A 57671-nucleotide genomic window follows, 5' to 3' on the forward strand; every position below is an offset into this window, starting at 1 on the left:
GGCTGCCTTATTGATCGGACCACCCATATCAAAGGCACACATACAGCCAACGATCACCCCAAGGACTAAAGGATTCGAATGTTCAAAGCCAGCTAAAAAGCTCATCATTCCTTCGTTCACGGCTTTCATCGGCCCTGCGAGTAAAGACATCACGATCCCGATCACCGCTACACCAATAACTGGATATAAGAAGATGGCTTTCAAACCGTCTAGCTGTTTTGGCAGCACCTCTAAAACTTTTTGCAGGAATAAAATGAAGTATCCCGCTAGGAACCCGGCTAAAATCCCGCCTAAGAATCCAGTACCGCCATTCATTGCGACGATCCCGCCGACAAAACCTACAACTAGCCCTGGTCGTTTCGCGATTCCCTCTGCGATATACGCGGCTAATACGGGAACCATCATCCCCATCGCCGCATCACCGACAGCTTTTAGCATAGCGGCTGTCGCGTTATACTGGGCATTCTCTGGATCAAAGGAATAGATTCCCCAGACAGCAAAGGAGATGGCGATCAAAACCCCTCCGGCAACAACAAACGGCAGCATATGGGAAACACCGTTCATCAGGTTTTTATAAATGCTGCGACCAAAACTCGTACCGCTTCCTGTTTCCTGCTCTAACGCATCCACTGAATGATTCTCTGTGGCGATCGATCCTTTTCCGGCCAGCGCGTCGTCAATCAAGCGCTCGGCATCCTTAATCCCCGTACTCACAGAAACATCAATGATTCGTTTGCCTGCAAATCGTTCTGGATGGACATCCTTATCTGCCGCGATAATCACGGCCTCCGCATTCTTGATTTCTTCTGCGGTTAATTCATTTTCGACTCCGATCTGTCCGTGTGTTTCAACTTTGATCGTTACGCCCTTTTTCTTCGCCGCCTGCTCCAATGCTTCCTGTGCCATATAAGTATGAGCAATGCCTGTCGGACACCCTGTTGCTGCGATTAATTGATAATTTCCCATGATTTTACCCTCTCTTCTTTGATTTCAATTTGTTTACTTAAGGCTTCTACATCTAAAAAATCTGTCAGACCTTTACGAAAAGCTGTCGAGCTGCCAGCCGCTAAGCTTTTACGCAATGTTTCCTCCAGCGGCTGATGGTTGAAATGGCCAGCTAAAAAGGTTCCCAATAAGGTATCCCCTGCACAGGCCGTGTTGACTACTTTTCCCTTTGGCGAATTTCCTCGAATAATTTTATCTTGTGTGAAAAAAATGGCTCCTTCTCCGCCAAGTGACAGCAGTACATTTTGCGCGCCGGCCGCTAATAATTGCTGCCCATAAAATAAATAAGCCTCCTCTGTATCAATGACTTGTCCAAACCAGGACGCCAGCTCTTCTTCATTTGGCTTCAGTAAAAACGGGTGGTAAGGCAAACAGTCCATGACTTCTTGATAGCTGCTGTCAATGATCAAATGAATGCCGCGTTCTTCGCAGATTCGACTGATCTCGACCAAAATCGTAGGCGCTACACCTCGTGGCAAACTTCCTGAGATACATAGATAATCCTGCGCCTGTAAATTCCTGATCTGATCCAAAAAGGCCTGCACCTTTTCAGGTGGGATCTCCGGCCCTTGATTGACTAATTTGTATTCCTCCCCTGTTTGATTGACTTGTGTGAAGACATTGATGCGAGTCATCCCTGGAACTTCAATAAAATCTGTTTGAATCGCTTTTTCCTGTAAATAATCTTCTATATAGTTTCCAGTGAACCCTGCGCGAAAACCCAATGCCGTCGTTGGAATTCCCAGCATTTTTAAGACGAGGGAAACATTCACGCCTTTTCCGTTTGCTTGGATATCATCATCCTTCGTTCGATTCACGACAAAAGGATCCATGGTGTCTGTTTCAATAAATAGATCAATGGCTAAATTCATAGTGCATGTATAGATAGACATGAGTGACGACCTCCTTGAGCCTATTATGCAACGTTCCACACCGAAAAGGTTTTCATATTTTCGCTAATTCATTGAAAAGCTTTACATCTTTTTATGAAACGTGATACTTTTTATATAACGTGATGCTGAAAGAGGGTTAGTAAAACAATGGATCACAAATTAAGCGAAACGGAACAATACCTCTGGGACTATATTGAAAGCCATATTCTTGAAGTCCCTAATTATTCCATCGTCAAGCTGAGCGAGCAGGCCAATGTTTCTACGGCTACGATTGTGCGAACGATGAAAAAGAAAGGCTATGAAGGCTTCACTGCGTTCAAACACCATTTAAAAGAGCAGGAAAACAAAAACATCAACTTCTCTTCCTTAGATAAAGTCGATGAAGGCATTCGGCGAGCGATTTTAAAAAATGAGCAAGAGGTTGTTCGAACGATTAATATGATGAAAATCGGCAATATCGAGGATGCGATCCAAAAAATAAAATTCGCGGATCGGGTATTTATCTTTGCGCGAGGCTTTTCGGAGATGATCGGTCAGGAAATGATGGTGAAATTCCAATTGATCGGAAAAAATTGTCAAATGCATACCGATCCGGAAATTATTAAAAATATCAGTCGAAAACTGACCAAACAGGACATCGTCATTTTTATCTCTCTAAACGGTGAGACAAAGGAGCTGGTCGTCGCCGCTAAAAACTGCTACGACGCGGAGATCGGCTCTATCCTGCTAACAGCGAACAACACCTCTAGCCTGATGAATTATTGCGAGATCGCCTTGGTCGGCTTCAAGTCTGAAGGCTCCTATTTTCCAGATTACGAAGTACGCTCACGCCTGCCGCTGCAGATTATTGCACGGATTCTGCTGGATTCCTATGCGCTGCGTGTGACGGATAATTAAAAATTGCTGTAGTCAACAAAGAGGACCTACAGTTTTTGGATGCAAACCAACATTCCTCTGTCCAAAACAGAAAAAGGAGTGAAACGATGAATCAAAAATTAAAAGAAAATATTTCTGAATCGTTATCCGCAGTCTTGCCGATTACGATCACGGTGCTGCTGGTAAGTGTTTTTCTTGTTCCAATGGAGATTGGGACCTTTGCCATGTTTCTCATGGGGGCAGTGATGCTTATTATTGGGATGGGATTTTTCCAGCTGGGGGCGGAAATGTCCATGACCCCTCTCGGTGAAGGGATGGGGATCCAGCTCTCAAAAAGTAAAAAAATCGGACTACTAGCTTTCAGTGTTTTTATTATCGGCGCGGTTATTACGATCGCAGAGCCTGATTTACAAGTATTGGCTGATCAAATGCCGGCGATCCCCAGTAATTTACTGGTTTGGACGGTGGCGATCGGCGTGGGGATTTGTTTGACCATCGCTGTCTTGCGAATTTTATTCAAAATCAATTTATCCCTCTTACTGATGGTGCTATACTTGTTGGTAATCTTACTTTCTTTTCTTACACCAAACGATTTTGTCCCTGTCGCCTTCGATTCAGGCGGGGCTACTACAGGTCCGATCACCGTTCCCTTCATCTTAGCTTTAGGGGTCGGGTTGGCATCGGTGCGAAGCGATAAAAATGCTTCTGACGACAGCTTTGGTTTAGTTGCGATTTCAAGCATCGGGCCCATTCTAGCCGTCTTATTACTAGGCATCTTCTTTCAACCGACGGATGCTTCCTATACGCCTACAGAGTTTCTTGATGTCAGTACGACACAAGATGTCATGCGGGAGTTTATGCTTGAGCTGCCGCATTTTGCAAAAGAAGTCCTTATTTCGATGCTGCCGATCGCTCTGCTCTTTTTTATCTTTCAGCTTATCAGTCGTCGGTACCATCACAGACAGTACATACGTATGATCGTGGGGCTCATCTACACATATATTGGGCTGGTCCTTTTTCTAACCGGTGTGAGCATCGGTTTTGCTCCAGTCGGCAGTTTATTGGGGGGCGAATTAGCGGCTAGCCAATACAAATGTCTGCTCATTCCTATCGGGATGCTGATCGGTTACTTTATTGTAAAGGCCGAACCAGCCATTCAGGTATTGAATCACCAAGTTGAAAATGTTACTGGCGGATCGATCTCCGCTTCTTCCATGAATATCTGTCTCTCCATCGGGGTGGCAGTCAGTGTGGGCTTGGCGATGACACGTTCCATCACAGGCGTCAGCATTTATTGGATTATTATCCCAGGCTATCTGATTGCCCTGCTTCTGTCCCGCTTTGTTCCAAAAATCTTCATCGGTATCGCCTTTGACTCCGGCGGGGTTGCGAGCGGACCAATGACCAGTACCTTCCTGCTCCCTCTTTGTATTGGCGTCAGCGAATCTTTGGACGGCAATATTATGGCGGATGCTTTCGGTGTTGTGGCGCTTGTCGCATTGACACCATTAATCGCTATTCAGATTATGGGGCTTGTTTTTAAATGGCGCGAAGGCAAGGCTGCACAAAATTCGGCGTTAACAATAGATGAATTGAATGAAATCGAAGAATGGGAGGACACTGAAGAGGATGCATAATAAACCGGCTGTTCAAATGTTGACATTGATTATAGATTTAAAAGATAAGAAAAAAGCCCATGCTATTTTTGAAGCGGAAAAAACACCCGTCCACTATTTATGTATCGGAGAAGGAACGGCGACAAACGAGGTCATGGACTACCTCGGATTAGGCACCTCCGAAAAAGCGATTTTCATGTGTCCCGTTTTAAAAAAATGTGTCCCAGGTCTATTATCCGCTCTTGGAAAAGGCTTATGTCTTCATAAACCTAACAGAGGCTGCGCGTTTACTTTCCCTATTTCTGGAGCAAGCAGCTATATCACGAAAATCTTAGACTCAGAAATGCAGGACAAGATTCAACATCACATGGAAAGAGAGGAAAAACAGATGATCCAGGAGGCAAAACACAGCTTACTCATGGTCACCATCAATCAAGGGTACAGCGAGGAGGTCATGGTGGCCGCTACTGCAGCTGGCGCGGCTGGCGGAACGGTCGTCCACGCTCGACGGCTTGATTCTCAAGAAACTCTGAAAAAATGGGGGATCAGTATCCAGCCTGAAAAAGAGATGGTCTACATCTTAGTCGAGCACGACAAAAAAATGGCGATCATGAAAGCTATCAGCAAGCAATGCGGTCTCCAAAGTGACGCGCAGGGCATCTTGATCTCGATTCCCGTGGATAGTGTGATTGGCTTAAATTCTGATCCATCGCTATAAAAAAGAGGTTCTCATCTTATTGATGAGAACCTTTTTTTGAATTAAGCATCGATTTCAGGCGCTTTTCCTAGATGTGCTTGAATCATCCAAATACGTTTTTCAGTCGCTGTTTTGAATTCGATGAAAATATCTTGTGTTGGATCATCGCCTTCTTCACCTGTTACGTCGATCCCTTTTTGGTAAAGGTCTGCTAAGTAACGGTAGCCGTCAACAAGCGTAGCTAAGCGTTCTTCCATTGTACGATCCCAACGTCCTACTTCGTCTGGGATTTTTGTTTGGTCAGCCATTTCACGTAATGTTGAGTAAGGTGAGCCGTCTAATGTGATTAAACGTTCTGAAATTTCGTCCAATTGATCGTTCACGTCATCCATGAAATCGTCCATCATTGGGTGTAATGTCAAGAAGCCCGGGCCGCGCATATACCAGTGAGTTTGGTGAATGACCATGGACATTTGACTCAAGTCTGCAACTAGTTGGTTCAATACTTCTTTTGTTTTTTCGTATTTCATTCCTTCATACCTCCTAATTTATCTTCCATTAAAAGCATAATACAATTATGGCAAAAGCACAAAGAAAATGCTGGAATTTTGCTTGCTTTTCGTATCTTATTGAAAAAGGGAGGTGAGAACAATCCTACATTTCATCTTTGGAACAATTATCGGGTCCTTTTTAGCGGTCGTTTGTACCCGGGTTCCATGAAACGAATCGCTGCTTTATCCGCCTTCACACTGTGACCATTGCCAGCACAGACTTCGACCAGTCGAAATGATTCCTTTAGTCTCTGCTTTGCTTCAAGGATTTCAGTGTATCCACTGCCGGCAAAAATTTTCGAAACGCAGCTTCTGGCTGGAATTATTTTGCGGCCTTCTCTGTTGGCTTTTTTTACAGGAATATCAGTGGGACAATCTTTGGACCTTGTTTTGGTTGTTCAGTTCATTAGTCTTAGCGGTGATCGATTGGGATTATTTGATTGTGGAGATGCGAATTTTTTTCGCAACGGGCATTCTTTTACTCATTAGCGGATTCTTTCTTTTTCCTATTTATTGGACTCATCCGTTGGCTGTTTGCGGCCTCTTTTACCTTAGCCAAAAAATTCTCCCAAACAGCTTAGGTTCGGGAGATCTTTGGGTGGTCGGGTTGTGGAGCTTCTTTCTATCCGGCTACGAGCTGCTGCAGCTGTTATTCATCGCATCGCTGAGCGGATTAGTCTTTTTCGGCTATCATGCGCTTCGTAAGAATCCCCCAGAGCGTCTACCGTTTCTACCCTTTTTGTTTATCGGGCTCTTAGTTTTACTTTTGAAAAGCCATTACGCTTCCCAATTTTGACGAATGAAGCCGCGTCGACCTGAGCCTTCGCTATAGGCAGCATAATGCTCAGGATTTTTTTGGTAAAAATCTTGATGATACTCTTCGGCTGGATAAAAAGGCTGTGCTGGTTCGATTGCTGTAACAATCGGTGCACTGAAGCGCCCACTTGCCTGAAGTCGTGCCTTAGATGCCTCTGCCGCTTCTTTTTGTTCAGGTGAAGCATAAAAAATCACTGGACGATAAGAATCGCCACGATCCGCAAATTGACCAAAGGCATCCGTTGGATCTGTTTGCTGCCAATAAATCTCCACCAGCTGCTCGTAAGAAATCACTGCTGGATCAAAGGTGATTTCCACTGCTTCAGTATGACCTGTTGTCCCACTGCAAACTTCTTCGTAGGTTGGATTGGGCACGTGTCCGCCCGTATAGCCTGAAACTACTTTTTTGATACCGGGCATTTGATCAAACGGCTTCACCATACACCAAAAACAGCCGCCAGCAAAAATTGCTTTTTCTTCTGTCATAAAATCGTCCCCCTTTTGCTTTCATCATAACCATTTTTGAGAAAAATGAAACGATTCTGCTTAAGAAGGACTTCTCAATCTTTAACGTAACTAGAAAGCGGGTGTGACAAGAATGTTGTCACACCCGCTGCTTCATTTACTCTCTTTAATAATTATCCTTGTCGATGGGATAAAGGATCTTGCCATACCCAGTATAATCATAATGGGTGCCTGCACTGATCTTATCTACTTCGCTATCATCAAAGAACAATTGATTGTCGTCGTCCTCGTCTAGATTCGGTAACTTTTTCTTCGTAGGCAAATCTAGCTGCTTCTTCACAAGGTTTTGTTCTTCCAATAAATTATTTAATCCTAAAATTTGGAAGTAAATATCGTTGATCATTTCACCCTGGCCTTCTACTTGGGTCTGCTTGATATTCTCAGCTGCTGGGGTATAATCCTTTGCGACCGTCAGCATCTCACTCCAGCTCAGGTCAGTCCGTACGTAATCTTCTACCGCATGCAGGTATTTTTTATACTTCGTGACAGAATTGACGGACAAAATTTTATGGACGATCTTCGATAAAATCTCTCGTTGTCGTGCTTGTCGGCCAACATCGCCTTTAGGGTCTTCATGACGCATCCGTACATATTCTAACGCATGTCTTCCATCTAAGGTTTGTTTGCCTTTTTTCACATGAACGCCATCTAATGTAAAATCAATCTTATTGTCGACCTCGATACCGCCCACCGCGTCAACTAACGTCTTCAAGCCCTTCATGTTGATCTCGATATAATGATCGACAGGAACGTCCATCATTTCTTGCACCGACTCAATCGCCATCTTCGTGCCGCCTAACGAATAAGCCGCGTTCAGCTTGTCATAATAGGTGTCGCCTTTTGCGACATAATTATTCTCGTCACCCTTATATCCAACGATCTGAGTATAAATATCTCGATCCAAACTCGTCATCATGGTTTGCTTTTTCTTTGGATTGATCGTTACCAGCATCATAGAATCGGAACGCCCTTGATAGGTTCGTCCTTTATCCCCTGTATCCGTCCCCATTAGAAGAATCGAAAAAGGTTCGCCGCTTTTTAAATCGACCGTATCTGATCGAGTATTTTTATAATTGACTTTCTTCGTCATTTTACTGATTGCCTGATCCACATCACTATTTACCTTCAACAGGTAAACCGTCGCAGCCCCAACAAGCAGCACGATGACGCCCACAACAATCAAAATAATTTTCTTTGTTCTGCTCATGTAGCACCTCAAAAATTTTACGTACTAATAATAGTTTCCGTCATTTTCTCACAAAAGCGGTTCTGACAATAGTCTTTCTTTTATGCTCTAAACGAAATTTAATATCTGATCAAAGTGACCGCTACCATTTCGCCAGATACCTTCCTATAATAGCGCGAAAATAAAAAGACCACAAGATTCTTTTGAATCTTGTGGCCTTCCTCTATAGGTAGCTTAACTTAATGGATTGTTCAAAGCGTCTTCAGCAGCCATTTGCGCTTCAATATCAGAGATACTGTAAACATTTTCGCTTGCCACAACGACTTCTTTTGGTTCCATGTTACGGTATGTCGCCATACCTGTACCGGCAGGGATAATCTTACCGATGATAACATTTTCCTTCAATCCAAGTAATGGATCTTTCTTACCGCGGATCGCAGCATCCGTCAACACACGAGTGGTTTCTTGGAATGATGCGGCAGATAAGAAGCTGTTTGTTTCCAATGATGCTTTGGTGATACCAAGCAAGACTGGACGAGATGTCGCAGGTGTGCCACCAGCAACCAAAGTATTGTAGTTTTGGTCTTTAAAGTCAGCAATATCAAGCAAAGTACCTGGCAAGATATCTGTGTCGCCTGGGTCCATGACGCGGACTTTACGCAACATTTGACGAACCATTACCTCAATATGTTTATCGCCGATTTCTACCCCTTGCATACGGTAAACACGTTGTACTTCACGTAACAGGTACGTTTCAACAGAGATAACATCGCGAACTTGCAGCAAGTGTTTTGGATCGATTGATCCTTCTGTTAATTGTGCCCCACGGTGAATCATGTCCCCTTCAACGACTTTCATACGAGCTGTGTAAGGAACTGTGTACGTACGAGTATCTGTTGCACCCTTAACGGTAACTTCCTTCGTACGAGTTGCTGCATCTTCAGCGATCTCAACAACTTCACCGGTAACTTCGGTAATAACAGCCAAACCTTTAGGATTACGTGCTTCGAAGATTTCTTGGACACGAGGAAGACCTTGTGTGATATCGTCTCCGGCAACCCCACCGGTATGGAATGTACGCATGGTCAACTGAGTACCAGGTTCACCGATTGATTGAGCGGCGATGGTACCAACTGCTTCACCGACTTCAACGTCGTCGCCAGTTGCCAAGTTGCGTCCGTAACAATGTTTACATACACCATGTTTCGTATTACATGTGAAGACTGAGCGGATCGTTAATTTCTCAACGCCAGCGTCAATGATGCGTTTCGCATCTGCTTCACTGATCAATGCGTCTGCAGGTAGTAACACTTCACCTGTTTCAGGATGCATAACAGATTTTTGTGTATAACGTCCAACTAGACGTTCTTCTAATGATTCGATGATTTCGTTTCCTTCGCGAATCGCAGAGATTTCCAACCCGCGGTCAGTACCGCAATCTTCTTCACGTACGATAACATCTTGGGCAACGTCAACCAAACGACGAGTCAAGTAACCTGAATCGGCTGTCTTCAAGGCGGTATCGGTCATCCCTTTACGAGCCCCGTGAGTAGAGATAAACATTTCCAAGACAGATAGACCTTCACGGAAGTTTGAGATGATTGGCAATTCCATGATTTGTCCATTCGGAGCGGCCATCAGTCCACGCATACCAGCAAGCTGAGTAAAGTTGGAGATGTTACCACGGGCTCCAGAATCAGACATCATGAAGATTGGGTTCTTCGCATCTAAAGATTCCATTAGTCGTTGTTGAATTTCATCTTTTGCCGCATTCCAAACAGCGATAACACGTTCATAACGTTCGTCGTCAGTAATCAACCCGCGACGGAATTGTTTCGTGATCGTGCCAACTTGTTTGTGGGCGTTGTCGATGATTTCTTGTTTTTCTGCCAGCGCCATGATATCTGCGATACCAACGGTCATACCAGCATGTGTTGAATGTTTGTAGCCTAAGTCTTTCATACGGTCAAGCATCATTGATGTATCCGTGACTTTGAAACGTTTGAAGACTTCAGCGATGATGTTTCCAAGATTTTTCTTCTTGAATGGCAAGATGATTTCTTGTTCCTTAATCGCTGCTGGAATATCTGCACCCTTTTCAACAAAGTATTTGTCAGGGGTGTATTGCGTTAAGTTGAAATCAGTTGGTTCGTTCAAGTAAGGGAATTCTTGCGGCATGATCTCGTTGAAAATAATTTTCCCAACGGTCGTGATCAGCATACGTTCTTTTTGTTCTTCAGTAAATGGTTTGTCGCCTAAAGTATTAGGATCAACAGCCACACGTGAATGCAAGTGAACGTAGCCATTACGCCAAGCTAAAACAGCTTCATTCATGTCACGGAAGATCATTCCTTCACCTTCGCGGCCTTCTTCTTCCATTGTTAGGTAATAGTTCCCCAAGACCATATCTTGAGATGGGGTAACAACTGGTTTACCATCTTTAGGGTTCAAGATGTGTGTTGCGGCCAACATCAACATACGAGCTTCCGCTTGTGCTTCTTCTCCTAGTGGTAGATGGACAGCCATTTGGTCTCCATCGAAATCGGCATTGTAGGCTTCACATACTAATGGGTGAAGACGAATCGCGCGACCTTCAACTAAGATTGGTTCGAAGGCTTGGATACCTAGTCTGTGCAACGTAGGTGCCCGGTTAAGCAATACTGGGTGTTCCTTGATTACTTCTTCCAAGACATCCCATACAACGTCTTCTTGACGTTCGATTTTACGTTTTGCATTTTTGATATTTGAAGCAATTTCACGTTGAACCAATTCTTTCATTACGAAAGGTTTGAACAATTCGATCGCCATTTCTTTTGGCAGACCACATTGATACATCTTCAAGAAAGGTCCAACAACGATAACGGAACGGGCAGAGTAATCGACACGTTTACCCAGCAAGTTTTGACGGAAACGACCTTGTTTCCCTTTCAACATGTGAGACAAAGATTTCAATGGACGGTTACCAGGTCCAGTAACTGGACGGCCACGACGACCATTATCGATTAAGGCATCGACTGCTTCTTGCAGCATTCGTTTTTCATTTTGAACAATGATGTTTGGTGCATTCAAATCTAACAAACGTTTCAAACGGTTGTTACGGTTGATTACACGACGGTATAGATCGTTCAAGTCAGAAGTCGCAAAACGACCCCCTTCTAATTGAACCATTGGACGTAGATCTGGCGGAATGACAGGGATAACATCCATAACCATCCAGCCTGGTTGATTGCCAGAAGAACGGAACGCTTCTAAAACATCTAAACGACGGATTGCCCGTGTACGTTTTTGACCTTGAGCCGTTTTCAATTCTTCTTTTAATTCTGCTGATTCTCCATCTAAGTCTACTTGATCTAATAATTGTTTGATAGCTTCGGCACCCATTGCCGCATGGAATTCTTGACCGTATTGATCACGTTTTTCACGGTATTCACGTTCAGTCAATAATTGTTTCTTCTCTAGGCTAGTATTACCTGGATCGATTACGACATACGATGCAAAATAGATGATTTCTTCCAACGCACGTGGACTCATGTCTAGCACAAGACCCATCCGAGAAGGAATTCCTTTGAAATACCAGATATGTGTAACAGGAGCTGCTAATTCAATGTGACCCATCCGTTCACGGCGAACTTTCGAACGAGTGACTTCAACACCACAACGGTCGCAGACAATCCCTTTGTAACGGATCCGTTTGTATTTCCCACAGGCACATTCCCAGTCTTTGGTTGGCCCAAAAATTCTTTCATCGAATAACCCTTCGCGTTCAGGCTTCAATGTACGGTAGTTAATGGTTTCCGGTTTTTTTACTTCACCGTATGACCAGCTTCTGATTTTTTCAGGAGAAGCCAAACCTATTTGCATACTTTCGAATTTATTTACATCGATCAAAAGGGTTTCCCTCCATTTCATTTTATCGTAAGTCAGCTAGGGGATAGCTGACTTACACATGCATAAACGGTGTTCCAGAAGCAGCTTCTTCGGAAACAAGCCGAAAGTTCATCAAATTTGAGAAACAATTTTTTTGAACTTCCTTCTCATTTCCTGAAGCTGAACACTTCTGACACAACCTCTTCAGACAAGTGTGACTCTTATAAGTCTTCAGCAGTTTCGATTTCTTGGATCAAATCCGATTTTTGTTCGGCTTTTTCAGCAGCTGCTTGCGCTTCGACTTCTTTTGCAGATTGTTGCTGTTCGGCATATTTCGTCAATGCGTCAACTGTGATCAAGTCGTCATCATCATCATCCATGTCTCGCAACTCGATTTCTTTGTCATTGATATCTAAGACTTGCATATCTAAACCAAGAGCTTGTAATTCTTTCACCAATACGCGGAAAGATTCAGGCACACCTGGTTTTGGAATAGGTTCACCTTTGACGATGGCTTCGTAAGTTTTCACACGACCAACCACATCATCTGATTTGTAAGTCAAGATTTCTTGTAACGTGTAGGCAGCACCGTAAGCTTCCAGTGCCCAAACTTCCATTTCCCCGAAACGTTGTCCACCAAATTGTGCTTTACCACCCAATGGTTGTTGCGTAACAAGAGAGTATGGTCCGATTGAACGAGCATGCAATTTATCATCGACCATGTGGGCCAATTTGATCATGTACATAACCCCTACGGAAATACGGTTATCAAATGGTTCTCCGGTACGTCCATCATAAAGAACGGTTTTGGCATCTGCCGCCATCCGAGCTTCACGAACGGTTTCCCAAACATCGCTATCCTGCGCCCCATCGAAGACCGGTGTAGCCACGTGGATACCTAGTTGGCGAGCAGCCATCCCTAAGTGTAATTCCAGTACTTGTCCGATATTCATACGAGAAGGTACCCCTAGTGGATTCAACATGATATCAACTGGTGTGCCGTCTGGTAAGAATGGCATATCTTCTTCTGGCATGATGCGTGAAACGACCCCTTTGTTTCCGTGACGGCCGGCCATTTTATCCCCTTCATGGATCTTACGTTTTTGCACGATATAGACGCGCACTAACATATTCACACCTGGAGACAATTCATCGCCTGCTTCACGAGTAAAGATCTTCACATCATGAACGATCCCGCCGCCGCCATGAGGCACACGTAGAGAAGTATCACGTACTTCACGGGCTTTTTCACCAAAGATCGCGTGTAACAATCGTTCTTCAGCAGATAATTCCGTTACCCCTTTAGGAGTGACTTTACCTACAAGTAAATCACCATCATGAACTTCGGCACCGATGCGGATAATTCCCATTTCGTCCAAGTTCTTCAATGCGTCTTCCCCAACGTTAGGGATTTCGCGAGTGATTTCTTCAGGTCCTAATTTGGTATCACGTGCTTCTGATTCATATTCTTCAATATGGATTGAGGTATACACATCATCTTTCACCAAACGACGGCTCATGATGATCGCATCTTCATAGTTGTACCCTTCCCAAGTCATGAAGGCTACGACAACGTTTTGACCTAAAGCCAATTCGCCGTTTTCCATAGAAGGTCCGTCAGCTAAAATGTCGCCGACTTCAACTTTTTCACCTAATCCAACGAGTGGACGTTGGTTGTAACTTGTACCTGAGTTTGAACGACGGAATTTTGTAATGTCGTATTTATCTAATGCGCCATTGTCGCGACGAACACGAACTTCGTGCGCATCAACGAATTCAACGACACCATCGTTTTTACATAATAAAGCGGCACCTGAGTCATGAGCTGCTTTGTATTCCATACCAGTACCAACCCATGGAGAACGAGGTTGGATCAATGGCACAGCTTGACGCTGCATGTTGGCACCCATCAAGGCACGGTTGGAGTCATCGTTTTCCAAGAATGGGATACAAGCGGTAGCGACTGCAACTACTTGCTTCGGTGACACGTCCATATAATCCACTTTATCGATCGTTACTTCCAAGTTTTCAGAAGTTGCACGAGCCATAACGACTTCTTCAGCGAAGGTGCCGTCATCGTTCAATTTACTGTTTGCTTGAGCAACTACGTAATGGTCCTCGATATCCGCAGTTAAGTAATCGATGGTATCCGTTACTTGACCAGTTGCGCGATCCACACGACGGTACGGTGTTTCGATGAAACCAAACTTGTTGACTTTCGCATAGGAAGCCAAGCTGTTGATCAACCCGATGTTGGGACCTTCGGGGGTTTCAATCGGACACATACGACCATAGTGAGAATAGTGAACGTCTCGGACTTCATAACCAGCGCGGTCACGAGTCAAACCACCAGGTCCTAAGGCAGATAGACGACGTTTGTGGGTCAATTCCCCTAATGGGTTGGTTTGGTCCATGAACTGTGACAACTGAGAAGAACCGAAGAATTCTTTGATGCTGGCAACAACTGGTCGAATGTTGATCAATTGTTGCGGCGTCAAGGTTTCTTGGTCTTGAATTGACATACGTTCGCGAACAACACGTTCCATACGGGCTAAGCCGATTCGGAATTGGTTTTGTAACAATTCACCGACTGAACGGATACGACGGTTTCCTAAGTGGTCGATGTCATCGACATTGCCGATGCCTTCCATCAAGTTCAAGAAGTAGCTCATTGAAGCGATGATGTCAGCAGGACGAACTGTACGTACGGAAGAATCCGGATAGGCATTACCGATCACTGTTACTTCACGTTCTGGGTCTTTTGGTGAAAAGACTTTGATGACTTGAACAGTCATTGGATCTGTTACAACCGCATCTTCAGATGGGTAGTAGGTTACTGAGTTCAAGCCGCCTTCTAATTTCGGACCTAAGTCTTCCATTACCTGATGCGTTAAAACTGTTCCTTTTTCAACGATGATTTCCCCTGTTTCAGGATCAACCAATGTTTCAGCCAAGGTCAAGTTCAATAGACGTGTTTTAAGGTCTAATTTTTTATTTACTTTGTAACGACCAACATTTGCTAAGTCGTAACGTTTTGGATCGAAGAAACGAGCCGTTAACAAGCTACGAGAGCTGTCAGCAGTTTTTGGTTCACCTGGACGTAAACGTTCGTATACATCTTTCAAACCTTCTTCGGTACGAGAATCGCTTGGGTTTTTATGCAAGTCTTTCTCAATTGTGTTACGTAATGATTCGCTTTCTCCAAAGATTTCGAAGATTGTATCATCTGAACCAAAACCTAAGGCACGAACTAACGTAGTCAACGGAATTTTACGAGTACGGTCAATCCGTACGTAAGAAATGTCTTTTGCGTCTGTTTCCATTTCTAACCATGCGCCACGGTTAGGGATAACAGTTGAGCCAAAGCCTTCTTTTCCGTTTTTATCTACTTTCCCATGGAAATACACACCAGGAGAACGAACCAATTGGGAAACGATTACTCGTTCCGCACCATTGATAATAAAGGTTCCTTGTTCTGTCATTAATGGGAAATCACCAAAGAATACTTCTTGGGATTTGATTTCGCCTGTTTCGCGGTTTACTAAGCGTAAGACCACATGTAATGGTGCAGAATAGTTTGCATCGTGTGAACGAGCCTCTGCTACCGTGTATTTAGGTTCTTTTAATTCATAGTCAACAAATTCAAGTGACAAGTTTCCATTAAAGTCTTCAATTGGCAAAATGTCTTCAAACATTTCTCGCAAGCCCTCATCTAAGAACCATTGATAAGAATCTGTTTGAATTTCGATCAAATTCGGTAATTCCAACACTTCACTGATTCGTGCGAAGCTTCTACGTTCTCGGTGTTTCCCGTATTTTACTACGTGTCCAGCCAAGTTCTTCACCCCTCTTAAAAGTTTGAAAACCGATCCGAAGATAAATTACATTAATGTTACAAAAATTAAATTACTGTAACACCTGACATTTTTTGCGGCTTTTAGGCAAAAAAAAACCAAAAATAGAACGTTCTCTTGAAAATATTCGCGAGCTTCTACTTTTGTTTCCTTATTTAAAAGCCGGAACGGACAATATTTCGTTCCTGCCTTTTATCATTTCAGATAGTTTTAGCAAATTAATATAATACACGACGATAACATAAAAGTCAATAGTCTCAATGCTTTGATTCCTGTTACGCTAACTTTTCTTAAAACTTTCAGTAAACATCAATTGCTTTAATTAGACTTACATTTTTGAATATTCAGAATATTCGACATTTTATTATTGACATCTCATTTTTCTTAACGTATACTAATTTACATCTTAACCCAAGTTGGAGGTTGTTCCTATGTTGAACTCAAAAACCACACAACTGAATAATCGCTATTACTTTAGCTATTTTAGATAGGTTTGTATTCATCACGATGGATACAAACAACTTGAGTGTTTTTTGTATCTATGATGGCTAGAGCATTTCGACGTACCAACGGCCGCATAGAGAAATCTAAGTGGCTGAAGAATCATACTATTTTTGTATTCGCATCACCCACTTAGACCTTCATCCATTCTAAGCGGGTGATTTTTTTATGACAAAAGGAGAGAAAATTATGAAAAAGACAGTATTAGCAGGAATTGGTTTGGTAAGTTTATTGATGTTGGGTGCATGCGGCAATAAAGACGCAGCTAGTGACGACAACGTGAAACATGTGGGCGTTTTGCAATTAGTCCAACACGCTTCTTTAGACAATGCCTATGAAGGCTTTAAAGAAGGCTTGGCAGAAGGCGGCTACAAAGAAGACGACAATTTAAAAATTGAATACCAAAACGCACAAAACAATCAAGACAATCTAAAAAGTATGAGTGAGAAGCTCGTGAAGGAAGAACCTGATCTTTTACTAGGGATCGCCACTCCGGCAGCCCAATCTTTATTAAATGCAACAACAGAAATTCCAATCACCGTAACTGCGGTAACGGATTTAGAAGAAGCAAAATTAGTGAAAAGTGACAAAGCACCTGGCGGCAATGTCACAGGAACAACCGATATGGTTCCTATCGACAAGCAAATTGATCTGCTGCTTTCTATCGTACCCGATGCAAAATCCATCGGAATTATGTACAACGCCGGCGAAGCCAACTCAAAAATCCAAGCAGACTTAGCTGAAAAAGCATTGAAAAAAGCAGGTGTTGAGGTAAAAATCAAAACGGCCAACACGACAAACGATGTTCAACAAGTAACAGAATCATTGGCAAACGAAACAGATGGTATCTACGTACCAACAGACAATACCTTCGCAAGCGCGGCGGCAGTCATTGGTGATGTTGTTAAAGAAAAGAAAATTCCATTGGTTGCTGGCTCCACTGAACAAATCGACGATGGTGGTTTAGCTACTGTCGGGATCGACTACAAATCACTTGGAAAACAAACAGGGAAAATGGCAGCCAAAATTTTAGACGGCGATGCAAAACCTGAAGATACACCTGTTGAATCAGCGGACACGCTTAAATTAGTTGTTAATAAGGACATGGCAGAAGCATTAGGAATTGATCCTGACAGCATCAAAGAACCTAAATAAACAAGTTAAAACAGCTCCACAAAGAAAGAAGGAAGAATCATGAATGTTATCACTTTGTTATTATCAGCTACGTCACAAGGTATGCTCTGGTCGCTATTGGCGATCGGTGTTTACATGACATTTCGAATATTAGACATCGCCGATCTTACTGCCGAGGGAAGCTTTCCCTTAGGCGGCGGGATCGCTGCGATCGGGATTGTGAATGGAATGCATCCTGCAGTCGCAACTTTGTTGGCCTTTGGCGGCGGAATGCTGGCTGGATTGGTCACTGGAATCTTGAATACGAAATTCAAAATTCCAGCGTTATTAGCTGGGATCATTACGATGACTGGTTTGTATTCCGTGACTTCACGGGTCATGGGTGCACCGAACATCGCTTTGCTGGGAGAAAATACCGTTTTTACCACTGCCCAGGAAATGGGATTAAGCAAAAACAATGCGGTTATCGCAGTAGGATTGTTAATCGTACTGTTGGTTATCCTGCTGTTAGTACTCTTTTTCCGAACGGAAATCGGTTTAGCTGTTCGAGCAACCGGAGATAATCCCGATATGAGTGAGGCAAATGGCATCAAAACGGAAAATATGAAACTGCTAGGCTACATGATCTCCAATGGCAGCATCGCTCTTTCAGGTGCCCTATTAGCACAAAACAACGGATTTGCTGATTTGAACTCAGGAGTTGGGACCATCGTTATCGGATTAGCTTCGATTATTATTGCGGAAGTTCTGCTTCACAATAAACCAATCCTTATTCGTTTGATTACGATTGTGGCTGGGGCGATTATTTATCGCTTTATCTTAGCTCTAGTATTCGAGATGAACGTAGAACCAACGGATTCCAAGTTAGCTTCAGCGATCGTATTGGTTATCTGTTTATCCTTGCCACAAATTCGATCAAAATTTACCTTCAAAACAAAAAAGAAAGGGGCGAACGTAAATGCAGCCAGTCTTAAGGATTAATAATCTTCATCAATATTTCGAACGCGGGACGGTTAATGAGAACCATGTGCTGCGAGGCATCAACTTAAGTTTAGCCCCTGGCGAATTTGTGACGATCATCGGAGGAAATGGTGCCGGAAAATCTACGCTGCTAAACAGTGTCGCTGGAACCCTTCCAGTTGAAGAAGGCCAACTATTTTTAAACGAAGAAGAAATCACTAAACAGTCCGTAACACGCCGCTCAAAAAGAATCAGTCGTGTCTTCCAAGATCCTAAAATGGGGACAGCCGTTCGTTTATCTGTAGAGGAAAACTTAGCGCTAGCAATGAAACGCGGGCACAAACGCGGCTTCTCTTTAGGTGTAAAAAGCAAAGATCGCAGTTTCTTCCAGGAACAGCTGGCTATGCTGAATTTAAATTTGGAAAACCGCTTAGATGCTGAAATCGGGTTGCTTTCAGGCGGACAACGCCAAGCCATCACATTATTAATGGCGACATTGCAGCGTCCTGACCTTATCTTACTCGATGAGCATACGGCCGCACTGGATCCAAAAACCTCCTTAACGGTTATGGAGTTGACCGAGCGATTGATTCGTGAGCAGGAGCTGACCGCCTTCATGGTCACTCACAATATGGAGGATGCGATTCAATACGGCAATCGTCTCATCATGCTCCATCAAGGGCAAATTGCTTTGGATTTAAAACAAGAAGAGAAACAAAACTTAACGGTTCCAAAATTAATGGAGCTTTTCCACCAAAATTCAGGGGTCGAGCTCAAAGACGATGCATTATTATTAGGTTAGTACAATTGGATTCTCCCTTCTTTCTTGACAGGCTACTTTTATGTAGTCTGTTTTTTTGTTACACTGAGCCCAGAATAAAAACTAAAGGAGGGATCAGGTTGACCACGAAAGAAAAGGTCCTGGCTCGCTTAAAAGCAGCCGACGAAGTTTTATCAGGCGAAGCTTTAGCTCAAGAGTTAGGTGTATCCCGTACCGCTATCTGGAAGGCCATCAAAGAGTTAGAAAAGAAGGGCTATCAGATCCAACATTTAGCAAACGGCTATCGCTATCAACCTTCTGATATTTTAGATGCACAGGAAATTCAAGATCAGATTCAACATGCTGTCGATGTAACAGTATTAGATTCATCTGTCTCAACTATGAAGGATGCGCAATTGGCCGTTATGGAGGGAAAATCATCGCCCTTATTGATTGTGGCGGACATGCAGGAAGCTCCGCGAGGACGTTTCAATCGGCCCTTTTTCGCTGCAAAGCAACAAGGGATCTATATGAGTCTGCTGCTGGAACCAAAGGAACAACTGCAAGAATTGCCCCAATATACTATCTTGATGGCTGTAGCTGTTACTGAGGCGATAGATGAATTATTAGGCGTTGATAGTCAAATCAAATGGGTCAACGACATTTATTTGAATCACAAAAAAATCGTTGGTATCTTATCGGAAGCCATGACCGATATCGAAAGCAACTCATTAAAATATATTATCATTGGCATGGGCATCAACTTTTCGATTCCCCAAGAAAATTATCCTGAGGAGCTGCAAGAAAAAGCAACCTCCCTGTTCCCTGATGGAGTCGCAACAACGACACGAAACCAATTGATCATAACTATTTGGAATCGTTTCTTTGCTTTATTGGCCGATCCAACGACCTATCTGGATGCCTATCGTAAAAAATCTTTCGTGCTAGGCAAAAAAATTACCTTCAAGCGGAAAGATCAGCTGTACGTAGGTACGGCTATTGCTATTACCGATGTCGGAGAATTGGTTGTTGATCTAGGAAATGAAACAATCACCCTCTCCTCTGGTGAAATCAGTTTAAGTTCCATCCAATAAGCGACTTATTTTCAGTAAATACAAAAAAATGATGTGCCGCATTCGGCACATCATTTTGGTTCTATAATATTTTGTGTTGGTGGGAAATCGAACCCGATTTTCTGCCAGCACTTTTTACTTGTCTTCAAATCAAAAAGAGACTACCGTTTGGTAAGATTTAGCCTTCTAAAACCAACCTAACCAAAGGAGTCCCTCTATGGATAATCATACTAGAAATTTACTTGGATTAACAGACAAACACTTTCACTTCGATGACGATTGGCTCGAAGAAAGAAGATACAAAGGGGTTCAAGCCCAATTTATTAAAGGAAAACTAATCACTTTTCCTAGTCGTTGTGAAAACTGCGGCTCCTTAGAAATCATTCGCAATGGTTCCTATACGACCCGTTCTCAGATGCTAAAAGTCAAAGAAAAGCTAACCATCTTAGAATTGAAACGATCTCGCTTCTTGTGCCATGCTTGCGGCACAACGTTTTCTGCCAAAACCGACTTAGTCGATGATCACCACCAACTAACGAAAGAACTGAAACATGCGATACTCATGGAGCTATTCGAAAATCAATCTCGCAAATTAATCGCAAAGAAATTCTTTGTTTCTGACGGTACCATCACGCGGATCTTACGAGAAGCGACGAAGGACTATCAACCAAACAAAAAATACTTGCCCACTGTCTTATGTATGGACGAATTCAAATCCATGAAATCTGTCGCTGGATCGATGAGCTTTATCTGTGTTGATGGAACGACAAACAAATTGTTTACCATCCTTGAGGATCGCCGATTATTTAAGCTCACACAATACTTCATGCGCTTTCCCAGAAAAGCACGGCTAAACGTCAAATACCTTGTCATGGATATGAACGCCAGCTACAATCAGCTACTAAAAAAGGTCTTTCCCAATGCGGAAATCGTCACGGACCGCTTTCATATCGTGCAGCACATCAATCGGAATTTCAATCAATTGCGCGTACAAATCATGAATCGTTTTCGCACCTCTCGTTCAGAAGATCAAAAGAAATACCGTCGGCTAAAACGCTATTGGAAACTACTGCTCAAAGATTCAGATAAGCTGGAGCCGCTCAAACGCCACTATCATCGGCTGTTCAAAAAGGAAATGAGCCAGACAGAAGTGATTGATGAACTCCTGAGCTACAGCGAAGAACTACGAAAAGCCTATCACTTTGTCCAACTATTGCGTTATTATTTCAATAAACGTGATAATGAAGGATTTCAAGAAACACTGAAACACATAGACCCTACCTTTCCTAAAGCATTCAAAAAGAAATTCCAGATCTTTTATCGCTATCATTCTGGTATCGCCAATGCGTTTAAAGTGAAACTTTCAAATGGAGCAACAGAAGGACTAAACAACAAAATCAAATTGATTAAGCGGATCGCATTTGGCTATCGTAATTTCTACAACTTCAGAGCACGGATTTATTTACAGCAAGGATTGATCTTTGAAAAGTAAAAAAGTATGCGGTGCACAACTCGCACCGCATACCGGACTAAATTTTATTCAGATTTGTCTCCACCAACACGATTTGACGAAGAGCCATCATTTTTCATTAGCGCATCGTTACAAATTCTTCACTGCCTGTCGGATGGATCGCAACCGTATCATCGAAATCTTTCTTCGTTGCCCCCATTTTAATTGCCACGGCAAAGCCCTGCAGCATTTCATCAACACCGACACCAATAGCATGCAACCCGATAATCTTCTCTTCATCCCCGAGACAGATCAGCTTCATATCACATTTTTGTCGATAATCACTTAAGGCAAAGTACATTGGCGTAAAGCGTGAGTGATAGACTTTGATTTGATCTTTTCCATGTCGTTCAAGCGCTTCTTCTTCCGTTAATCCAATCGTTGCAATCGTTGGATGTGTGAAGATCACGGTTGGAACATTTTCATAGTCTAAAAATTCCTCTGATTTGCCATTAAACACCCGTTCAGATAAACGCCGTCCAGCTGCAATAGCTACTGGCGTCAAATCAATTTTGCCGATGACATCGCCAACTGCATAAACCCCTTCGCTAGTTGTATTTTGATATTTATCAACAATCACAAAGCCTTTTTCATTTAAAGTTACCGAGGTATTTTCTAAGCCTAGCTTATTCGTATTTGGTAAACGTCCTCCGGCGAACAGCACTTTGTCTCCTGTTAACGTATTGCCGTTCTCGAAATAAACCGTATAGGTGCCGTCATCATTTTGTTTGATTTCTTTTGCTACATGATGATCGTAAAGCTTCATTTTATTGTCACGATAAATCTCAACTAAGTTATCTGCCAACATTTTGTCAAAGGTCCGTAATGGACGACTGTGACGGAAGGCCCAATGTACCTGCGTACCCATTCCTTGCAATACACCACTCAACTCAGCTGCAATATAGCCAGCACCTAGGACAACTACTTCTTTTGGCTGCTCCGTCAATTCAAAGAAGCCATTGGAATCAATCGCTAATTCGCCGCCAGGAATCTTCATCTGGCTTGGTCGGCCGCCTGTTGCGATCAAAATATTCGGCGCTGTATAGTCTTCACCATTAACGCGAATCACATGATCGGATTTAAATGTCGCATAGCCTTCGATCCGCTCAACATGATTACTGTCAAGCCCACGATAATAAGCACCATGTAAAAAATCGATGTATTTTTCGCGACGTGCCACTAATTCTTTAAAATCAAACTTTTCGACATCCGCTTGGACACCATAGCTAGACGCGTCCCGCTCGATCATTTCCAGCATGCTGCTAGCCTGCCACATTACTTTTTTCGGTACACATCCAACATTGACACACGTGCCGCCGATTTTATTTCCTTCAATCAACAAAACCTTTGCCCCGTACATACCTGCACGATTGGCAGAAGCAATCCCGCCGCTACCGCCACCGACTACTATGTAATCATATTCCTTCATTCATCTGCCTCCTAATTCTTACTAATGAAAGTTATTTCTTGTCTAATCCTTCGAATAAAACACTTTTAGTGATAAGTAGCAGTACTCAATAGATTCATTTTAATACATTCTGTCAAAAAATAATTGCTTTTTGTTTTGAAACAAAAATTTGACGCAAGAAAAAAACTGAGGAAGCCTCAGTCTTTTTTCTTGCGTATCATATCCCCAGGTTTAACCGGTTGAGCTACAGGCATCGTGATGATCATCATTGGATTTGGCGCACGATCAATCTGTTCACCTTCATCATTCTTCATTTCAGTCACTGTTTGTTCAAAATGATGGAAGTTCGGACCATAAAACTCAATCTCATCGCCCACTCTAAAATGATTTCGTTGGCGAACAGTCGCGATTCCACTGGCTTCGTCATAGCTTAACACTTCACCGATAAATTTATAGACAGGGATCTTCCGTCTAGGACCAAATAGCTGTTCATTTTCTGTTGGCACATGATAATAAAATCCTGTCGATAGTTCTCGTTGCGCCACTTTCCACAGCTCATCGATCCATTCTTGCTTGCAGACATAATTTTCTGGATCAGAAATATAGCTATCCACTGCTGCTTTATACACATTGGCAACCGTCGAAACATAGTGAATAGATTTCATTCTTCCTTCAATTTTCAAGCTGTCAACACCGTTTTCAATCAAATCAGGAATGTGTTCGATCATTGACATATCTACGGCACTCATAGAAAACTCTTCGGTTACATCTCCGTTTTCCGTCAATGAACGATGTTCTTGAGCAAAAGGCATATCGAATAGTTCATATTTCCAACGGCAAGATTGCGAGCAGCCGCCACGATTAGCATCACGCATCGACATATGATTCGACAAGGTACAACGTCCTGAATAGGAAATACACATCGCGCCATGAATAAAGGCTTCGATTTGAATATCTGTATTTCGGCGAATTTCTGCTAATTCCTCCATTGAAACTTCACGAGCTAAGACCACTCGTTCCAAGCCTTCATTTTGCCAAAATTTTAACGTCTCTGCATTGGTTGCGGACGCTTGAGTAGACAAATGAATTTCTAGCCCAGGCGCTTCTGTTGCGCAAATTTCAATCAATGCCGGATCAGAAACAATGACTGCTGAAATACCGATATCTCTTAATTTTTTGAAAAACTCTCCTGCCCCTTCTTCATTTCCTTCATGCGTCACCATGTTCGCAGCTACATAAACCTTTGCGCCGTATTTATCAGCAAAAGCGACGCCTTCTTCCATCTCTTCAAATGAAAAATTCCCCGCACGAGAACGCAATCCATACGCATCCCCGCCAATATATACAGCATCCGCGCCATAATGAATCGCGGTTTTTAATTTTTCCAATGTCCCGGCTGGGGCTAAAACCTCTGGCCGTTTCAGTTTTCTCTCTGTCATGTTGCTCTTACTCCTATTTAATCGCTGTTGGGTCTAAATGGTAAAAACCAGTATCCATTCCTCGACCAACAGGATGATATTTTTGGATTTCTTGCTGCGCGTGGCTCATAGCGGCTTCATCCCAAGTTCCTGCTTCAATTGCTGTTTTTGCATCGGCAAAAATTTTCGCGATCGCGACAAAATCTGATCCCGGGGTAAATAATCCGTCAAGCTTCCAAGTTTGATAGCCTGTTTGAGCCAAGTCAGCCAATTCTTGAATTAAATTCAGATCATTGTCAGCAAAAATATGTGTGCCATGTTGATCTTCATAGATTGAATAATGCGTCTCTGCTTTTTTCGGCTCTGAAATAAACAATCCACGCTCTTTTGAAACTTCTTCTTTCTGATTTGTGTAATTGAAGTAGTTATCCAATAATGGTCGTTTCGATTGATGGATGCAAGTAGCACCGTACACCAAGACTTCTACCGGAACCTCCACTTGCTGACTCAAATGCTGCATTTCTTTAAACGGCACTTCCCGAGCCAAAACCGCACCGACCGCACCCTTTTTCTGCCAAAAATTGATTTGTCTGGCATTGGTCACCAATGTTTGTGCATCATAAATATAAGGCAGATCATACTCCTGCAATAAGTAGATCACACCTGTATCACCTACAACAACATGATCCGGTTGTACCTCTGCCAAAAATGCTAAATATTCTGGAATCTTTTTCATCGTGTCAGGATGCATGATACCATTTACTGCGATGTTTACTTTTTTTCCCTGAGCATGTGCTTGCTCAATTAACGCTTTTTGTTCATCACGGGAAAAAGAATACGGCAATCTCAGCCCATACGCCTCTTCCCCTATGTATAATGTATCCACGCCAGCAGCAATTAACTCTTCGGCTTGCGCCATTGACTCTGCCGTCGCAATTAACTCAATCATGGTAAGTCCTCCTTTTAGACTTTCTCATACTATCACAGCTTCCAAAAGTTTCCAACTGACGACAGAAAAAAAGAGGACCACACCTAAGTGTCCTCCTCTGATTAACTAAACTTTTTCTGGAATTTTTTCTTCTTTAAGATTTTTTACAGTTAAGGTGATTTTACCCTTGCTTGCACCAATCGTTACCGCATCACCTAATTGAATTTGTCCTGACAATAACGCCTCAGCCAAGCGATCTTCAATTTCTTTCTGTAAAGCTCTGCGAATTGGCCGTGCACCGTATTCAGGATCAAATCCTACTTTTCCGATAACATCATAAGCCGCTGGTGTAATCTTCACTTGGATCTCATGTTCTTTCATGCGATCCAAAATGGAACGACTCATAATCTTCACGATCTCATGAATTTGTTCTTGATCTAAGGTTTTGAAGACTACGGTTTCATCAATTCTATTTAAGAACTCTGGACGGAAAGCCTTTTTCAGTTCTTCTAAAATTCGTTTTTCCATCGCTTGATGATCTTTCGTAATATCCTTCACGTTGAAACCAACATTTTTTTCCTCACGGATTTCAGTCGCACCAATATTTGAAGTCATGATCAAGATCGTATTGCGGAAATCAACCTTTCGCCCTTTCGAATCTGTTAAATGACCATCATCTAAAACTTGTAATAAAATATTGAAGACATCTGGATGAGCCTTTTCAACCTCATCTAACAAAATAACTGAATAAGGTTTTTGACGAATTTTTTCTGTTAGCTGTCCACCTTCTTCATAACCAACATATCCTGGCGGTGAACCGATCAAACGACTCGTACTATATTTTTCCATATATTCAGACATGTCTACACGAATTAAAGCTTCTTCACTACCAAACATCGCCTCGGCTAACGCCTTCGCCAACTCTGTTTTCCCAACCCCTGTTGGTCCTAGGAACATGAATGAGCCAATTGGACGATTTGGATCTTTCAAGCCGCTTCGGGCCCGACGAATCGCGCGGGAAATGGCTTTGACCGCATCCTCTTGCCCGACCACTCTTTTATGCAAGACATTTTCTAAATCCAATAAACGTTGGCTCTCTTTTTTCTCTAACTGCTGTAAAGGAACCCCAGTCCATTGAGAAACCACAGCGGCAACATCTTCATCCGTGACTTGATCAAGATAGCCGTTTTCTTGTTTTGCTGCTTTAATTTTCGCTTGTTCCAAAACTTCCGCTAACTGCTTTTCTCGTAAACGCAAACGCGCTGCCGACTCGAAGTCTTGGTTTTGAATCGCCTTTTCTTTTTCAGTCACTAACTCTTGAACTTCTTCTTCTAACTCAGTAAGTTCAGAAACTTCATCCGTTGAATCTAAGCGGACTTTCGCAGAAGATTCATCCATTAAGTCAATCGCTTTATCTGGTAATTGACGTGAATTAATATATCTCACCGATAAAGAAACCGCAGCATGCAATGCTTCATCCGTAATTTCTACGCCATGATGCTCCTCATATCGAGGACGTAATCCCTTCAAAATCTCTTCAGCTTCTTCAGGTGTTGGCTCTTCTACCTGTACCCGAGCAAACCGCCGCTCTAAAGCAGAATCCTTTTCAATGTATTTCTGATATTCATCCAATGTCGTCGCACCAATCGTTTGCAGTTCACCACGTGCCAATGCAGGCTTCAAAATATTAGAAGCGTCAATCGCACCTTCAGCACCACCCGCACCAATCAATGTATGCAACTCATCAATAAACAAGATAATCTGACCATCATGGTAAATTTCATCAATTACTTTCTTCAACCGATCTTCAAATTCTCCACGGTATTTTGTTCCCGCAACAAGGGCCCCCATGTCTAGCATCATCAAACGCTTTCCACGCATATCCTCTGGAACATCACCAGAAATAATCCGCTGCGCCAATCCTTCTACAATTGCCGTTTTACCGACACCAGGTTCTCCAACTAATACAGGATTGTTCTTAGTTCGACGACTCAAAATTTGTACCACTCGACGGACTTCGCTGTCTCTACCCACTACTGGATCTAATCGTTTTTCCCGCGCCAGTTTTGTTAAATCCCGCGCCAAACCATCTAAAGTAGGGGTGCCTTGGGAATTACTTTGAGCAGGTTTAGCAGAGGCTTTCCTGCGTGTTCCAGCTCCTTGATTTGTATTTTGAGCTTCATTGACACCCATCTTCTTCAATAAAAGTTGTCGCATCTTAGGTAGACTCAAACCGAGATTAACTAGGATGTGAGAAGCCAAAATTTCATCATCACGTAATAGACCTAATAGAATATGTTCCGTACCTACCAATTTTGCATTGAAGCGCTTCGCCTCATCATCCGCAAAAATCAAAATCTGTTTCGCTCTCGGAGAATAAGGAAGATATCCTCCTTCAGGATATGACTTAACTGAGCCGTAACCTGTCATATGCTCAATTTCTTCACGAATATCATTCTCACTCGAATTCATTTGACGTAATGTCTTGCCCGCAATTCCTTGTTGTTCGATGACTAACGCTAGTAATAAATGCTCCGAACCAACCGAGCGGTGTTTAAAATATTTTGCTTCCTGTTGTGCAATCGCCAACACAGCTTTTGCGCGTTCTGTATACAGCTGATCCATATCCCTCACTCCTTTTTCTCATAACTTAAACGTTCCAAAAATCCATGCAGAATTCTCGCCCGTAGTCTATTTTCAATTTGACTGATACCAAGAACATTCTTCGATACTGCACTTAACATCAAGTTGCCTTCATTTTCAGTAATAATTTCTTCTTCAAATAATTTTTGAATAATCCCAAACGCATTCGCTTCCGAAATTTCGCTTCCAAAAGAATCCATTAATTGTTCCAAAAAGTAGTGCTGATCAGAAATCTTAACTTTACTTATTCGAATATAGCCGCCGCCACCTCGCTTGCTTTCAACCAAATAGCCCCGTTGAAAAGTAAAACGTGTATTGATCACATAATTTATTTGAGAAGGTACGCAATTAAAAAGCTGCGCCATCTCGGCTCTTCGAATTTCAATAATTTCGCTATTTTCCAAAATATCTTTCAAGTAAGACTCGATCAAATCAGAGGTATTTCTGCTCATAATATCGCCTCCTATTGACTATTCCTGACCATAATTATATCGAATTTAACGCATGAAATAAAGGAGAACGCCTTTCTTTAATTAAGGATAAAAAAAAAAGAAGGTTTTCACCTTCTTTTTTGATCGGGAAGACAGGATTCGAACCTGCGACCCCTTGGTCCCAAACCAAGTACTCTACCAAGCTGAGCTACTTCCCGATAAACAAAAAAACTACGCGCCCAAGAGGAGTCGAACCCCTAACCTTTTGATCCGTAGTCAAACACTCTATCCAGTTGAGCTATGGGCGCATATCTATATTATGCCGAGGACCGGAATCGAACCGGTACGGTGATCACTCACCGCAGGATTTTAAGTCCTGTGCGTCTGCCAGTTCCGCCACCCCGGCGTTGTTCCCTGGTCTTCAGGAAAGCGGAAAACGGGGTTCGAACCCGCGACCCCCACCTTGGCAAGGTGGTGCTCTACCACTGAGCTATTTCCGCATGATGCCGGCTAAAGGACTTGAACCCTCGACCCTCTGATTACAAATCAGATGCTCTACCAACTGAGCTAAGCCGGCAACTACAAAAAAATAAAATGCGGGTGAAGGGACTTGAACCCCCACGCCGTAAGGCGCTAGATCCTAAATCTAGTGCGTCTGCCAATTCCGCCACACCCGCATATTCTTATGAGCCGTACAGGGCTCGAACCTGTGACCCTCTGATTAAAAGTCAGATGCTCTACCAACTGAGCTAACGGCTCATATGGAGGTTAACGGGTTCGAACCGCTGACCCTCTGCTTGTAAGGCAGATGCTCTCCCAGCTGAGCTAAACCTCCATGTTCGCGTGGCGACGTCCTAATCTCACAAGGGGCAACCCCTCACTACAATCGGCGCTAAGAAGCTTAACTTCTGTGTTCGACATGGGAACAGGTGTATCCTTCTCGCTATCGCCACCACACTGCTATTTACTTGAGTAAACTTCGTTCACTCAAAACTGGATCAGAAACGTTTTTAAACGACCGACAATCATTTTATTTTGGTTAAGTCCTCGATCGATTAGTATCAGTCCGCTCCGTACATCACTGCACTTCCACTTCTGACCTATCTACCTGATCATCTCTCAGGGATCTTACTTTCTTAAAGAAATGGGAAATCTCATCTTGAGGTGGGCTTCACACTTAGATGCTTTCAGCGTTTATCCCTTCCCTACATAGCTACCCAGCGATGCCTCTGGCGAGACAACTGGTACACCAGCGGTAAGTCCATCCCGGTCCTCTCGTACTAAGGACAGATCCTCTCAAATTTCCAACGCCCGCGACGGATAGGGACCGAACTGTCTCACGACGTTCTGAACCCAGCTCGCGTGCCGCTTTAATGGGCGAACAGCCCAACCCTTGGGACCGACTACAGCCCCAGGATGCGACGAGCCGACATCGAGGTGCCAAACCTCCCCGTCGATGTGGACTCTTGGGGGAGATAAGCCTGTTATCCCCAGGGTAGCTTTTATCCGTTGAGCGATGGCCCTTCCATGCGGAACCACCGGATCACTAAGCCCGACTTTCGTCCCTGCTCGACTTGTAGGTCTCGCAGTCAAGCTCCCTTGTGCCTTTACACTCTGCGAATGATTTCCAACCATTCTGAGGGAACCTTTGGGCGCCTCCGTTACTCTTTAGGAGGCGACCGCCCCAGTCAAACTGCCCATCTGACACTGTCTCCCACCACGATCAGTGGTGCGGGTTAGAGTGGTCATAACACAAGGGTAGTATCCCACCAGCGCCTCTGTCGAAACTAGCGTCCCGACTTCTACGGCTCCTACCTATCCTGTACATGTGGTACAAACACTCAATATCAAACTGCAGTAAAGCTCCATGGGGTCTTTCCGTCCTGTCGCGGGTAACCTGCATCTTCACAGGTACTAAAATTTCACCGAGTCTCTCGTTGAGACAGTGCCCAAATCGTTACGCCTTTCGTGCGGGTCGGAACTTACCCGACAAGGAATTTCGCTACCTTAGGACCGTTATAGTTACGGCCGCCGTTTACTGGGGCTTCAATTCGTACCTTCGCTTACGCTAAGCACTCCTCTTAACCTTCCAGCACCGGGCAGGCGTCAGCCCCTATACGTCATCTTTCGATTTTGCAGAGACCTGTGTTTTTGATAAACAGTCGCTTGGGCCTATTCACTGCGGCTGATCGTTAGATCAGCACCCCTTCTCCCGAAGTTACGGGGTCATTTTGCCGAGTTCCTTAACGAGAGTTCTCTCGCTCACCTTAGGATTCTCTCCTCGACTACCTGTGTCGGTTTGCGGTACGGGCCATTGTTTTCTCACTAGAAGCTTTTCTCGGCAGTGTGACATCAGGAACTTCGGTACTATTATTTCCCTCCCCATCACAACTTGTCCTTAAAGACGTAAGCATTTGACTCACATCAAGACTTATTGCTTGGACAGACATTTCCAATCGTCTGATTCCTTAGCCTCCTGCGTCCCTCCATTGCTCAAACAAAAACAACGGGTACAGGAATATCAACCTGTTATCCATCGCCTACGCCTTTCGGCCTCGGCTTAGGTCCCGACTAACCCTGGGCGGACGAGCCTTCCCCAGGAAACCTTAGTCATTCGGTGGACAGGATTCTCACCTGTCTTTCGCTACTCATACCGGCATTCTCACTTCTAAGCGCTCCAGCAGTCCTCACGATCTGCCTTCAACGCCCTTAGAACGCTCTCCTACCAACACACCTATTGGTGTGTTCCACAGCTTCGGTAAACTATTTAGCCCCGGTACATTTTCGGCGCAGGGTCACTCGACTAGTGAGCTATTACGCACTCTTTAAATGGTGGCTGCTTCTAAGCCAACATCCTAGTTGTCTGTGCAACCCCACATCCTTTTCCACTTAATAGTTATTTGGGGACCTTAGCTGGTGGTCTGGGCTGTTTCCCTTTCGACTATGGATCTTATCACTCACAGTCTGACTCCCAGAGATGAATGGATGGCATTCGGAGTTTATCTGAATTCGGTAACCCGAGATGGGCCCCTAGTCCAAACAGTGCTCTACCTCCATCATTCTTACTCTGAGGCTAGCCCTAAAGCTATTTCGGAGAGAACCAGCTATCTCCAAGTTCGTTTGGAATTTCTCCGCTACCCACACCTCATCCCCGCACTTTTCAACGTACGTGGGTTCGGTCCTCCAGTGCGTTTTACCGCACCTTCAACCTGGACATGGGTAGATCACATGGTTTCGGGTCTACGACCACTTACTCATTCGCCCTATTCAGACTCGCTTTCGCTGCGGCTCCGTCTTTTCAACTTAACCTCGCAAGTAATCGTAACTCGCCGGTTCATTCTACAAAAGGCACGCTATCACCCATTAACGGGCTCTAACTTGTTGTAGGCACACGGTTTCAGGATCTATTTCACTCCCCTTCCGGGGTGCTTTTCACCTTTCCCTCACGGTACTGGTTCACTATCGGTCACTAGGGAGTATTTAGCCTTGGGAGATGGTCCTCCCGGATTCCGACGGAATTCCTCGTGTTCCGCCGTACTCAGGATCCTCCTAGGTGCCAGTCAAATTTTGTCTACGGGGCTTTTACCCTTTCTAGCAGACCTTTCCAGGTCCTTCGACTATCTCACTGGACTACCATATCGGAGTCCTACAACCCCAAGAGGCAAGCCTCTTGGTTTGGGCTTTTCCCGTTTCGCTCGCCGCTACTCAGGGAATCGATTTTTCTTTCTCTTCCTGCAGGTACTTAGATGTTTCAGTTCTCTGCGTCTACCTCTAATCAGCTATGTATTCACTGAAAAGTAACATCCTATAAAAGATGCTGGGTTCCCCCATTCGGAAATCTCCGGATCAAAGCTTACTTACAGCTCCCCGAAGCATATCGGTGTTAGTCCCGTCCTTCATCGGCTCCTAGTGCCAAGGCATCCACCGTGCGCCCTTATTCACTTAACCTTATCCTAACTTGCGTTAGGGGGTTGATTGTTCCATCTAGCGATAGACTTCCCAATCAGAAAAAATAAGCAATTGAACTTATTTAAAAAACTCATTCAACGCGGTGTTCTCGGTTTGTTTAAATTATTGTTTCTGTATCCAGTTTTCAATGAACGATTTGAGAGTAGACCTCTCAAAACTGAACGAATAAAGCAACCTGTGTAGTTTCCGTAATATTCCTTAGAAAGGAGGTGATCCAGCCGCACCTTCCGATACGGCTACCTTGTTACGACTTCACCCCAATCATCTATCCCACCTTAGGCGGCTGGCTCCAAAAGGTTACCTCACCGACTTCGGGTGTTACAAACTCTCGTGGTGTGACGGGCGGTGTGTACAAGGCCCGGGAACGTATTCACCGCGGCGTGCTGATCCGCGATTACTAGCGATTCCGGCTTCATGTAGGCGAGTTGCAGCCTACAATCCGAACTGAGAGAAGCTTTAAGAGATTAGCTTAGCCTCGCGACTTCGCGACTCGTTGTACTTCCCATTGTAGCACGTGTGTAGCCCAGGTCATAAGGGGCATGATGATTTGACGTCATCCCCACCTTCCTCCGGTTTGTCACCGGCAGTCTCGCTAGAGTGCCCAACTAAATGATGGCAACTAACAATAAGGGTTGCGCTCGTTGCGGGACTTAACCCAACATCTCACGACACGAGCTGACGACAACCATGCACCACCTGTCACTTTGCCCCCGAAGGGGAAGCTCTATCTCTAGAGTGGTCAAAGGATGTCAAGACCTGGTAAGGTTCTTCGCGTTGCTTCGAATTAAACCACATGCTCCACCGCTTGTGCGGGCCCCCGTCAATTCCTTTGAGTTTCAACCTTGCGGTCGTACTCCCCAGGCGGAGTGCTTAATGCGTTAGCTGCAGCACTGAAGGGCGGAAACCCTCCAACACTTAGCACTCATCGTTTACGGCGTGGACTACCAGGGTATCTAATCCTGTTTGCTCCCCACGCTTTCGAGCCTCAGCGTCAGTTACAGACCAGAGAGCCGCCTTCGCCACTGGTGTTCCTCCATATATCTACGCATTTCACCGCTACACATGGAATTCCACTCTCCTCTTCTGCACTCAAGTTTCCCAGTTTCCAATGACCCTCCCCGGTTGAGCCGGGGGCTTTCACATCAGACTTAAGAAACCGCCTGCGCTCGCTTTACGCCCAATAAATCCGGACAACGCTTGCCACCTACGTATTACCGCGGCTGCTGGCACGTAGTTAGCCGTGGCTTTCTGGTTAGATACCGTCAAGGGATGAACATTCTACTCTCATCCTTGTTCTTCTCTAACAACAGAGTTTTACGATCCGAAAACCTTCTTCACTCACGCGGCGTTGCTCGGTCAGACTTTCGTCCATTGCCGAAGATTCCCTACTGCTGCCTCCCGTAGGAGTTTGGGCCGTGTCTCAGTCCCAATGTGGCCGATCACCCTCTCAGGTCGGCTATGCATCGTTGCCTTGGTGAGCCGTTACCTCACCAACTAGCTAATGCACCGCGGGTCCATCCATCAGTGACGCAAAAGCGCCTTTCAAATAGAAACCATGCGGTTTCTATTGTTATACGGTATTAGCACCTGTTTCCAAGTGTTATCCCCTTCTGATGGGCAGGTTACCCACGTGTTACTCACCCGTTCGCCACTCCTTTTCTTTCGGTGGAGCAAGCTCCGGTGAAAGAAAAGGCGTTCGACTTGCATGTATTAGGCACGCCGCCAGCGTTCGTCCTGAGCCAGGATCAAACTCTCATAAAAAGTGTTTGAAACAGTCTTGCGACTGATCAGCTCAATTGTAAAAATTGACTTGCTAGCATATTGCTTGCTATGTTGTTTGTTTCTATTAAAAGAAACGCCCTACACATTTGGTTTGTTTTATTCGTTCAGTTTTCAAAGGTCTACATTGTTTGTCGCTTTGTTTCAGCAACTTTTATATCTTAACAGGTTACCGAGCAAATGTCAACGTATTTTCATTTTTTTTTGGAAATTAAACGTTAATATTTTAGCAACTTAGTTATAATAACTTACCTACTCTACGGTGTCAATAGCTTCATTTAATAAATTTTTACATATCAATCAAAAAATATTAATGGTATTACCACAACTAACATTCCAAATTTAGAAAATAAAGGTAATCTGTTTAGAAATAAAAATTCCACCCTAAAAGGATGGAATTCGCGTGGCGACGTCCTAATCTCACAAGGGGCAACCCCTCACTACAATCGGCGCTAAGAAGCTTAACTTCTGTGTTCGACATGGGAACAGGTGTATCCTTCTCGCTATCGCCACCACACTGCTATTTACTTGAGTAAACTTCGTTCACTCAAAACTGGATCAGAAACGTTTTTAAACGACCGACAATCATTTTATTTTGGTTAAGTCCTCGATCGATTAGTATCAGTCCGCTCCGTACATCACTGCACTTCCACTTCTGACCTATCTACCTGATCATCTCTCAGGGATCTTACTTTCTTAAAGAAATGGGAAATCTCATCTTGAGGTGGGCTTCACACTTAGATGCTTTCAGCGTTTATCCCTTCCCTACATAGCTACCCAGCGATGCCTCTGGCGAGACAACTGGTACACCAGCGGTAAGTCCATCCCGGTCCTCTCGTACTAAGGACAGATCCTCTCAAATTTCCAACGCCCGCGACGGATAGGGACCGAACTGTCTCACGACGTTCTGAACCCAGCTCGCGTGCCGCTTTAATGGGCGAACAGCCCAACCCTTGGGACCGACTACAGCCCCAGGATGCGACGAGCCGACATCGAGGTGCCAAACCTCCCCGTCGATGTGGACTCTTGGGGGAGATAAGCCTGTTATCCCCAGGGTAGCTTTTATCCGTTGAGCGATGGCCCTTCCATGCGGAACCACCGGATCACTAAGCCCGACTTTCGTCCCTGCTCGACTTGTAGGTCTCGCAGTCAAGCTCCCTTGTGCCTTTACACTCTGCGAATGATTTCCAACCATTCTGAGGGAACCTTTGGGCGCCTCCGTTACTCTTTAGGAGGCGACCGCCCCAGTCAAACTGCCCATCTGACACTGTCTCCCACCACGATCAGTGGTGCGGGTTAGAGTGGTCATAACACAAGGGTAGTATCCCACCAGCGCCTCTGTCGAAACTAGCGTCCCGACTTCTACGGCTCCTACCTATCCTGTACATGTGGTACAAACACTCAATATCAAACTGCAGTAAAGCTCCATGGGGTCTTTCCGTCCTGTCGCGGGTAACCTGCATCTTCACAGGTACTAAAATTTCACCGAGTCTCTCGTTGAGACAGTGCCCAAATCGTTACGCCTTTCGTGCGGGTCGGAACTTACCCGACAAGGAATTTCGCTACCTTAGGACCGTTATAGTTACGGCCGCCGTTTACTGGGGCTTCAATTCGTACCTTCGCTTACGCTAAGCACTCCTCTTAACCTTCCAGCACCGGGCAGGCGTCAGCCCCTATACGTCATCTTTCGATTTTGCAGAGACCTGTGTTTTTGATAAACAGTCGCTTGGGCCTATTCACTGCGGCTGATCGTTAGATCAGCACCCCTTCTCCCGAAGTTACGGGGTCATTTTGCCGAGTTCCTTAACGAGAGTTCTCTCGCTCACCTTAGGATTCTCTCCTCGACTACCTGTGTCGGTTTGCGGTACGGGCCATTGTTTTCTCACTAGAAGCTTTTCTCGGCAGTGTGACATCAGGAACTTCGGTACTATTATTTCCCTCCCCATCACAACTTGTCCTTAAAGACGTAAGCATTTGACTCACATCAAGACTTATTGCTTGGACAGACATTTCCAATCGTCTGATTCCTTAGCCTCCTGCGTCCCTCCATTGCTCAAACAAAAACAACGGGTACAGGAATATCAACCTGTTATCCATCGCCTACGCCTTTCGGCCACGGCTTAGGTCCCGACTAACCCTGGGCGGACGAGCCTTCCCCAGGAAACCTTAGTCATTCGGTGGACAGGATTCTCACCTGTCTTTCGCTACTCATACCGGCATTCTCACTTCTAAGCGCTCCAGCAGTCCTCACGATCTGCCTTCAACGCCCTTAGAACGCTCTCCTACCAACACACCTATTGGTGTGTTCCACAGCTTCGGTAAACTATTTAGCCCCGGTACATTTTCGGCGCAGGGTCACTCGACTAGTGAGCTATTACGCACTCTTTAAATGGTGGCTGCTTCTAAGCCAACATCCTAGTTGTCTGTGCAACCCCACATCCTTTTCCACTTAATAGTTATTTGGGGACCTTAGCTGGTGGTCTGGGCTGTTTCCCTTTCGACTATGGATCTTATCACTCACAGTCTGACTCCCAGAGATGAATGGATGGCATTCGGAGTTTATCTGAATTCGGTAACCCGAGATGGGCCCCTAGTCCAAACAGTGCTCTACCTCCATCATTCTTACTCTGAGGCTAGCCCTAAAGCTATTTCGGAGAGAACCAGCTATCTCCAAGTTCGTTTGGAATTTCTCCGCTACCCACACCTCATCCCCGCACTTTTCAACGTACGTGGGTTCGGTCCTCCAGTGCGTTTTACCGCACCTTCAACCTGGACATGGGTAGATCACATGGTTTCGGGTCTACGACCACTTACTCATTCGCCCTATTCAGACTCGCTTTCGCTGCGGCTCCGTCTTTTCAACTTAACCTCGCAAGTAATCGTAACTCGCCGGTTCATTCTACAAAAGGCACGCTATCACCCATTAACGGGCTCTAACTTGTTGTAGGCACACGGTTTCAGGATCTATTTCACTCCCCTTCCGGGGTGCTTTTCACCTTTCCCTCACGGTACTGGTTCACTATCGGTCACTAGGGAGTATTTAGCCTTGGGAGATGGTCCTCCCGGATTCCGACGGAATTCCTCGTGTTCCGCCGTACTCAGGATCCTCCTAGGTGCCAGTCAAATTTTGTCTACGGGGCTTTTACCCTTTCTAGCAGACCTTTCCAGGTCCTTCGACTATCTCACTGGACTACCATATCGGAGTCCTACAACCCCAAGAGGCAAGCCTCTTGGTTTGGGCTTTTCCCGTTTCGCTCGCCGCTACTCAGGGAATCGATTTTTCTTTCTCTTCCTGCAGGTACTTAGATGTTTCAGTTCTCTGCGTCTACCTCTAATCAGCTATGTATTCACTGAAAAGTAACATCCTATAAAAGATGCTGGGTTCCCCCATTCGGAAATCTCCGGATCAAAGCTTACTTACAGCTCCCCGAAGCATATCGGTGTTAGTCCCGTCCTTCATCGGCTCCTAGTGCCAAGGCATCCACCGTGCGCCCTTATTCACTTAACCTTATCCTAACTTACGTTAGGGGTTGATTGTTCCATCTAGCGATAGATTTCCCAATCAGAAAAAAATAAGCAATTGAACTTATTTAAAAAACTCATTCAACGCGGTGTTCTCGGTTTGTTTAAATTATTGTTTCTGTATCCAGTTTTCAATGAACGATTGATGACCAATGTCATCAATGGAGCCTAGCGGGATCGAACCGCTGACCTCCTGCGTGCAAAGCAGGCGCTCTCCCAGCTGAGCTAAGGCCCCAAATATTTATTTGAGAGTAGACCTCTCAAAACTGAACGAATAAAGCAATCTGTGTAGTTTCCGTAATATTCCTTAGAAAGGAGGTGATCCAGCCGCACCTTCCGATACGGCTACCTTGTTACGACTTCACCCCAATCATCTATCCCACCTTAGGCGGCTGGCTCCAAAAGGTTACCTCACCGACTTCGGGTGTTACAAACTCTCGTGGTGTGACGGGCGGTGTGTACAAGGCCCGGGAACGTATTCACCGCGGCGTGCTGATCCGCGATTACTAGCGATTCCGGCTTCATGTAGGCGAGTTGCAGCCTACAATCCGAACTGAGAGAAGCTTTAAGAGATTAGCTTAGCCTCGCGACTTCGCGACTCGTTGTACTTCCCATTGTAGCACGTGTGTAGCCCAGGTCATAAGGGGCATGATGATTTGACGTCATCCCCACCTTCCTCCGGTTTGTCACCGGCAGTCTCGCTAGAGTGCCCAACTAAATGATGGCAACTAACAATAAGGGTTGCGCTCGTTGCGGGACTTAACCCAACATCTCACGACACGAGCTGACGACAACCATGCACCACCTGTCACTTTGCCCCCGAAGGGGAAGCTCTATCTCTAGAGTGGTCAAAGGATGTCAAGACCTGGTAAGGTTCTTCGCGTTGCTTCGAATTAAACCACATGCTCCACCGCTTGTGCGGGCCCCCGTCAATTCCTTTGAGTTTCAACCTTGCGGTCGTACTCCCCAGGCGGAGTGCTTAATGCGTTAGCTGCAGCACTGAAGGGCGGAAACCCTCCAACACTTAGCACTCATCGTTTACGGCGTGGACTACCAGGGTATCTAATCCTGTTTGCTCCCCACGCTTTCGAGCCTCAGCGTCAGTTACAGACCAGAGAGCCGCCTTCGCCACTGGTGTTCCTCCATATATCTACGCATTTCACCGCTACACATGGAATTCCACTCTCCTCTTCTGCACTCAAGTTTCCCAGTTTCCAATGACCCTCCCCGGTTGAGCCGGGGGCTTTCACATCAGACTTAAGAAACCGCCTGCGCTCGCTTTACGCCCAATAAATCCGGACAACGCTTGCCACCTACGTATTACCGCGGCTGCTGGCACGTAGTTAGCCGTGGCTTTCTGGTTAGATACCGTCAAGGGATGAACATTCTACTCTCATCCTTGTTCTTCTCTAACAACAGAGTTTTACGATCCGAAAACCTTCTTCACTCACGCGGCGTTGCTCGGTCAGACTTTCGTCCATTGCCGAAGATTCCCTACTGCTGCCTCCCGTAGGAGTTTGGGCCGTGTCTCAGTCCCAATGTGGCCGATCACCCTCTCAGGTCGGCTATGCATCGTTGCCTTGGTGAGCCGTTACCTCACCAACTAGCTAATGCACCGCGGGTCCATCCATCAGTGACGCAAAAGCGCCTTTCAAATAGAAACCATGCGGTTTCTATTGTTATACGGTATTAGCACCTGTTTCCAAGTGTTATCCCCTTCTGATGGGCAGGTTACCCACGTGTTACTCACCCGTTCGCCACTCCTTTTCTTTCGGTGGAGCAAGCTCCGGTGAAAGAAAAGGCGTTCGACTTGCATGTATTAGGCACGCCGCCAGCGTTCGTCCTGAGCCAGGATCAAACTCTCATAAAAAGTGTTTGAAACAGTCTTGCGACTGATCAGCTCAATTGTAAAAATTGACTTGCTAGCATATTGCTTGCTATGTTGTTTGTTTCTATTAAAAGAAACGCCCTACACATTTGGTTTGTTTTATTCGTTCAGTTTTCAAAGGTCTACATTGTTTGTCGCTTTGTTTCAGCAACTTTTATATCTTAACAGGTTACCGAGTGAATGTCAACAACTTTTTTAAGTTTTTTTCGAAAGAATTGTTGTCATCGTTTTATGCGACTTTGATAGAATAACTGAAAGCCAGCTATCTGTCAACAATAATTTTAGGTGTTCCGAATTATTTTAATTGCCTCAAGAACATAGAATAATATAGCAGTATTATACAGTTTGGTCAACAAAAAAAAGTAATTTTATTTACTTTTTTTAGAACACGACAGATAAAAAAAAATACTTTTATTTTGTTCGTTTTTAAGCTCTGTTAAACCTTCTTTTTTCTTTTTGATAAATTAATTTTCGTCATTTTAATTTTGATTTTTCCTTAACTAGTAATGCTGTCTTTCGCCTTCCAATGATTTATTTGGTAAAATGATGATGTATTTATTACTTAATATGAACGGAGGAACAGTTTAATGAAAGTACTAGTTGCAGATGATGATAAAGAGATTGTAGAACTTCTTAGTATTTATCTACATAATGAAGGTTATGAAGTTGTAAAGGCTTATGATGGTAAAGAAGCTTTGAGTAAGCTTAGAACTACAAATGACATTGATTTATTAATATTAGACATTATGATGCCTGTTATGGACGGTATGCAGGTTGTGAAGGAATTAAGGAAAGAATCACAGATTCCAATCATTATGCTGACAGCAAAAACAACAGATATGGACAAAATCAAAGGACTCGTTGCTGGCGCTGATGACTATGTAACAAAACCGTTTAATCCTTTGGAAGTTATGGCTAGGGTTAAATCTTTGCTACGTCGAACAAAAATGCATGTTGCAGAAGATCAACCAGATATTCTTGAAATTCAATCATTGATTATTAATAAGGATTCACATGAAGTTAAGACAGTAGATGGAAAAGAAATTCAATTGACCGCATTAGAGTTCGGGATTTTATATCTACTAGCGAGCCATCCAAATCGTGTTTTCAGTGCAGATGAAATTTTTGAACGAGTTTGGAAGCAAGAAAGCATCGTTTCTGCAAAAACAGTTATGGTTCATGTCAGTCATTTACGGGATAAAATCGAAGAAGCGACTGATGGTGAAAAGGTAATTCAAACCGTTTGGGGTGTGGGATATAAAATAGATGCAAAATAACTCGGAAAAGAAAAAGCGAATTACCCTCACATCAAAAGAAGTTAGTGAGTTAATTGCTGAAGGAATAGTAACCGTTATTTTGTTACTATTATTAAATGTAGCAATCATGGTTCTTTTTACCCAGATGCTCAATAATTCGCCAGATTTAACAGATGCAATTTATCGTTCAAAGGATATTTTTGCTAATAATCTAGGTAGTGACATTTTTTGGAGTGGAAGAAACTTTGTTATTCCTCTATTTCTTGTCATTGATGTACTTGTTGTTTTTTGGCGTTTAATCAGACGATATCGACAAATGCAATTACGACACATTATTAACGAGCTCCATTATATTGCTAACGGAAATTACGATTATCGGATTCCTTTTGAATTACGAGGCGATCTTAGTAAAGTTGTTGATAGTATTAACGGTTTAGTTGATAGTACCGTTGCTGCTATCGAAGATGAACGTGAAATTGAAAAATCAAAAGATGAACTAATTACAAATGTCAGCCATGACATTCGTACACCGCTAACCTCCATCATTGGCTACCTTGGATTAATCGAAGACGGTCAATATCAAAGTAACGATGAAATACTTAAATATACAAGTATTGCCTATAAAAAGGCGAAACAAATGAAGTCATTAGTAGAAGACTTATTTGAATATTCAAAGGTTCGACAACCCTCTGTTCCTGTTAATAATATCTCTTTTGACATGGTACAATTACTAGAACAGCTGGCTGCTGATTTTGAATTAGAAGCGAAAAAGAAAAATATTCAAATTCAAGTTGAAACCAAAGAAACTCAATTAATAATGGACGGCGATACTGAAAAACTGGTCCGTGTCTTTAATAACCTAATTACTAACGCTTTAAAATATGGGGCTGAAGCAGACAGAATAGTAATAGAGATAGAAAAAGCTAAAAATGAAGCAGTCGTTACCGTGAAAAATAATGGAACTCCTATTCCTAGAGAAGCTTTGGATCAGTTATTTGATCGTTTTTATCGTGTTGACGGTTCTCGTTCACAAGAGATTAGTGGTACCGGCTTAGGCTTAGCTATTGCTCAAAACATTGTTAATCTTCATGGCGGATATATTTATGCTCAATCAAATGAGAACTGGACATCCTTTATTATTCATTTACCACTTTACAAAAACCAAGTTAAAGCTATCCAAGATAATCATTGACTTTGATTTTTTGATTGCTTATACTGATTTCAATAAGACATGCAGGAAACCAAGTACGTAAGTTTGTTTTTTCAGAGAGTTGATGGCTGGTGTAAATCAACAAAACAGCTTAAAGAAATCCAGTTTCATGATCTGTGTTTTTTGAAAGAAAAACCGAGTGACGTCGATATCCGTCAATCAAGTGCAGCTTATGCTGAATTTGGGTGGTACCGCGAAATTCAACACCGTTTCGTCCCTATTTCATGGGATGAAACGGTGTTTTTTTATTTAAAGGAGGAAAAGTAATGCTAGATGTCAAAATGATTCGTAATAATTTTGCTGAAGTAAATGAAAAATTAGCTACTCGTGGTGTAAAAAAAGAAGTTTTAGAACGTTTTTTGGATTTAGACGAACAACGTAGAAAGTTACTAGTAAAAACAGAAGAATTAAAAAAATATCGTAATGATGTTTCAGGTGAAATCGCAAAATTAAAACGCGAAAAAAATGACGCAACCGATAAAATTACAGAAATGAAAGAAGTTGGTGTGACCATTAAAGACTTCGATGCGCAAGTAGCTGACATCGATGCGCAATTGACTGAAATTGCAACAACATTACCAAATTTGCCTCATGATTCTGTACCTATTGGAGATGATGAGGAGGACAATGTAGAAGTTCGGCGCTGGAGTAAGCCTCGTCAATTTGCTTTTGAACCAAAGCCTCATTGGGAAGTTGCTGAAAATTTAGATATCTTAGATTTTGAGCGCGGAGCAAAAGTCTCAGGTAGTCGTTTCGTTTACTATAAAGGTTTAGGTGCGCGTTTAGAACGTGCTGTTTACAACTTTATGCTGGATGAACACATTTATGAACAGGGTTATACTGAAATGATTACACCTTATTTGGTAAATAGTAAGTCAATGTTTGGTACAGGACAGTTCCCGAAATTTAAAGAGGATGTCTTTCAAGTGGAAGATCGTGACTTAACGTTAATACCTACTGCAGAAGTTCCATTAACAAATTATTATGCGGATGAAATTTTAGATGGTAAAGATTTACCAATTTATTTCACAGCCTTATCTCCTTCTTTCCGTTCTGAAGCTGGTAGCGCCGGTCGCGATACTCGTGGATTGATTCGTCTACATCAATTCCACAAAGTAGAGATGGTAAAGTTCAGTGATAAGGACTCTTCTTATGACGAATTAGAAAAAATGACTCAGAATGCTGAGATCCTTTTACAAAAACTAAATCTACCTTATCGTGTCATCACTCTTTGTACAGGAGACATGGGGTTCTCAGCAGCTAAAACTTATGATTTAGAAGTATGGGTGCCTGCTCAAAATACCTATCGTGAAATTAGCTCTTGTTCAAATTGTGAAGATTTCCAAGCACGTCGAGCAATGATTCGCTATCGCAATGAAGAGGGGAAAGTCCAATATACTCATACATTGAACGGATCTGGCTTGGCTGTAGGACGAACTGTAACTGCTATCTTGGAGAACTATCAAAACGAAGATGGCTCAGTTACGATTCCTGAAGTCTTAGTTCCATATATGGGGAATGTAAAAGTTATTAAAAACGATAAATAATTAAAAAAAGTGGCATCTTCAAATGTAGGAAGATGCCACTTTTTAGCAATTATTTTATTATTGTTCCACTGAATAGTTCGGTGCTTCCTTTGTGATTTGAACATCATGAGGGTGTGATTCTTTCAAACCATTCCCACTCATTTGCACAAATTGTGCATTTTCACGTAAATGTTCTAGATTTCCAGCACCAACATACCCCATTCCAGCTTTAAGTCCGCCTATCATCTGGAAAATGATATCCGCAGCTGTTCCTTTGTAAGCTACGCGTCCTTCAATTCCTTCTGGGACCAACTTATTAGCTTCATTCACGCCGCTTTGGAAATAGCGATCACTTGAGCCTTTTTCCATCGCACCAAGAGATCCCATTCCTCGATAAGTTTTAAAGCGACGGCCTTGATAAATTTCAAACTCACCAGGAGATTCGTCAGTACCAGCTAGCATGGAACCCAGCATAACAGCATGTCCTCCTGCTGCTAATGCTTTTACAATATCTCCGGAATATTTGATTCCCCCATCAGCAATAATTGCTTTTCCATACTGGCGTGCAACAGATGCTGCGTCATAAATCGCCGTTAATTGAGGCACACCAACGCCTGCTACTACTCGCGTTGTACAAATTGATCCAGGACCAATTCCCACTTTTACGACATCCACACCAGCATCGTATAAAGCCTTTGCCCCTTCTGCTGTTGCAATATTACCTGCAATTAAAGTAGCTTCTGGAAAAGTTTCGCGAATTTCACGAATTTTACGCAAAACGCCTGCACTATGTCCATGAGCTGTATCTATTACAATACCATCAGCACCAGCCTTCAGTAGAGCTTCCGCACGTTCAAAAGTATCACTGGTAACTCCTACTGCTGCAGAAACTAATAAACGACCATGTTCATCTTTAGCAGCATTAGGAAACTCAATAACTTTTTCAATATCTTTTATTGTAATTAGCCCGCTTAGACGTCCTTCTTCATCAACGATCGGTAATTTTTCGATTTTATGCTTTTGTAATATCTTTTCGGCATCCTGTAATTTAGTACCTACAGGAGCTGTTACTAAACCATCCTTGGTCATCACTTCGTAGATGGGAATATCATAATTTGTTACAAAACGCATATCTCTATTCGTGATGATACCAACTAACTTTCGATTTTCTAAAGTTTCTACAATGGGCACACCGCTAATACGGTATCGACTCATTAAATCTTCAGCATCTTGTACTTTATGTTCTGGTGTTAAGAAAAATGGATCAATAATGACCCCACTCTCTGAACGTTTTACTTTACGAACCTCATCTGCTTGGGCAGCAATACTCATATTTTTATGGATAACTCCTAATCCACCTTGTCGAGCCATAGCAATAGCCATTTTACTATCTGTAACTGTATCCATACTTGCACTCATCAACGGAATGTTCAATTTGATATTTTTCGCTAACTGCACACTCATATCCACTTCATTTGGCAATACATGACTCTCAGCCGGTATCAACAAAACATCATCAAAAGTCAGACCTTTTTTTGCAAATTTCGTTTCCCAATTAGACATTGTTCGTTACCACTCCCCAGAATTATTTTTAATAAAGAAACTAACAGAACCAGCGAGTGAAGTCAATAACTTGTGCCGAAATCCTCATCTAACCTTTATTTTTCTACAGATTAGAACCATTTTTCAAGCAAATCAGTAGTTATCTCGCTATCGGCATCGACTATTTGATAGGTCACCTTATTCTTAAGAGTATCTCGAATTAAATAGAAACCTTCTTTATTTTCAAAGTTATCTAAACGAATAATTAAATACCGTTCACCAACTTGTTGGATATCCTTAAAAATCTCACGTAATAACACTTTTGCTTGATGAATATTATTTTGACGTTCTTGAGCTTTATTAACTGCAGCAGTCAATGTGTACCCTTCGTCGAGAAAATGTTTGATAATCTCAACTTTAATTACCATTGGTAATTTAAATTTTCGGTTTCCACTTTTTTCACCTGTAGAGCTAATGAATCCCTTTTGTTCCCAATAACGAATTTGACGTGGCGAAACACCAGTTACTTTACTTAGCTCACTGATTCCTACTAACAAGTCATCACTTTCTAGGAGCTGCTTGACCGTATTATTTTTCACGATGCATCCCTCTCTTCCCCTCCGATTATACTTTCAATAACAAACGTGTCAAGTAAGTTGACAAAAAATTCTAATCGCAGTAAAGTAACAAACGAACATTTAATGATTCTGAAAATTTTCAAAAAGAGAGAAGGCGTTAGATCGTGAGTAATAATCAAACGGTCGATATTTATGGAAAACCTTACAATCGTTCTTTACTAGTCGTGGTGCTATTAATAGGAACTTTTTGTACGGTGTTAAACCAAACTTTATTAACAACAGCTTTTCCAGCACTAATGAAAGCTTTTGATATATCTGCTTCAAGTGTTCAATGGCTAACTACTGGCTTCTTGCTAGTAAACGGGATTATGATCCCAATCAGTGCTTGGCTAATTAATAAATTCAGTTCAAAAAAATTGTACTTATCAGCTATGACTATTTTTTTGATTGGAACCATCACATGTTTCGTTGCACCGAACTTTTCTACATTATTAATTGGAAGATTGATTCAAGCTGCCGGCGTCGGTATCTCCATGCCTCTATTGCAGAATATCATGCTATCTATCTTTCCACCGGAAAAACGCGGATCCGCAATGGGGATGGCCGGAATTGTTATTGGTCTTGCTCCTGCCTTAGGCCCTACCTTATCTGGTTGGATCATTGATCACTATACTTGGCGTGATCTTTTCGGCATGGTAATTCCGATTGTCATTTTAGTTTTAGTTCTAGCTACTTTTTTAATGAAAAGTGTCATTCAATTATCTAACCCAAGTATTGACATACTGTCAGCTCTTTTATCAACGATTGGTTTCGGAAGCCTATTATATGGTTTTTCTTCTGTTGGTAATGATGGGTGGGGCAGTGTTAAAGTTATTGGATTTTTAGTTGTCGGTGTGATAGTGATCGGACTCTTTGTATGGCGACAACTACATTTGGAACACCCATTCTTAGAACTTCGTGTATTTAAATCACCTATATTTACAATTGCGGCTATTTTAAGTGGAGTCGTCAATATGGCAATGGTTGGTGCTGAAATGGTACTTCCTTTATATATTCAAAATATCCGTGGGGAATCGGCTTTCCATTCTGGCTTAATGCTACTACCCGGTGCCTTAGTCATGGGCTTAATGATGCCAATTACTGGGTCAATTTTTGATAAATACGGTGCAAAACGCCTAGCAATAAGCGGGATGTTAATTTTAACGGCAGCTACTTTACCATTTGCCTTTTTAACTTCCGAAACACCAATCGCTATGATCGTCATTTTATATGCAATGCGTATGTTTGGAATTTCAATGGTTATGATGCCTGTTACAACTTCAGGAATGAACGCTTTACCAATGAATTTGATCAGTCATGGTACAGCTGTCAACAACACCTTCCGACAAGTAGCAAGTTCTATAGGAACAGCAATATTGATCAGCGTGCTAACAAATGTCACAAAAGGTAATTTACCTGCAGCCCATTTATTAAAGACTTTACCTTTAACCTACAAGAATCAAGCAATTAGTGCTACATTATCTGGCTATCACGCCGCTTTCTATGTAGCAGTAATATTTGGGGTCATTGGTTTCATTATTACATTTTTCTTGAAAGCCAATACTAAAGCAGAAGGAGGAGTGGCAAAATGATCTTCGCGATAACCATTATCAGTGTTCTAGCTTTTGCTTTAATAAATATTTTTGCTAAAAAGACTTGGCAAACATTTCTTTCAATAATTTTTGCAGGGATTTTCTTAATTAGTTTAGGATTTATTACTGCTAATGACCATTACCACTATGGCATGAAAAAAGTAACCGAAACGACCACCCAGACATTAACTTCTACAGCGGATAATAAGGATATGAAAATGTTACTTTATCAGCCACTTGGTAATGGAACAGAAAAAATTTATTTATACAAAACTAATGAATCTCAGAAAAAACCTAAAACAACTGGAACAGACCATGTAAGTAACCGTGTGAAAAAAAATCAAGAAAAGACACAGCTAGTTACTGCTAAAACATATTGGGTATATAAAAACGAGATTACAAAATTTTGGTTTGGGCTTTCTAGTAAAAATCATCAACTGATTAATGAAAAAAATACGTTCAATGTCCAAAAGGATTGGCTTGTGTTAAGTACAAACCAAGCAAAAGAATTGGCAAAACTAGTAACTAAAAATAAAACTTCTATGCAAAATGATGCGAAGAAGTTCGTTCAAGAAAAAGTTAAAGCGGCTATGATGCAGAATCCGTCTATGGATCAAGCAACTCAGCAAAAAATAATACAGCAAGCTACCAAAGAATATCAACAACAAAGTATGGCAAAATTAATTGATGAAGTAACAAAAAAAGGATAGAAAAAAGAAGCTAGATTCAACGGAATCTAGCTTCTTTTACTATCTACGTGGTGCGGTTGCTAAACTACTAACAATTCCGAAACGTTTTTTCAAGTAATAACGTAGTGCTAAGGCAAGAGCTGATAAAATAACCATTAACATTGGATCTAGAATAGGATTTACCGTTGGAGGTAACAATGCTGCCCCATTAAAGACTAAGAACCATACTAGTGTAACTGAAACTAACATAAGAATGGACTTCCAAGTTTTTGGTTTTTTTGATTTATCTGCTCCTGGTTGTTCAAATTGGTAAAAGAATATATACATCATGTAGAAAACTAATCCTCCGACTGCGGAAGCTACGATTAATGTTGTTAACCCATAAGTCACCATTTGTGTTCCACGTGAAACAAACATCCCCATAATACCTGATAATATTCCTAATAACCCAAATAACAATAGAAAATTATCTAGCCACATCAATGAAGCAGTAGTCGATTTTTTTTGTTCAGCGGGTTTATTGACAATCGCATCAAGTCGTTCCGAAACCGTTCCGAATAATTGTCGGGCTGTCTTCCCAGATTTTTGTTCCTCCACTAAAGTGGGAAGCATCTCGTTTAAGGCTGCGATAGTTTGTTCATCCGTCAAATTTGCTGCCTTTAACGCTTTTTTCAAGTCAAAAATGTATTGCTCGTTACGCTTAGTAAGCTTCTCTTCAAGTTGAACGTTTTCTGCTTGCAACGTTTGTAACTTTTCTGGTTCCATTGTTTCTTTCCTCCCTAAACGTTGAAACGGAACAGCATTACATCGCCATCTTGTACGACATAATCTTTTCCTTCTAATCTGACACGTCCAGCTTCTTTTGCTGCGTGCATACTGCCATATTTATTTAAGTCTTCAAAAGAGACCGTTTCAGCTCGAATAAATCCACGTTCGAAATCTGTATGGATGATTCCTGCTGCTTGAGGAGCTTTAGTTCCCTTTCGGAAAGTCCATGCTCGAACTTCTTGTTCCCCTGCTGTAAAGTAAGTTGCTAGACCTAGTAAATCATATGCGGCACGAATCAATTGATCTAATCCTGATTCTTCAATTCCCATCGCCTCTAGAAACTCTACTTTATCTTCATCTTCTAACTCAGCAATTTCTTCTTCTGCTTCGGCACAAACAACAATTACTTCTGAATGTTCACTCGCTGCAAAATTCCGCACAGTTTGCACATATTCATTATCATCTGGACTAGCTACTGTATCCTCATCAACATTAGCTACGTAAAGAACAGGTTTACTTGTTAATAAGAACAAGCCTTTGACAATTTTTTGTTCTTCTTCAGTAAATTCAATCGTTCTGGCAGATTGTCCTTCTTCTAAAACAGGCTTTAACTTATCTAATACAGCTAATTCTGCCACAGCGTTTTTTTCTTTTGTTTTTGCTACTTTTGCTACACGAGCATACCGTTTATTGATTGAGTCTAAATCAGCTAAGACCAACTCTAGATTGATTGTTTCTATATCTTCTAACGGATCCACACGTCCCTCAACATGGGTGATGTTTTCATTATCAAAACACCGAACAACATGACAGATAGCATCAACTTGACGGATGTGGCTCAAAAATTGGTTACCTAGACCCTCACCTTTGCTGGCACCTTTTACAATGCCTGCTATATCTGTAAATTCAAAGGTTGTCGGTACAGTTTTTTTAGGATGTACCAATTCAGTTAAGCGTTCTAAACGCCAATCAGGTACTTCTACCATTCCAACATTTGGATCAATTGTTGCGAAAGGATAATTAGCAGCCTCTGCACCTGCTTTAGTAATTGCATTAAATAAGGTAGACTTACCAACATTAGGCAACCCTACAATTCCGGCTGTTAAGGCCATGGTTAACTTCACTCTTTCTCTACTAAGGAATTATTCTTGAGTCAAATCATTTTTCTTCTCAAGGATTTTTTTCATTTTCTTTTCAAAATCACGGCGTGTCATCATGACAATATGCCCACAATTTACACATTTGATTTTGATATCTGCACCCATGCGAATGATCTCCCAGCGATTTGTCTGGCAGGCATGTGGTTTTTTCATCTCAACGATATCACCTAAATCATACATCTGGCAAACCTCCTCGATTCTATTCATTCTTTTGGCTATACACACATTTATGATTCATCAAAATGGATATTCAAAATATCTAAGATACGTGTAAGATCTGATGGGGATAGATACTCAATCGAAATTTTACCTTTACCGTCTTTTTCAACGATTTCTACACCCGTTCCAAACTTGTCCATCAGCCTGTCTTCACTTTCACGCAAATAGTAGGGTTTTTCCTTGGATAAGCGAGGAACCTTTTTTTTATCCTTTGCTTTCCCCTCATTATACTCATTAACAATCTGTTCTAACTGACGCACTGTCAAATTTTCTTTTACTGCACGGTTTGCTAGTTTCAAAATTTGATCTTTTTTCTTTAAACCTAACAAGGTACGCGCTTGGCCCATTGATAAGCGTTCATCTTGCACCATTTCTTTAACTAATTTAGGTAACGTCAACAAACGTAAGTAATTTGCGATATAGGGGCGACTTTTCCCTAAACGATTTGCTACATCAGCTTGCGTAAGTTTTAAATTCTTCATTAGCATTTCATAGGCTTCTGCCTCTTCTAAGGGATTAAGGTCTTCTCTTTGCAAATTCTCCAATACAGCAATTTGCATCATGGCTTCCTCATCAAACTCCCGAATGATGGCTGGAATTGTTTCCTTACCTGCTAATTTAGAAGCACGGAAGCGACGTTCACCGGCAATTAGTTCATATCCCTTAACAGCGGACTTCCTTACGATAATCGGTTGAAAGACGCCAGATTGTTCAATTGAGTTTGCTAATTCCTGCAAAGTGGTTTCGTCAAAAGATTTCCGTGGTTGGTAGGGGTTGGGGCGTAAATCACTTAAAGGAATTTCAATCACTTGATCTTTCTTCATGTCTACTTCTTCAATCTCAGAAAGATCTTGAAATAAGGCATCAATTCCGCGTCCTAATCCTTTATTTTTGCTCACGAACTAACACTTCCTTTGCTAGAGCTTGATAAACTTCTGCACCTTTCGAGCGTGGATCATAATCAATAATAGGCTTACCATGGCTAGGTGCTTCAGATAAACGGACATTTCTTGGAATAATCGTATCATAAACCTTTTCCTGAAAATAGCGACGAACTTCTTCAACCACTTCTGCACCAAGGTTTGTTCGGGCATCATACATGGTTAACAGTACGCCTTCGATTTCTAATCCCGGGTTAAAATGTTTTTGAACCAAACGAACGGTATTTAAAAGCTGACTCAATCCTTCCAATGCATAATATTCACATTGAACTGGAATTAAGATAGCATCGCTAGCAGTAAATGCATTAATAGTTAAATGCCCCAATGATGGGGGGCAGTCCACTAAAATAAAGTCATATTCATCGCTAACTTCTGCTAAAGCACTTTTTAAACGAGATTCCCGAGCCATCATTGATGTTAATTCAATTTCCGCTCCTGCTAATTGTAACGTAGCGGGTACGATTGATAGATTTTCTCTTGAGGTTTTTATAATCGTTTCTTTGATGGGGACCTCATTTACTAAAACGTCATAAATATCTTGTTTCACATCAGGCTTACGCACACCTAAGCCACTCGTAGCGTTTCCTTGTGCGTCGCTGTCGATTAACAAGACTTTCTTTCCATCATACGCTAAGCACGCACCCAAATTAACAGTCGTTGTCGTTTTACCGACCCCGCCTTTTTGGTTTGCAACAGATATGATCCGTGCCATCTAATTTCCTCCTAGTTTCTACTAAAAAATTTATTCCCAAATGGAAAATAAGTTGTACTACTTAAATGAATTATTTTATCGGCTGCTTATTAGGCAAACCTGGTTTACGAGGATATTTTTTTGGTGTCTCTTTCTTTTTTTGCACTGTAATAATATGACGCGTATCACCATTGGGTAATGAAACATCTTCTGCGTTAATCAATTTACCTCCTAAAAGAGCAATTGCATGCTTCGCTTCAGATAATTCTTCTTCGCTTTTTGCTGCTTTTAAGGCAAAGAAATAGCCTTCCTTTTCGACTAACGGTAAGCAAAGCTCCGTCAATACATTCAATCTCGCTACTGCTCTAGCAGTTACAAAATCAAATCCTTCACGAAATTTTGAATTTTTTCCAAAAGATTCTGCTCTATCATGGTAAAGATGCACACCATCCAACTGCAGTTCTTCTACCAATGTTGTTAAAAAAGTGATTCGTTTATTCAGAGAATCAACTATTGTCACTTCTAAATCTGGAAAAACAATTTTTAACGGTAAACTAGGAAAGCCAGCACCTGATCCTACATCGCACAGTTGTCCTTCAGGTTTAAACGTATCTAAAAACGCCAATGTGATAGAATCATAAAAATGCTTTAGATAAACTTCTTTGTGTTCAGTAATCGCCGTAAGGTTCATCTTTTGATTCCATTCAACTAATAAACGGAAATAAGCCGCAAATTGTTCCATTTGTTTATCGTTTAGTTCAATTCCTTGCTTACTTAATTCCAATTGAAATTCTTCTGGTGTCATAAGAAATCCTTTCATTTTCGTGAAACAGCAAAATGTTTCACAGACTATCCTCTACTTTAACGCATTATTGCTTTACATGCAATGGTTTACGTATGTTTCACATAGAGATTAAGAAAGGCTTAATCCCACTTTTTATTCGCATTTTCTAAACAGAAATCGTAAAATTTTTTCAAAACCGGAATTTCTAAATTATTTTTTTTCACCGCTAAGTAAATGTTCCGATCGTCCAGCTCATCTGTAATCTTTATTTTTTTAACAGGAAAAGACCTGATTGATGGAATATTAGGCATTATAGCTATCCCATAATTTTGACCCACAAAGCCTAAAATACTATGATCTTCTTCCAATTCACAAACAATATCTAAATCTAAATTTAGTTTTTTTATTTGTTGATTTAGATACGGGCGTAATCCACTTTGCTTACTATAGTAGACATATGGATATTTGATGGTCTCCACCAAAGAAATAGTGTCATATTTTGCCAAAGGATGCTCTAATGGGACTACCACTACCATCTCTTCCTGTGTTAAAATTTGATAAATTAATTCGGAATCGTTACTTACTTTTGAACAAATCCCAATATCTATGCGATCCTCAAGCAACATTTGAATAATTTGATTGGAGTTTCCCTGCTGAAATTCAAAATTAATTTTTTGATGGCCTTTCTCATGAAAAGATTGTGTTAATTTTGGTGCCAGATTTGCTCCCATCGTAAAAATGAATCCAAATTGAATTTCACCAGAATCAGGATCGACCATCTCCTGCAATTTACGTTGGCCTTTTTCTATCTCAACCAATGCTGGTGCGACATACTCGTAAAAAATCCGTCCATGGCGGGTCAATTGAATATTTCGTCCCTTTTTTTCAAATAGTCTCACACCTATCTCTTGTTCTAGCATTGTCATTGCATGACTGATATTAGGCTGTGATGTATTCGATTCTTTCGCAGCTTGTGTCATATGTTCTGTTTGAGCCAATATTACAAAAAACTCTAATTGTCGCAAATTCATTACTTCACCCCACAAAAAGGTAACTACTTATTTGATAAATAGATTTTATCAATTTTATTGATATAAATCATTAGTTTTCATAATAAAATTGCGTTACTATGTGGGTGACTTCAAGTGAAATAAATCACATGAAAGGAGTCTCTTATGAAAAAAGAGAAGTACCATCTTTTAATTTCTAGCCTGTATTTTAATTATATTTTTCAAGGAATGGCAGCCATTATTTTATCTCAAAATATGACAAATTTGAAAATACATTGGCAGGCCTCAACTGCACAAGTAACATTAGTTATGAGTGCTATTGGACTTGGAAGAATATTAAGCTTGTATTTTTCCGGTTATTTTTCAGATAAATTCGGACGAAAAAAGACCGTATTAATTGCTATCGTTTCATATATGATTTTCTTTTGCGGCATGCTTTTAAGTCCTAGTTACCATCTAGCATTTTTCTTAGCGATGTTTGGTGGTGTTAGTAATGCTTTTCTAGATACTAGTACTTATCCAACACTCGTCGAGGCTTATCCAGATGAACGAGTAAATAGTTCATTAAGTGTCTTAAATAAGGCTTTTATCTCTCTTGGTCAATTTCTTTTGCCCTTTATTACGCGTTATTTGCTACAACATAAGCTGTTTTTTGGATGGCCATTTATCCTGTGCGCAGTGTGTTTATTTGTAAACATGTTCTATCTACTTTTTGCACGTTTTCCCAATTCTACAACAATCATAAAGAAAGACACTGAAATTACAACAACTGTTGAACCTAAAAATCGCGGAAAATTTAAAATAGATGGCATCGCTTTATTGGTTTTTTCTTTTGTTTCTGTCTCATTATTTAATATTTTCATCTTATGGATTCCTCAATATGCTGAAAGTATGCAGATCGTTTCCCATGAAAATAGCCTAATTTTCGTTAGTCTTTACAGTACAGGCTCCTTTATTTCCGTATTTTTTACTTCTGGTATAGTAAAAAAAGGGATCAATATTCCTAAATTTATCTGTTTCTGTCTTTTAATTTCTGGAATATCTTTACTCTTGATGCTTCTATCTCCAAACTTCATAACGGTAGTTATAGCAGCTATTTGTATCGGAATCTTTGCGGCTGGCGGAATTTGGCAGTTAGGACTAGCCCTAATGCTAGAGTTATTTCCAAAAAAGAAAGGCAAGTACACCAGTTATTATTCACTTGCCACTTCTGTCTCTATCATGGTTACTCCTTATATTACAGGCGTGATCAGTGAACAAGGAATTACCTATGTTTTTTGGTTTGTCGTTCTTTTAAATATCATTGGCCTAATGGCTTCATTTGTGATTGTTCATCGCTACAATAAATTGATAAAACGATTAGTCTTGAGCTAATCGTTTTATTTATTTGCTTTATTGATTTTATCAATATAAAGCATTAGTTTTCCAACCCATTAAAATCTACAATAGAAATTGTAGATTGTGATTAATTTCATAATAACTAAAAAATAGAGAACGCTTCAATTGAGAAACGTTGAGCAATAAAAATATAGAAAAGAGGAACTCTGCTATGACAGAAAGACTTACTGGACACACATTATTAATTAGTCTAATCGCTACCCCAATTCGCCACAGCATGTCACCAACAATGCATAATGAAGCCTTTGCGAAATTGGGACTGGATTACGCTTATTTAGCCTTTGAAGTAGGAAATAATGAATTAAAAGATACGGTACAAGGAATTCGCGCCTTAGGCATCCGAGGATCAAACGTTTCAATGCCTAATAAACAAGCCATCATTCCTTATTTAGATGAAGTATCACCTGAAGCTGCTCTAATTGGAGCCGTTAATACAGTTACTAATATTGATGGTAAAGGACATCTTGTAGGGTACAATACAGATGGGATAGGAGCAATGGAGGCTCTGAAAGATGAAGACGTCGAAGTAAAGGACCAAATCATTACCTTAACGGGGGCTGGAGGTGCTGGTACAGCTATTGCAATCCAAGCTGCTTTTGATGGTGCCAAAGAGTTACGAATCTTTAATGCTAACGATGCTGTTTTCCCAAATGCTGAAGAAACTGCTCGAAAAATTAACGAAAACACTGATTGTCTAGCATCTGTGACGGATTTAGCGGATCAAGATAGTTTCAAGGCATCTATCGCAGAAAGTGCTATTTACATCGATGCAACAGGTATTGGAATGAAACCCTTGGAAGATATGAGTTTGATTAATGATCCCGCTATGATCCGTCCAGACTTAGTTGTTTTTGATGTGGTCTACTCTCCTCGTGAAACGAAGTTGTTGAAATTCGCTAAAGAACATGGGGCAAAAAAAGCGATCAATGGACTTGGTATGATGCTTTATCAAGGAGCCGCTGCCTTTAAACTGTTCACCGGAGAAGACATGCCCGTCGATTATATTAAAGAACTTTTATTTAAAGATTAGGAGGAATCAAATGAAAACAGTAACGATTGATCAAGTTACGATAGGCGAAGGTTTGCCAAAAATTATAGTACCAATAGTTGGAAAAACAAAAGAGGATTTATTAGATGAGGCAGAAAAGGTTCATACATTAGATTGCGATCTAGTGGAGTGGCGAATTGATTTCTTTGAACATGTTCAAGATCCACAATCTGTCGCTACCCTTTCACATAATTTGAAGGCTATCTTAAACAAACCCTTGTTAATTACCTTTCGTACGAAAAAAGAAGGCGGGGTCTGTGAACTTTCGGATGAAGAATACTTTAACCTTTATAAAACCATCATAGCCGAGGGTGAATTAGACTTATTGGATGTGGAGTTATTCATGCCAGAAAAAGAAGTTGCTGAAACCATTGAATTGGCTCATCAAAACGGAATTAAAATTATTATGTGCAATCACGATTTTGATAAAACACCTGAAAAAAATGAATTAGTTACTCGTTTACGTGCTATGCAAGATAAAGGCGCAGACATCTGTAAAATTGCTGTAATGCCAAATAATTCTGCTGATGTGTTAACTTTATTAGCAGCTACTCGTGAAATGTATGAAGAGTTCGCTAAAGTTCCGTTAATTACTATGTCAATGGGAGCACTTGGAATGGTCAGCCGCGTTTCTGGACAAGTTTTCGGTTCTGCAGCAACGTTTGGCTCTGCTGGAACGGCATCTGCTCCTGGACAGGTTCCTGTTGTCGAATTACGTAAAATGCTGGCAACACTAAAATTGAATTAAACGAATCTGAATACCTCCATAAACAAATGTGTATAATACAAGTCTGTTTATGGAGGTCTCTTTTTATAGAATTACTTATTTTGTAGATTGAAAAAGAGGACAAACCGTTTGGGATTGTCCTCTTCTTGTGCGTTCATATGCATACGTTTTAATATGGCTTTCGACTTACATCACTCAGTTGTACTACCCACTTTAGCGATCTTCCCTTGTTCAATATAAACCATCAGAATACTAATATCAGCAGGATTTACACCACTGATACGACTAGCTTGAGCGATTGTTTCTGGCTGAATTTTTTGAAGTTTTTGCTTTGCTTCTGTAGCTAAACCATTAATTGCCTCATAATCGATTCGTTCTGGGATACGCTTTGCTTCCATTCGCTTCAATTTTTCTACTTTTTCCATCGCTTTTTTGATATAGCCCTCATACTTAATTTGAATTTCTACCTGTTCTACTTCTTTTTCTGTTAACTCCTCATTCGCAGGAATGAACTGTAGCAATTCTTGGTAAGAGATTTCCGGGCGTTTCAAAAAGTCGCTCGCTAAAACACCATCTTTTAATTCTGCGCTATTTTTAGCTCTTAGAAAGCTTTGAACTTCTTCGCTGGGTTTTATCCGAATCGACTGTAACCGAGCCATTTCTGCTTCGATATGCGCCTTTTT

The 57671-nt window shown here is 42.0% G+C and carries 39 protein-coding genes, 9 tRNA genes, 6 rRNA genes, 1 pseudogene and 1 other annotated feature (2 of these 56 cut by a window edge); of the genes and pseudogenes, 18 read left to right on the plus strand and 37 right to left on the minus strand.

The window, feature by feature from the left end; all coding sequences use genetic code 11:
• Together IGI50_RS15305 and pfkB are read right to left on the minus strand one after the other, a co-directional pair.
• Positions 1-966, minus strand: partial view of a PTS fructose transporter subunit IIC gene (locus IGI50_RS15305; RefSeq protein ID WP_438777535.1) — the 5' portion only. Its footprint begins 477 nt before the window's first position; only the first 966 of its 1443 coding nucleotides appear in the window; the start codon lies at positions 964-966; its stop codon lies off the left edge, out of view.
• A complete protein-coding gene (gene pfkB, locus IGI50_RS15310; protein WP_438777536.1) occupies positions 948-1898 on the minus strand; it encodes a 1-phosphofructokinase in 951 nt (316 codons plus the stop codon). The genes IGI50_RS15305 and pfkB overlap by 19 nt, the downstream gene beginning before the upstream one ends.
• Before the next feature lie 147 nt (positions 1899-2045).
• Between pfkB and IGI50_RS15315 the strand changes: the two genes are divergently transcribed.
• The 3 genes from IGI50_RS15315 to IGI50_RS15325 all read left to right on the plus strand — a co-directional run bounded on the left by IGI50_RS15315 (position 2046) and on the right by IGI50_RS15325 (position 5108).
• Positions 2046-2795, plus strand: coding sequence for a MurR/RpiR family transcriptional regulator (locus IGI50_RS15315; RefSeq protein WP_218256233.1), 750 nt, complete (start codon positions 2046-2048; stop codon positions 2793-2795).
• 86 nt (positions 2796-2881) lie between these two features.
• Entirely contained in the window at positions 2882-4411 is a 1530-nt protein-coding gene (locus IGI50_RS15320; protein WP_438777537.1) for a DUF1538 domain-containing protein, read from the plus strand.
• Complete coding sequence (locus IGI50_RS15325) at positions 4404-5108, plus strand: transposase (protein ID WP_438777538.1); 705 nt, start codon at positions 4404-4406, stop codon at positions 5106-5108. Before IGI50_RS15320 ends, IGI50_RS15325 begins: the two co-directional genes overlap by 8 nt.
• Before the next feature lie 41 nt (positions 5109-5149).
• On the opposite strand, the gene IGI50_RS15330 is transcribed toward IGI50_RS15325, so the two are convergent.
• On the minus strand, positions 5150-5617 hold the full coding sequence (locus tag IGI50_RS15330; RefSeq protein ID WP_010744344.1) for a Dps family protein: 468 nt from the start codon (positions 5615-5617) through the stop codon (positions 5150-5152).
• Positions 5618-5816: 199 nt separating this feature from the next.
• Here IGI50_RS15330 and IGI50_RS15335 point away from each other — a divergent pair.
• Positions 5817-5981, plus strand: a pseudogene (locus IGI50_RS15335) (prepilin peptidase); the annotation flags it as partial.
• A gap of 51 nt (positions 5982-6032) precedes the next feature.
• Positions 6033-6434: a prepilin peptidase gene (locus IGI50_RS15340; protein WP_438777539.1), complete on the plus strand. Its 402-nt coding sequence runs from the start codon at positions 6033-6035 to the stop codon at positions 6432-6434.
• On the opposite strand, the gene msrA is transcribed toward IGI50_RS15340, so the two are convergent.
• The 4 genes from msrA to rpoB all read right to left on the minus strand — a co-directional run bounded on the left by msrA (position 6416) and on the right by rpoB (position 15868).
• Entirely contained in the window at positions 6416-6940 is a 525-nt protein-coding gene (msrA, locus tag IGI50_RS15345; protein WP_438777540.1) for a peptide-methionine (S)-S-oxide reductase MsrA, read from the minus strand. The two genes, IGI50_RS15340 and msrA, sit on opposite strands and share 19 nt — an antisense overlap.
• 145 nt (positions 6941-7085) lie before the next feature.
• A complete protein-coding gene (locus IGI50_RS15350; protein ID WP_010744342.1) occupies positions 7086-8186 on the minus strand; it encodes an LCP family protein in 1101 nt (366 codons plus the stop codon).
• 213 nt (positions 8187-8399) lie between these two features.
• The gene (rpoC, locus tag IGI50_RS15355; RefSeq protein ID WP_438777541.1) at positions 8400-12053 is read right to left on the minus strand and encodes a DNA-directed RNA polymerase subunit beta'; all 3654 of its coding nucleotides are present in this window, start codon (positions 12051-12053) and stop codon (positions 8400-8402) included.
• A gap of 200 nt (positions 12054-12253) precedes the next feature.
• A complete protein-coding gene (gene rpoB, locus IGI50_RS15360; RefSeq protein ID WP_010744340.1) occupies positions 12254-15868 on the minus strand; it encodes a DNA-directed RNA polymerase subunit beta in 3615 nt (1204 codons plus the stop codon).
• Positions 15869-16576: 708 nt separating this feature from the next.
• On the opposite strand from rpoB, the gene IGI50_RS15365 reads away from it, so the two are divergent.
• From IGI50_RS15365 to IGI50_RS15385, 5 genes are all read left to right on the plus strand, one after another.
• Positions 16577-17542, plus strand: a complete 966-nt coding sequence (locus IGI50_RS15365; RefSeq protein ID WP_010744339.1) for an ABC transporter substrate-binding protein — start codon at positions 16577-16579, stop codon at positions 17540-17542.
• Positions 17543-17581: 39 nt separating this feature from the next.
• Positions 17582-18502 (plus strand): ABC transporter permease, encoded by a 921-nt coding sequence (locus tag IGI50_RS15370; RefSeq protein WP_218256237.1) that lies wholly within the window; start codon positions 17582-17584, stop codon positions 18500-18502.
• Positions 18480-19283, plus strand: a complete 804-nt coding sequence (locus IGI50_RS15375; RefSeq protein WP_010744337.1) for an ABC transporter ATP-binding protein — start codon at positions 18480-18482, stop codon at positions 19281-19283. The genes IGI50_RS15370 and IGI50_RS15375 overlap by 23 nt, the downstream gene beginning before the upstream one ends.
• Positions 19284-19381: 98 nt before the next feature.
• Positions 19382-20335, plus strand: coding sequence for a biotin--[acetyl-CoA-carboxylase] ligase (locus IGI50_RS15380; protein ID WP_438777542.1), 954 nt, complete (start codon positions 19382-19384; stop codon positions 20333-20335).
• Between the two features lie 196 nt (positions 20336-20531).
• Entirely contained in the window at positions 20532-21806 is a 1275-nt protein-coding gene (locus IGI50_RS15385; protein ID WP_438776798.1) for an ISL3 family transposase, read from the plus strand.
• 97 nt (positions 21807-21903) lie between these two features.
• Here IGI50_RS15385 and gor read toward each other — a convergent pair whose 3' ends face one another.
• The 20 genes from gor to IGI50_RS15485 form a co-directional block, all read right to left on the minus strand.
• Complete coding sequence (gene gor, locus IGI50_RS15390; protein ID WP_438777543.1) at positions 21904-23253, minus strand: glutathione-disulfide reductase; 1350 nt, start codon at positions 23251-23253, stop codon at positions 21904-21906.
• A gap of 176 nt (positions 23254-23429) precedes the next feature.
• A complete protein-coding gene (locus tag IGI50_RS15395; protein WP_010744334.1) occupies positions 23430-24671 on the minus strand; it encodes a peptidase U32 family protein in 1242 nt (413 codons plus the stop codon).
• A gap of 13 nt (positions 24672-24684) precedes the next feature.
• Entirely contained in the window at positions 24685-25599 is a 915-nt protein-coding gene (locus IGI50_RS15400) for a peptidase U32 family protein (RefSeq protein ID WP_438777544.1), read from the minus strand.
• 105 nt (positions 25600-25704) lie between these two features.
• Positions 25705-28203 carry an ATP-dependent Clp protease ATP-binding subunit gene (locus IGI50_RS15405; RefSeq protein ID WP_010744332.1) on the minus strand — a complete coding sequence of 833 codons (2499 nt, stop codon included), beginning with the start codon at positions 28201-28203 and terminating at the stop codon, positions 25705-25707.
• Between the two features lie 5 nt (positions 28204-28208).
• A complete protein-coding gene (locus IGI50_RS15410) occupies positions 28209-28676 on the minus strand; it encodes a CtsR family transcriptional regulator (protein ID WP_269208789.1) in 468 nt (155 codons plus the stop codon).
• A gap of 120 nt (positions 28677-28796) precedes the next feature.
• Positions 28797-28870, minus strand: a tRNA-Pro gene (locus IGI50_RS15415).
• Between the two features lie 16 nt (positions 28871-28886).
• Positions 28887-28960: transfer RNA gene (locus IGI50_RS15420), tRNA-Arg, on the minus strand.
• Between the two features lie 12 nt (positions 28961-28972).
• A tRNA-Leu gene (locus IGI50_RS15425) sits at positions 28973-29058 on the minus strand.
• 22 nt (positions 29059-29080) lie between these two features.
• Positions 29081-29152 (minus strand) — tRNA-Gly (locus tag IGI50_RS15430).
• Positions 29153-29156: 4 nt separating this feature from the next.
• Positions 29157-29229: transfer RNA gene (locus IGI50_RS15435), tRNA-Thr, on the minus strand.
• Between the two features lie 18 nt (positions 29230-29247).
• Positions 29248-29329: transfer RNA gene (locus tag IGI50_RS15440), tRNA-Leu, on the minus strand.
• A 9-nt stretch (positions 29330-29338) separates the two neighbouring features.
• A tRNA-Lys gene (locus tag IGI50_RS15445) sits at positions 29339-29411 on the minus strand.
• Positions 29412-29414: 3 nt separating this feature from the next.
• Positions 29415-29487: transfer RNA gene (locus IGI50_RS15450), tRNA-Val, on the minus strand.
• A 6-nt stretch (positions 29488-29493) separates the two neighbouring features.
• Positions 29494-29609: ribosomal RNA gene (gene rrf, locus IGI50_RS15455) — 5S ribosomal RNA — on the minus strand.
• Between the two features lie 78 nt (positions 29610-29687).
• Positions 29688-32600 (minus strand): 23S ribosomal RNA (locus tag IGI50_RS15460).
• A 223-nt stretch (positions 32601-32823) separates the two neighbouring features.
• Positions 32824-34382 (minus strand): 16S ribosomal RNA (locus IGI50_RS15465).
• A gap of 419 nt (positions 34383-34801) precedes the next feature.
• Positions 34802-34917, minus strand: a 5S ribosomal RNA gene (gene rrf / locus IGI50_RS15470).
• 78 nt (positions 34918-34995) lie between these two features.
• Positions 34996-37908 (minus strand): 23S ribosomal RNA (locus IGI50_RS15475).
• A 176-nt stretch (positions 37909-38084) separates the two neighbouring features.
• Positions 38085-38157: transfer RNA gene (locus IGI50_RS15480), tRNA-Ala, on the minus strand.
• A 76-nt stretch (positions 38158-38233) separates the two neighbouring features.
• A 16S ribosomal RNA gene (locus IGI50_RS15485) occupies positions 38234-39792 on the minus strand.
• The 16S, 23S and 5S rRNA genes sit together here with 9 tRNA genes alongside, the layout of an rRNA operon.
• A 605-nt stretch (positions 39793-40397) precedes the next feature.
• Here IGI50_RS15485 and IGI50_RS15490 point away from each other — a divergent pair.
• From IGI50_RS15490 to serS, 3 genes are all read left to right on the plus strand, one after another.
• On the plus strand, positions 40398-41087 hold the full coding sequence (locus IGI50_RS15490) for a response regulator transcription factor (protein ID WP_010747441.1): 690 nt from the start codon (positions 40398-40400) through the stop codon (positions 41085-41087).
• A complete protein-coding gene (locus IGI50_RS15495) occupies positions 41077-42258 on the plus strand; it encodes a sensor histidine kinase (RefSeq protein ID WP_010747440.1) in 1182 nt (393 codons plus the stop codon). The genes IGI50_RS15490 and IGI50_RS15495 overlap by 11 nt, the downstream gene beginning before the upstream one ends.
• 30 nt (positions 42259-42288) lie before the next feature.
• Positions 42289-42498, plus strand: a binding site (T-box leader).
• A 44-nt stretch (positions 42499-42542) separates the two neighbouring features.
• Positions 42543-43823: a serine--tRNA ligase gene (gene serS, locus IGI50_RS15500; RefSeq protein ID WP_218256244.1), complete on the plus strand. Its 1281-nt coding sequence runs from the start codon at positions 42543-42545 to the stop codon at positions 43821-43823.
• A 57-nt stretch (positions 43824-43880) separates the two neighbouring features.
• On the opposite strand, the gene guaB is transcribed toward serS, so the two are convergent.
• Together guaB and IGI50_RS15510 are read right to left on the minus strand one after the other, a co-directional pair.
• Positions 43881-45365, minus strand: a complete 1485-nt coding sequence (gene guaB / locus IGI50_RS15505) for an IMP dehydrogenase (RefSeq protein ID WP_218256245.1) — start codon at positions 45363-45365, stop codon at positions 43881-43883.
• Positions 45366-45475: 110 nt separating this feature from the next.
• Positions 45476-45943, minus strand: coding sequence for a MerR family transcriptional regulator (locus tag IGI50_RS15510; protein ID WP_218256246.1), 468 nt, complete (start codon positions 45941-45943; stop codon positions 45476-45478).
• A 143-nt stretch (positions 45944-46086) separates the two neighbouring features.
• Between IGI50_RS15510 and IGI50_RS15515 the strand changes: the two genes are divergently transcribed.
• Complete coding sequence (locus IGI50_RS15515; RefSeq protein WP_010747436.1) at positions 46087-47553, plus strand: MDR family MFS transporter; 1467 nt, start codon at positions 46087-46089, stop codon at positions 47551-47553.
• On the plus strand, positions 47550-48263 hold the full coding sequence (locus tag IGI50_RS15520) for a DUF4811 domain-containing protein (protein ID WP_438777545.1): 714 nt from the start codon (positions 47550-47552) through the stop codon (positions 48261-48263). The genes IGI50_RS15515 and IGI50_RS15520 overlap by 4 nt, the downstream gene beginning before the upstream one ends.
• A 39-nt stretch (positions 48264-48302) precedes the next feature.
• On the opposite strand, the gene IGI50_RS15525 is transcribed toward IGI50_RS15520, so the two are convergent.
• From IGI50_RS15525 to IGI50_RS15555, 7 genes are all read right to left on the minus strand, one after another.
• Positions 48303-49007: a DUF1129 domain-containing protein gene (locus tag IGI50_RS15525; protein WP_438777546.1), complete on the minus strand. Its 705-nt coding sequence runs from the start codon at positions 49005-49007 to the stop codon at positions 48303-48305.
• Positions 49008-49021: 14 nt separating this feature from the next.
• Positions 49022-50122 (minus strand): redox-regulated ATPase YchF, encoded by a 1101-nt coding sequence (gene ychF, locus IGI50_RS15530; protein WP_010747433.1) that lies wholly within the window; start codon positions 50120-50122, stop codon positions 49022-49024.
• Between the two features lie 30 nt (positions 50123-50152).
• Positions 50153-50350 (minus strand): DUF951 domain-containing protein, encoded by a 198-nt coding sequence (locus IGI50_RS15535; protein WP_010747432.1) that lies wholly within the window; start codon positions 50348-50350, stop codon positions 50153-50155.
• A gap of 47 nt (positions 50351-50397) precedes the next feature.
• The gene (locus IGI50_RS15540; protein WP_010747431.1) at positions 50398-51288 is read right to left on the minus strand and encodes a ParB/RepB/Spo0J family partition protein; all 891 of its coding nucleotides are present in this window, start codon (positions 51286-51288) and stop codon (positions 50398-50400) included.
• A complete protein-coding gene (locus IGI50_RS15545) occupies positions 51275-52042 on the minus strand; it encodes a ParA family protein (protein ID WP_010747430.1) in 768 nt (255 codons plus the stop codon). Before IGI50_RS15545 ends, IGI50_RS15540 begins: the two co-directional genes overlap by 14 nt.
• Before the next feature lie 70 nt (positions 52043-52112).
• Positions 52113-52826, minus strand: a complete 714-nt coding sequence (rsmG, locus tag IGI50_RS15550; RefSeq protein ID WP_438777547.1) for a 16S rRNA (guanine(527)-N(7))-methyltransferase RsmG — start codon at positions 52824-52826, stop codon at positions 52113-52115.
• A gap of 119 nt (positions 52827-52945) precedes the next feature.
• On the minus strand, positions 52946-53836 hold the full coding sequence (locus IGI50_RS15555; protein ID WP_218256250.1) for a LysR substrate-binding domain-containing protein: 891 nt from the start codon (positions 53834-53836) through the stop codon (positions 52946-52948).
• A gap of 144 nt (positions 53837-53980) precedes the next feature.
• On the opposite strand from IGI50_RS15555, the gene IGI50_RS15560 reads away from it, so the two are divergent.
• The 3 genes from IGI50_RS15560 to aroD all read left to right on the plus strand — a co-directional run bounded on the left by IGI50_RS15560 (position 53981) and on the right by aroD (position 57009).
• On the plus strand, positions 53981-55189 hold the full coding sequence (locus IGI50_RS15560) for an MFS transporter (RefSeq protein ID WP_438777548.1): 1209 nt from the start codon (positions 53981-53983) through the stop codon (positions 55187-55189).
• Positions 55190-55364: 175 nt separating this feature from the next.
• Positions 55365-56243 (plus strand): shikimate dehydrogenase, encoded by an 879-nt coding sequence (locus IGI50_RS15565; RefSeq protein ID WP_438777549.1) that lies wholly within the window; start codon positions 55365-55367, stop codon positions 56241-56243.
• A 10-nt stretch (positions 56244-56253) separates the two neighbouring features.
• Entirely contained in the window at positions 56254-57009 is a 756-nt protein-coding gene (gene aroD / locus IGI50_RS15570; RefSeq protein WP_438777550.1) for a type I 3-dehydroquinate dehydratase, read from the plus strand.
• A 170-nt stretch (positions 57010-57179) separates the two neighbouring features.
• Here aroD and mnmG read toward each other — a convergent pair whose 3' ends face one another.
• A protein-coding gene (gene mnmG / locus IGI50_RS15575) for a tRNA uridine-5-carboxymethylaminomethyl(34) synthesis enzyme MnmG (RefSeq protein ID WP_438777551.1) crosses the window boundary here: on the minus strand, positions 57180-57671 show its 3' portion. Its footprint extends 1410 nt past the window's final position; the window shows 492 of its 1902 coding nt (coding positions 1411-1902); its start codon lies beyond the right edge, outside the window; the stop codon is at positions 57180-57182.

The organism is Enterococcus sp. DIV0170 (assembly GCF_051710765.1).
GTDB lineage: Bacteria > Bacillota > Bacilli > Lactobacillales > Enterococcaceae > Enterococcus_A > Enterococcus_A raffinosus.

What these genes read in the sequence shown, in the direction of transcription:
- pfkB (WP_438777536.1), bottom strand. Translation starts at nt 1,898, where the DNA reads ATGTCTATCTATACATGCACTATGAATTTAGCCATTGATCTATTTATT.
- IGI50_RS15315 (WP_218256233.1), top strand. Translation starts at nt 2,046, where the DNA reads ATGGATCACAAATTAAGCGAAACGGAACAATACCTCTGGGACTATATT.
- IGI50_RS15320 (WP_438777537.1), top strand. Translation starts at nt 2,882, where the DNA reads ATGAATCAAAAATTAAAAGAAAATATTTCTGAATCGTTATCCGCAGTC.
- IGI50_RS15325 (WP_438777538.1), top strand. Translation starts at nt 4,404, where the DNA reads ATGCATAATAAACCGGCTGTTCAAATGTTGACATTGATTATAGATTTA.
- IGI50_RS15330 (WP_010744344.1), bottom strand. Translation starts at nt 5,617, where the DNA reads ATGAAATACGAAAAAACAAAAGAAGTATTGAACCAACTAGTTGCAGAC.
- msrA (WP_438777540.1), bottom strand. Translation starts at nt 6,940, where the DNA reads ATGACAGAAGAAAAAGCAATTTTTGCTGGCGGCTGTTTTTGGTGTATG.
- IGI50_RS15350 (WP_010744342.1), bottom strand. Translation starts at nt 8,186, where the DNA reads ATGAGCAGAACAAAGAAAATTATTTTGATTGTTGTGGGCGTCATCGTG.
- IGI50_RS15365 (WP_010744339.1), top strand. Translation starts at nt 16,577, where the DNA reads ATGAAAAAGACAGTATTAGCAGGAATTGGTTTGGTAAGTTTATTGATG.
- IGI50_RS15370 (WP_218256237.1), top strand. Translation starts at nt 17,582, where the DNA reads ATGAATGTTATCACTTTGTTATTATCAGCTACGTCACAAGGTATGCTC.
- IGI50_RS15375 (WP_010744337.1), top strand. Translation starts at nt 18,480, where the DNA reads ATGCAGCCAGTCTTAAGGATTAATAATCTTCATCAATATTTCGAACGC.
- IGI50_RS15385 (WP_438776798.1), top strand. Translation starts at nt 20,532, where the DNA reads ATGGATAATCATACTAGAAATTTACTTGGATTAACAGACAAACACTTT.
- gor (WP_438777543.1), bottom strand. Translation starts at nt 23,253, where the DNA reads ATGAAGGAATATGATTACATAGTAGTCGGTGGCGGTAGCGGCGGGATT.
- IGI50_RS15395 (WP_010744334.1), bottom strand. Translation starts at nt 24,671, where the DNA reads ATGACAGAGAGAAAACTGAAACGGCCAGAGGTTTTAGCCCCAGCCGGG.
- IGI50_RS15400 (WP_438777544.1), bottom strand. Translation starts at nt 25,599, where the DNA reads ATGATTGAGTTAATTGCGACGGCAGAGTCAATGGCGCAAGCCGAAGAG.
- IGI50_RS15405 (WP_010744332.1), bottom strand. Translation starts at nt 28,203, where the DNA reads ATGGATCAGCTGTATACAGAACGCGCAAAAGCTGTGTTGGCGATTGCA.
- IGI50_RS15490 (WP_010747441.1), top strand. Translation starts at nt 40,398, where the DNA reads ATGAAAGTACTAGTTGCAGATGATGATAAAGAGATTGTAGAACTTCTT.
- IGI50_RS15495 (WP_010747440.1), top strand. Translation starts at nt 41,077, where the DNA reads ATGCAAAATAACTCGGAAAAGAAAAAGCGAATTACCCTCACATCAAAA.
- serS (WP_218256244.1), top strand. Translation starts at nt 42,543, where the DNA reads ATGCTAGATGTCAAAATGATTCGTAATAATTTTGCTGAAGTAAATGAA.
- guaB (WP_218256245.1), bottom strand. Translation starts at nt 45,365, where the DNA reads ATGTCTAATTGGGAAACGAAATTTGCAAAAAAAGGTCTGACTTTTGAT.
- IGI50_RS15520 (WP_438777545.1), top strand. Translation starts at nt 47,550, where the DNA reads ATGATCTTCGCGATAACCATTATCAGTGTTCTAGCTTTTGCTTTAATA.
- IGI50_RS15525 (WP_438777546.1), bottom strand. Translation starts at nt 49,007, where the DNA reads ATGGAACCAGAAAAGTTACAAACGTTGCAAGCAGAAAACGTTCAACTT.
- ychF (WP_010747433.1), bottom strand. Translation starts at nt 50,122, where the DNA reads ATGGCCTTAACAGCCGGAATTGTAGGGTTGCCTAATGTTGGTAAGTCT.
- IGI50_RS15535 (WP_010747432.1), bottom strand. Translation starts at nt 50,350, where the DNA reads ATGTATGATTTAGGTGATATCGTTGAGATGAAAAAACCACATGCCTGC.
- IGI50_RS15545 (WP_010747430.1), bottom strand. Translation starts at nt 52,042, where the DNA reads ATGGCACGGATCATATCTGTTGCAAACCAAAAAGGCGGGGTCGGTAAA.
- rsmG (WP_438777547.1), bottom strand. Translation starts at nt 52,826, where the DNA reads ATGACACCAGAAGAATTTCAATTGGAATTAAGTAAGCAAGGAATTGAA.
- IGI50_RS15555 (WP_218256250.1), bottom strand. Translation starts at nt 53,836, where the DNA reads ATGAATTTGCGACAATTAGAGTTTTTTGTAATATTGGCTCAAACAGAA.
- IGI50_RS15560 (WP_438777548.1), top strand. Translation starts at nt 53,981, where the DNA reads ATGAAAAAAGAGAAGTACCATCTTTTAATTTCTAGCCTGTATTTTAAT.
- IGI50_RS15565 (WP_438777549.1), top strand. Translation starts at nt 55,365, where the DNA reads ATGACAGAAAGACTTACTGGACACACATTATTAATTAGTCTAATCGCT.
- aroD (WP_438777550.1), top strand. Translation starts at nt 56,254, where the DNA reads ATGAAAACAGTAACGATTGATCAAGTTACGATAGGCGAAGGTTTGCCA.